Annotated in this window: 61 protein-coding genes, 1 tRNA gene, 1 other RNA gene and 1 pseudogene (1 of these 64 running past the window's edge); 51 read left to right on the top strand and 13 right to left on the bottom strand. The window is 41.1% G+C overall.

All coding sequences use genetic code 11. The features are described 5' to 3' along the window. From CFT42_RS09355 to CFT42_RS09320, 8 genes are all read left to right on the top strand, one after another. Window positions 1-867, top strand: the 3' portion of a protein-coding gene (locus CFT42_RS09355; RefSeq protein WP_088810125.1) for a tyrosine-protein phosphatase. The gene continues 33 nt to the left of window position 1, outside the view; the window shows 867 of its 900 coding nt (coding positions 34-900); its start codon lies beyond the left edge, outside the window; its stop codon occupies window positions 865-867. A gap of 145 nt (window positions 868-1012) precedes the next feature. Then, on the top strand, window positions 1013-1267 hold the full coding sequence (locus CFT42_RS09350; protein WP_159458159.1) for an arsenic metallochaperone ArsD family protein: 255 nt from the start codon (window positions 1013-1015) through the stop codon (window positions 1265-1267). A 135-nt stretch (window positions 1268-1402) separates the two neighbouring features. After that, complete coding sequence (locus CFT42_RS09345; protein WP_088815997.1) at window positions 1403-2836, top strand: 6-phospho-beta-glucosidase; 1434 nt, start codon at window positions 1403-1405, stop codon at window positions 2834-2836. A 236-nt stretch (window positions 2837-3072) separates the two neighbouring features. Next, complete coding sequence (locus tag CFT42_RS09340; protein WP_088815996.1) at window positions 3073-4980, top strand: beta-glucoside-specific PTS transporter subunit IIABC; 1908 nt, start codon at window positions 3073-3075, stop codon at window positions 4978-4980. 40 nt (window positions 4981-5020) lie between these two features. After that, a complete protein-coding gene (locus CFT42_RS09335; RefSeq protein WP_088810129.1) occupies window positions 5021-5821 on the top strand; it encodes a histidine phosphatase family protein in 801 nt (266 codons plus the stop codon). A gap of 85 nt (window positions 5822-5906) precedes the next feature. Continuing rightward, window positions 5907-6746, top strand: coding sequence for an LD-carboxypeptidase (locus CFT42_RS09330; RefSeq protein ID WP_088815995.1), 840 nt, complete (start codon window positions 5907-5909; stop codon window positions 6744-6746). Window positions 6747-6816: 70 nt separating this feature from the next. Then, a complete protein-coding gene (locus tag CFT42_RS09325) occupies window positions 6817-7152 on the top strand; it encodes a DUF4064 domain-containing protein (RefSeq protein WP_088810131.1) in 336 nt (111 codons plus the stop codon). 323 nt (window positions 7153-7475) lie between these two features. Next, entirely contained in the window at window positions 7476-8135 is a 660-nt protein-coding gene (locus CFT42_RS09320; RefSeq protein WP_088810183.1) for a DedA family protein, read from the top strand. 61 nt (window positions 8136-8196) lie between these two features. On the opposite strand, the gene CFT42_RS09315 is transcribed toward CFT42_RS09320, so the two are convergent. Continuing rightward, window positions 8197-8715, bottom strand: coding sequence for a hypothetical protein (locus CFT42_RS09315; RefSeq protein ID WP_088839037.1), 519 nt, complete (start codon window positions 8713-8715; stop codon window positions 8197-8199). A 225-nt stretch (window positions 8716-8940) separates the two neighbouring features. Between CFT42_RS09315 and arcA the strand changes: the two genes are divergently transcribed. The 13 genes from arcA (at window position 8941) to CFT42_RS09250 (ending at window position 20743) form a co-directional block, all read left to right on the top strand. Then, the gene (gene arcA / locus CFT42_RS09310) at window positions 8941-10158 is read left to right on the top strand and encodes an arginine deiminase (protein ID WP_244169957.1); all 1218 of its coding nucleotides are present in this window, start codon (window positions 8941-8943) and stop codon (window positions 10156-10158) included. A gap of 168 nt (window positions 10159-10326) precedes the next feature. After that, window positions 10327-10620 (top strand): 30S ribosomal protein S6, encoded by a 294-nt coding sequence (gene rpsF / locus CFT42_RS09305; RefSeq protein ID WP_088810134.1) that lies wholly within the window; start codon window positions 10327-10329, stop codon window positions 10618-10620. 53 nt (window positions 10621-10673) lie between these two features. Beyond that, window positions 10674-11192: a single-stranded DNA-binding protein gene (gene ssb, locus CFT42_RS09300; RefSeq protein WP_088815993.1), complete on the top strand. Its 519-nt coding sequence runs from the start codon at window positions 10674-10676 to the stop codon at window positions 11190-11192. A 54-nt stretch (window positions 11193-11246) separates the two neighbouring features. After that, window positions 11247-11486: a 30S ribosomal protein S18 gene (rpsR, locus tag CFT42_RS09295; RefSeq protein ID WP_036097540.1), complete on the top strand. Its 240-nt coding sequence runs from the start codon at window positions 11247-11249 to the stop codon at window positions 11484-11486. A 433-nt stretch (window positions 11487-11919) separates the two neighbouring features. Continuing rightward, a complete protein-coding gene (locus CFT42_RS09290; RefSeq protein ID WP_088815992.1) occupies window positions 11920-12534 on the top strand; it encodes an accessory gene regulator B family protein in 615 nt (204 codons plus the stop codon). Beyond that, on the top strand, window positions 12518-12670 hold the full coding sequence (locus CFT42_RS09285; protein ID WP_088810137.1) for a cyclic lactone autoinducer peptide: 153 nt from the start codon (window positions 12518-12520) through the stop codon (window positions 12668-12670). The genes CFT42_RS09290 and CFT42_RS09285 overlap by 17 nt, the downstream gene beginning before the upstream one ends. A gap of 95 nt (window positions 12671-12765) precedes the next feature. Beyond that, window positions 12766-14061 carry a sensor histidine kinase gene (locus tag CFT42_RS09280; protein WP_369821469.1) on the top strand — a complete coding sequence of 432 codons (1296 nt, stop codon included), beginning with the start codon at window positions 12766-12768 and terminating at the stop codon, window positions 14059-14061. 15 nt (window positions 14062-14076) lie between these two features. Further along, a complete protein-coding gene (locus CFT42_RS09275) occupies window positions 14077-14805 on the top strand; it encodes a LytR/AlgR family response regulator transcription factor (protein ID WP_088810139.1) in 729 nt (242 codons plus the stop codon). A 130-nt stretch (window positions 14806-14935) separates the two neighbouring features. Then, window positions 14936-16909 carry a DHH family phosphoesterase gene (locus CFT42_RS09270; protein ID WP_088815991.1) on the top strand — a complete coding sequence of 658 codons (1974 nt, stop codon included), beginning with the start codon at window positions 14936-14938 and terminating at the stop codon, window positions 16907-16909. A 1-nt stretch (window position 16910) separates the two neighbouring features. Continuing rightward, window positions 16911-17357 (top strand): 50S ribosomal protein L9, encoded by a 447-nt coding sequence (gene rplI / locus CFT42_RS09265; protein ID WP_088815990.1) that lies wholly within the window; start codon window positions 16911-16913, stop codon window positions 17355-17357. A 37-nt stretch (window positions 17358-17394) separates the two neighbouring features. Continuing rightward, complete coding sequence (gene dnaB / locus CFT42_RS09260; protein ID WP_088810141.1) at window positions 17395-18741, top strand: replicative DNA helicase; 1347 nt, start codon at window positions 17395-17397, stop codon at window positions 18739-18741. Between the two features lie 78 nt (window positions 18742-18819). Beyond that, window positions 18820-19275: a universal stress protein gene (locus CFT42_RS09255; RefSeq protein ID WP_088810142.1), complete on the top strand. Its 456-nt coding sequence runs from the start codon at window positions 18820-18822 to the stop codon at window positions 19273-19275. Between the two features lie 175 nt (window positions 19276-19450). Beyond that, window positions 19451-20743: an adenylosuccinate synthase gene (locus CFT42_RS09250; RefSeq protein WP_088810143.1), complete on the top strand. Its 1293-nt coding sequence runs from the start codon at window positions 19451-19453 to the stop codon at window positions 20741-20743. A 78-nt stretch (window positions 20744-20821) separates the two neighbouring features. Here CFT42_RS09250 and CFT42_RS09245 read toward each other — a convergent pair whose 3' ends face one another. Next, window positions 20822-21367: a hypothetical protein gene (locus CFT42_RS09245; RefSeq protein ID WP_088815989.1), complete on the bottom strand. Its 546-nt coding sequence runs from the start codon at window positions 21365-21367 to the stop codon at window positions 20822-20824. A 479-nt stretch (window positions 21368-21846) separates the two neighbouring features. Here CFT42_RS09245 and CFT42_RS09240 point away from each other — a divergent pair, with 479 nt between their 5' ends. Further along, window positions 21847-23229, top strand: coding sequence for an amino acid permease (locus CFT42_RS09240; RefSeq protein ID WP_088810145.1), 1383 nt, complete (start codon window positions 21847-21849; stop codon window positions 23227-23229). A 112-nt stretch (window positions 23230-23341) separates the two neighbouring features. Then, a tRNA-Lys gene (locus tag CFT42_RS09235) sits at window positions 23342-23414 on the top strand. 119 nt (window positions 23415-23533) lie between these two features. Here CFT42_RS09235 and CFT42_RS09230 read toward each other — a convergent pair. From CFT42_RS09230 to CFT42_RS09210, 5 genes are all read right to left on the bottom strand, one after another. Further along, window positions 23534-24214: a fructose-6-phosphate aldolase gene (locus tag CFT42_RS09230; RefSeq protein ID WP_088815988.1), complete on the bottom strand. Its 681-nt coding sequence runs from the start codon at window positions 24212-24214 to the stop codon at window positions 23534-23536. A 136-nt stretch (window positions 24215-24350) separates the two neighbouring features. Continuing rightward, window positions 24351-25304, bottom strand: coding sequence for a sugar-binding transcriptional regulator (locus CFT42_RS09225; RefSeq protein WP_088815987.1), 954 nt, complete (start codon window positions 25302-25304; stop codon window positions 24351-24353). Next, window positions 25297-25575 carry a DUF3116 family protein gene (locus tag CFT42_RS09220; RefSeq protein ID WP_088810148.1) on the bottom strand — a complete coding sequence of 93 codons (279 nt, stop codon included), beginning with the start codon at window positions 25573-25575 and terminating at the stop codon, window positions 25297-25299. The genes CFT42_RS09225 and CFT42_RS09220 overlap by 8 nt, the downstream gene beginning before the upstream one ends. A 56-nt stretch (window positions 25576-25631) precedes the next feature. Continuing rightward, entirely contained in the window at window positions 25632-26084 is a 453-nt protein-coding gene (locus tag CFT42_RS09215) for an ImmA/IrrE family metallo-endopeptidase (protein WP_088815986.1), read from the bottom strand. A 4-nt stretch (window positions 26085-26088) separates the two neighbouring features. Further along, a complete protein-coding gene (locus CFT42_RS09210) occupies window positions 26089-26424 on the bottom strand; it encodes a helix-turn-helix transcriptional regulator (protein ID WP_088810150.1) in 336 nt (111 codons plus the stop codon). Between the two features lie 190 nt (window positions 26425-26614). Between CFT42_RS09210 and CFT42_RS09205 the strand changes: the two genes are divergently transcribed. From CFT42_RS09205 to ffs, 13 genes are all read left to right on the top strand, one after another. Next, entirely contained in the window at window positions 26615-26911 is a 297-nt protein-coding gene (locus CFT42_RS09205) for a hypothetical protein (RefSeq protein ID WP_088810151.1), read from the top strand. Between the two features lie 154 nt (window positions 26912-27065). Beyond that, complete coding sequence (locus CFT42_RS09200; protein WP_088810152.1) at window positions 27066-27458, top strand: phage holin family protein; 393 nt, start codon at window positions 27066-27068, stop codon at window positions 27456-27458. 56 nt (window positions 27459-27514) lie between these two features. After that, the gene (locus CFT42_RS09195; RefSeq protein ID WP_088810153.1) at window positions 27515-28114 is read left to right on the top strand and encodes a short chain dehydrogenase; all 600 of its coding nucleotides are present in this window, start codon (window positions 27515-27517) and stop codon (window positions 28112-28114) included. Between the two features lie 112 nt (window positions 28115-28226). Next, on the top strand, window positions 28227-29699 hold the full coding sequence (locus tag CFT42_RS09190) for an AcpB/EbpR/MafR family transcriptional regulator (protein ID WP_088810154.1): 1473 nt from the start codon (window positions 28227-28229) through the stop codon (window positions 29697-29699). Between the two features lie 4 nt (window positions 29700-29703). Next, window positions 29704-30474 (top strand): molybdate ABC transporter substrate-binding protein, encoded by a 771-nt coding sequence (gene modA / locus CFT42_RS09185; protein WP_088815985.1) that lies wholly within the window; start codon window positions 29704-29706, stop codon window positions 30472-30474. 75 nt (window positions 30475-30549) lie between these two features. Continuing rightward, window positions 30550-32496, top strand: coding sequence for an LTA synthase family protein (locus tag CFT42_RS09180; protein ID WP_088815984.1), 1947 nt, complete (start codon window positions 30550-30552; stop codon window positions 32494-32496). 65 nt (window positions 32497-32561) lie between these two features. Further along, window positions 32562-33035 carry a tRNA adenosine(34) deaminase TadA gene (gene tadA, locus CFT42_RS09175; protein ID WP_088810157.1) on the top strand — a complete coding sequence of 158 codons (474 nt, stop codon included), beginning with the start codon at window positions 32562-32564 and terminating at the stop codon, window positions 33033-33035. Window positions 33036-33409: 374 nt separating this feature from the next. Further along, complete coding sequence (locus tag CFT42_RS09170; protein ID WP_088810158.1) at window positions 33410-34813, top strand: cytochrome ubiquinol oxidase subunit I; 1404 nt, start codon at window positions 33410-33412, stop codon at window positions 34811-34813. Further along, the gene (cydB, locus tag CFT42_RS09165; RefSeq protein ID WP_088810159.1) at window positions 34800-35813 is read left to right on the top strand and encodes a cytochrome d ubiquinol oxidase subunit II; all 1014 of its coding nucleotides are present in this window, start codon (window positions 34800-34802) and stop codon (window positions 35811-35813) included. Before CFT42_RS09170 ends, cydB begins: the two co-directional genes overlap by 14 nt. Beyond that, on the top strand, window positions 35813-37534 hold the full coding sequence (gene cydD, locus CFT42_RS09160) for a thiol reductant ABC exporter subunit CydD (RefSeq protein WP_088810160.1): 1722 nt from the start codon (window positions 35813-35815) through the stop codon (window positions 37532-37534). The genes cydB and cydD overlap by 1 nt, the downstream gene beginning before the upstream one ends. After that, window positions 37534-39273 (top strand): thiol reductant ABC exporter subunit CydC, encoded by a 1740-nt coding sequence (cydC, locus tag CFT42_RS09155; protein ID WP_088815983.1) that lies wholly within the window; start codon window positions 37534-37536, stop codon window positions 39271-39273. Before cydD ends, cydC begins: the two co-directional genes overlap by 1 nt. A 12-nt stretch (window positions 39274-39285) precedes the next feature. After that, window positions 39286-40797 carry a gluconokinase gene (locus CFT42_RS09150; protein ID WP_088815982.1) on the top strand — a complete coding sequence of 504 codons (1512 nt, stop codon included), beginning with the start codon at window positions 39286-39288 and terminating at the stop codon, window positions 40795-40797. A gap of 343 nt (window positions 40798-41140) precedes the next feature. Beyond that, window positions 41141-41406: signal recognition particle sRNA large type (gene ffs, locus CFT42_RS09145), an RNA gene on the top strand. A 53-nt stretch (window positions 41407-41459) separates the two neighbouring features. On the opposite strand, the gene CFT42_RS09140 is transcribed toward ffs, so the two are convergent. Continuing rightward, on the bottom strand, window positions 41460-41831 hold the full coding sequence (locus tag CFT42_RS09140) for a DUF4180 domain-containing protein (RefSeq protein ID WP_088810185.1): 372 nt from the start codon (window positions 41829-41831) through the stop codon (window positions 41460-41462). Window positions 41832-41978: 147 nt separating this feature from the next. On the opposite strand from CFT42_RS09140, the gene CFT42_RS09135 reads away from it, so the two are divergent. Then, window positions 41979-42638 carry a hypothetical protein gene (locus tag CFT42_RS09135; protein WP_088810163.1) on the top strand — a complete coding sequence of 220 codons (660 nt, stop codon included), beginning with the start codon at window positions 41979-41981 and terminating at the stop codon, window positions 42636-42638. Between the two features lie 49 nt (window positions 42639-42687). On the opposite strand, the gene CFT42_RS14845 is transcribed toward CFT42_RS09135, so the two are convergent. Beyond that, window positions 42688-42843, bottom strand: a complete 156-nt coding sequence (locus CFT42_RS14845) for a hypothetical protein (protein ID WP_162859624.1) — start codon at window positions 42841-42843, stop codon at window positions 42688-42690. 392 nt (window positions 42844-43235) lie between these two features. Between CFT42_RS14845 and CFT42_RS09130 the strand changes: the two genes are divergently transcribed. From CFT42_RS09130 to CFT42_RS09090, 9 genes are all read left to right on the top strand, one after another. Further along, window positions 43236-44600, top strand: a complete 1365-nt coding sequence (locus CFT42_RS09130) for a PTS sugar transporter subunit IIC (RefSeq protein WP_088810165.1) — start codon at window positions 43236-43238, stop codon at window positions 44598-44600. Between the two features lie 142 nt (window positions 44601-44742). Continuing rightward, entirely contained in the window at window positions 44743-44964 is a 222-nt protein-coding gene (locus CFT42_RS09125; protein ID WP_007472962.1) for a hypothetical protein, read from the top strand. Window positions 44965-44967: 3 nt separating this feature from the next. Further along, the gene (locus CFT42_RS09120; protein ID WP_088810166.1) at window positions 44968-45168 is read left to right on the top strand and encodes a DUF3188 domain-containing protein; all 201 of its coding nucleotides are present in this window, start codon (window positions 44968-44970) and stop codon (window positions 45166-45168) included. Beyond that, entirely contained in the window at window positions 45165-45626 is a 462-nt protein-coding gene (locus CFT42_RS09115) for a DUF3284 domain-containing protein (RefSeq protein WP_088810167.1), read from the top strand. Before CFT42_RS09120 ends, CFT42_RS09115 begins: the two co-directional genes overlap by 4 nt. A gap of 122 nt (window positions 45627-45748) precedes the next feature. Continuing rightward, entirely contained in the window at window positions 45749-47473 is a 1725-nt protein-coding gene (gene dnaX / locus CFT42_RS09110) for a DNA polymerase III subunit gamma/tau (protein WP_088810168.1), read from the top strand. Window positions 47474-47502: 29 nt separating this feature from the next. After that, window positions 47503-47820 carry a YbaB/EbfC family nucleoid-associated protein gene (locus tag CFT42_RS09105; RefSeq protein WP_088810169.1) on the top strand — a complete coding sequence of 106 codons (318 nt, stop codon included), beginning with the start codon at window positions 47503-47505 and terminating at the stop codon, window positions 47818-47820. Window positions 47821-47879: 59 nt separating this feature from the next. After that, a complete protein-coding gene (gene recR, locus CFT42_RS09100; protein ID WP_088810170.1) occupies window positions 47880-48476 on the top strand; it encodes a recombination mediator RecR in 597 nt (198 codons plus the stop codon). A gap of 20 nt (window positions 48477-48496) precedes the next feature. Next, window positions 48497-48745, top strand: a complete 249-nt coding sequence (locus CFT42_RS09095; protein ID WP_088810171.1) for a YaaL family protein — start codon at window positions 48497-48499, stop codon at window positions 48743-48745. A 202-nt stretch (window positions 48746-48947) separates the two neighbouring features. Then, the gene (locus CFT42_RS09090) at window positions 48948-49625 is read left to right on the top strand and encodes a Crp/Fnr family transcriptional regulator (protein ID WP_088815981.1); all 678 of its coding nucleotides are present in this window, start codon (window positions 48948-48950) and stop codon (window positions 49623-49625) included. Window positions 49626-49700: 75 nt separating this feature from the next. Here the strand turns inward: CFT42_RS09090 and CFT42_RS09085 are convergent, their stop codons facing one another. From CFT42_RS09085 to dhaK, 4 genes are read right to left on the bottom strand one after another with little or no spacing between them, the layout of a single operon-like run. Continuing rightward, on the bottom strand, window positions 49701-50555 hold the full coding sequence (locus CFT42_RS09085) for an aldo/keto reductase (RefSeq protein ID WP_088810173.1): 855 nt from the start codon (window positions 50553-50555) through the stop codon (window positions 49701-49703). A gap of 17 nt (window positions 50556-50572) precedes the next feature. Next, window positions 50573-50947: a dihydroxyacetone kinase phosphoryl donor subunit DhaM gene (gene dhaM, locus CFT42_RS09080; RefSeq protein ID WP_088810174.1), complete on the bottom strand. Its 375-nt coding sequence runs from the start codon at window positions 50945-50947 to the stop codon at window positions 50573-50575. Further along, window positions 50944-51546 (bottom strand): dihydroxyacetone kinase subunit DhaL, encoded by a 603-nt coding sequence (gene dhaL / locus CFT42_RS09075; RefSeq protein WP_088815980.1) that lies wholly within the window; start codon window positions 51544-51546, stop codon window positions 50944-50946. The genes dhaM and dhaL overlap by 4 nt, the downstream gene beginning before the upstream one ends. 12 nt (window positions 51547-51558) lie before the next feature. Beyond that, the gene (gene dhaK, locus CFT42_RS09070; RefSeq protein WP_088815979.1) at window positions 51559-52551 is read right to left on the bottom strand and encodes a dihydroxyacetone kinase subunit DhaK; all 993 of its coding nucleotides are present in this window, start codon (window positions 52549-52551) and stop codon (window positions 51559-51561) included. Between the two features lie 154 nt (window positions 52552-52705). Between dhaK and CFT42_RS09065 the strand changes: the two genes are divergently transcribed. From CFT42_RS09065 to CFT42_RS09045, 5 genes and pseudogenes are all read left to right on the top strand, one after another. Then, the gene (locus CFT42_RS09065; RefSeq protein WP_088810177.1) at window positions 52706-54085 is read left to right on the top strand and encodes an aminotransferase class I/II-fold pyridoxal phosphate-dependent enzyme; all 1380 of its coding nucleotides are present in this window, start codon (window positions 52706-52708) and stop codon (window positions 54083-54085) included. Window positions 54086-54123: 38 nt separating this feature from the next. After that, the gene (gene tmk, locus CFT42_RS09060; RefSeq protein WP_088815978.1) at window positions 54124-54747 is read left to right on the top strand and encodes a dTMP kinase; all 624 of its coding nucleotides are present in this window, start codon (window positions 54124-54126) and stop codon (window positions 54745-54747) included. Window positions 54748-54849: 102 nt separating this feature from the next. Further along, window positions 54850-55179, top strand: a complete 330-nt coding sequence (locus CFT42_RS09055; RefSeq protein ID WP_088810179.1) for a cyclic-di-AMP receptor — start codon at window positions 54850-54852, stop codon at window positions 55177-55179. A gap of 398 nt (window positions 55180-55577) precedes the next feature. Further along, on the top strand, window positions 55578-56462 hold the full coding sequence (locus CFT42_RS09050; RefSeq protein ID WP_088815977.1) for a DUF1672 family protein: 885 nt from the start codon (window positions 55578-55580) through the stop codon (window positions 56460-56462). Between the two features lie 17 nt (window positions 56463-56479). Beyond that, window positions 56480-56789 (top strand): annotated as a pseudogene (locus CFT42_RS09045) (SA1320 family protein); the annotation flags it as partial.

The raw sequence follows: 56789 nt of genomic DNA, 5'->3' as shown, positions 1-56789 counted from the left end.
GTTGTTTCAGCAAGTTTGATACTCGCAGGGTGTCAGGCGAATGAAAATGCAAAGGCAGACAGTAAAAACGCTATTTCGGAGAAAAAAATAGTACCCGGCAAGCAAATTGCACTCGAAGGCGCTATTAATGTGCGCGACCTCGGGGGATACAAGACGGAGGACGGAAAAACCATAAAACCACACCGTTTAATTCGCTCGGCAGAACTCTATACCGTGACTGGAAATGATATTGATAAGCTGAAAAAAACGTACGACTTAAAACAAATTGTTGATTTTAGAACAAATAGTGAAGTGGAGAAAAAGCCAGATCCACCCATTCAAAACGTGAAAAATACACACGATTCTGTCATGAAGGATAACGGTGCATCCACAAGCACGGAAGATTTAATTAAGAGCCTAAGCACAATGGACAATCCAGAAAGCTTTTTAATCGAGGCAAATAAAAGCTTCGTGACGGACGAAAATTCACGAAAAGCGTACAAAGAGTTCTTTGATATTTTGCTCGAAAATGAAAAAGGCGCCGTTTTATGGCACTGTACCGCTGGAAAAGACAGAGCAGGATTTGGAACCGCCCTCGTTTTATCCGCCCTAGGTGTGCCAAAAGATACGGTGATGGAGGACTATTTATTATCCAACAAATATCGCGCGGACGAAAATGAAAAAGCCGTTCAAGCTGTCCTTGCAGAAACAAAAAACCAGCAAGCCGCAGACGGAATGAAAGCCGTCATGGATGTGCGCGAAAGCTACTTAAACGCTGCGTTTGATGAAATCGACAAAACATACGGCTCAATGGACGCGTTTTTAAAAGATGGTCTCGGGCTAACTAAAGAAGACATCACAAAATTGAAAAGTATGTATCTTAATTAGTATAATAATGATTTACAAATTTAGTTATATATGGTAAAAATGATTCAATTAGTGCAGGAGGCGTGACATTAGGTAGATAATTGAAATAACATATTTTTGTCTTATGAATGAACAAAATGAAAATGTTGAAGTAATGAAGAGTTTCATGAATACAGATTTTCAAGAAGAGTATTTGAAATTTTATGGAAAGAAAGTAGATATGAAACTATTTGCTATGGAAGACTCTATAGAGCCTTTTGTAGAAAATAAGAAAGTGTATACAGAATTGAAATTGCATGGTATTAAAAGCTTACCCATACTAATTGTTAACAATAAGCTTGTTGCCAAAGAACATTTTGCTTTAGTAAAAATATTACCAGAATATCTAGGAATAGGATTATCCATACAATCCGAGGAATAATAAAATGTAGGCTACCACAGCATTACGTGGTAGTTTTTTATTTATTTGAAAAATTTTTTATAAAAAAAGCTTGCTCTGTAATGCATTACATATTTTATAGTGAAGATGCAAATGAATTTTGAGAGGAGCTTCAACATGACAAATTTTAAATTTCCAGATAACTTTTTATGGGGCGGGGCAGTTGCTGCAAACCAATGTGAAGGCGCTTACTTAGAAGATGGTAAAGGCTTATCGCTTGTGGATTTACTTCCTTCTGTTGAAGAAGGTCGTTGGGACGCACTTGTTGACCCGCAAAAAACACTCGCTACAAAGTACAATTATTATCCGAGCCATGAATCAATTGATTTTTATCACCGCTACAAAGAAGATATTAAATTATTCGCCGAAATGGGCTTTAAATGTTTCCGGCTGTCCATTAGCTGGCCGCGAATTTTCCCGAATGGGGACGAAACGGCGCCAAATGAAAAAGGACTCGAATTTTATGATAAAGTTTTTGCCGAGTGTCATAAATACGGAATTGAACCAGTTGTCACAATTAATCATTTCGATACGCCAGTAGGCCTAATGAAAGACTATAATGGCTGGGCAAACCGCAAAACGATTGATTTCTATTTAAATTTCTGTGAAACGATTTTCAAACGCTATAAAGACCAAGTGAAATATTGGATGACATTTAACGAAATCAATATGATTCTACACATTCCAATGTTTGGCGGCGGCATGGACATTACAAACGCTGAAAATCCTGAAGAAATGAAATATCAAGCGATTCATCACCAACTTGTTGCTTCTGCTATGGCGACAAAATTAGGTCACGAAATCAATCCAGAAAACATGATAGGCTGTATGCTTGCGGCAGGTACAACTTACCCGAACACGCCAAATCCAAACGATATTTGGAAAGCGATGGAAGCTGACCGTGAAGGCTACTTCTTTGTTGACGTGCAGGCACGTGGCTATTATCCGAGCTACAGCAAGCGATTATTTAAACAAAAAAATATTCAGTTGAAAATGGAAGATGGCGATTTGGAAGTAATGCGCGACCATACAGTTGACTACGTAGCGTTTAGCTATTATTCTTCCCGCCTAACAAGCGCTGACCCGGAAGTGAATAAAGAAACTGAAGGTAACGTGTTTGCGACACTTAAAAACCCATACTTGAAAGCAAGCGAATGGGGCTGGCAAATTGATCCGCTTGGGCTTCGCATTACAATGAACGCCATTTATGACCGCTACCAAAAACCTCTTTTCATCGTAGAAAATGGTCTTGGTGCTGTCGATAAAGTGGAAGCAGACGGTTCAATTAACGACGATTATCGTATCGATTACTTACGTGAACACGTTCGCGAAATGGGCGAAGCGATGGAAGACGGCGTAGAACTTCTAGGCTACACACCTTGGGGCTGTATCGACTTAGTCAGTGCAGGTTCCGGGGAAATGAAAAAACGCTACGGCTTCATCTACGTTGATCGCGACAATGAAGGAAAAGGCACTTTAAACCGCTCGAAGAAAAAGTCTTTTGACTGGTATAAAAAAGTGATTGAAACAAACGGTACTGATTTAGCTTAACGTTGTTTTGACGGGTCTAAACACGCTTTGTTTAGGCCTGTCAAAAAATTTTAAAAAAGGTATTGCAAACGCTTTCTATGTATGATATATTTAACTCATCACAAAGGATTGTTACCAATTCGTTGGGCAAAACCTAAGCTGATTTGAAGGATACGTGCAATTTGTGCGCAAAATCCTCAAATGAGTTTAGGTTTTTCTTTTTGCCCAAAACTATTTGAAGAAAGAAGGGGTCGGCTATGAAATATGAACAGTTAGCCAAAGATATTCTCGAAAATGTCGGGGGTACAGAAAACATTAATAGCGTGTTTCATTGTATTACACGTCTAAGATTTAAATTGAAAGATGAGAAAATTGCCAATACTGAAAAAATTAAATCGTTAGATGGCGTTGTTTCCGTTATTCAAAGTGGCGGACAATATCAAGTGGTTATCGGAAACCACGTGCCAGACGTTTATAAAGCAGTACTTGAAGTAGGCGGTATTAACCCAGAAGGTTCTAGTGAAGCAGATTCTGGTGGCGGAGGTAACATTTTTAACCGCTTTATCGATATGATTTCGGGTGTATTTACACCAGTACTAGGCGTATTAGCTGCAACAGGTATGATTAAAGGTTTCGCTGCTGCATTCTTAGCCTTCGGTTGGTTGACAGCAGATTCTGGAACATACCAGATTTTATATGCTATTGGAGATTGTCTATTCTACTTCTTCCCAATCTTCCTAGGTTACACAGCGAGTAAGAAATTTGGTGGAAATATATTTATCGGTATGGCCATCGGGGCTGCCCTTGTTTATCCAACATTAGCAGGTATCTTAACTGGAAAACCAGAATATGTGTTATTTGCGGGAACAATTTTTGAATCCCCAATTCATGTAACATTCTTAGGTATCCCAGTTATCTTGATGAGCTATGCTTCGTCTGTTATTCCAATTATTATTGCAACATGGTTCGCTTCTAAAGTTGAAAAAGTGGCGAAGAAAATTATTCCAGATGTTATTAAAACATTCATCGTACCATTTGTCACACTACTAATTGTTGTCCCACTTACATTCATGGTCATTGGACCAATTGCAACATGGGCAGGTAAATTGCTAGGTGCAGGTACCATTTGGATTTACGATTTAAGTCCAGTAATTGCAGGACTTATCCTAGGTGGATTCTGGCAAGTATTTGTTATCTTCGGACTTCACTGGGGACTTATTCCAATCGCAATCAACAACTTAACACAATTACACTATGACCCAGTTTTAGCAATGTCGTTTGGTGCATCTTTCGCTCAAATTGGTGCCGTACTTGCAGTTATGATTAAAACTAAAAATCAAAAACTTAAATCACTAAGTGTTCCAGCATTTATTTCAGGAATTTTTGGTGTAACAGAGCCAGCGATTTATGGGGTTACGTTACCACTTAAAAAACCTTTCATCATGAGCTGTATCGGTGGTGCAGTCGGTGGTGCAATCATTGGCTTCTCAGAAGTTAAATCATACATTATGGGTGGACTTGGAATTTTCGGATTCCCGAACTTTATTAAACCAGGATCTCCTGTTGATAGTACAATGCTTGCGGCAATTATCGCAGTCGTTGTAGCATTCATCTTAGGTTTTATCTTAACGTATGTATTTGGTTTTAAAGATCCTGCAAATGCAGAAGCAACAACTGAAAATGTTCCACGTGAAACAGAAACATTGATTGAACGTGAAGTTCTAGTTAGCCCAATTGAAGGCGATGTTATCACTCTTGCAGAAGTAAAAGATGAAGCATTTTCATCTGGCGCACTTGGAAAAGGTGCAGCAGTTGTTCCTACAGAAGGTAAATTATACGCACCAGCAAGTGGAACTATAACAACGATTTTCCCTACAGGACATGCAGTTGGAATTACAACAGATGATGGTGGCGAAGTATTAATGCATGTTGGTATGGACACCGTACAATTAAATGGTGAGCATTTTACAACACACGTGAAACAAGGCGATCGTGTTGAAAAAGGACAACTTTTAACAGAATTTGATATTGCTAAAATTGTAGCGGCAGGCTATGATATTACAACACCAATCATTGTGACAAACTCAGAAAAATATTTAGATATCCTTGTCGTTGATGATAAAACAGTCAAAGTTGGCGATCGTTTAATCACATTAGTCATCTAGAACTTGCTACTTAATCAAAAACAAAAAGGAGTAATGTGGAATGAAAAAGCACATTTGGAAACTGTTGTTTGTTAGCTTAAGCATACTGTTGCTCGCAGGTTGTGGCACAAAAGATGAAACTTCGAAAAAAGAAAGTGCTGAAAAAGCAGATGGCCCAGTTACACTTTATGTAACCCGTCACGGAAAAACAATGTTTAATACAGCTCACCGCGTTCAAGGTTGGTCGGATACTCCCCTCACAGAACCCGGCGTTGAAGTTGCCGAACAACTCGGTTCGGGCGTATCAGATATTGATTTTAAAGCAGCCTATTCAAGTGATTCTGGAAGAGCTAGAGAAACTGCAAGAATAGTTCTTGATACAAAAGGACAGAAAAAGCTAAATGTGCAGGAAAGTCCTAAATTACGAGAAGTTTGTTATGGTAGCTATGAGGGCGATTTAAATGAAAATATGTGGACAGATATTGCTAAAAATTTAGGTTATCCCTCACAGGAAACGATGATGCAAGATTTTGCAGCTGGCAAAGTAAATTTAGATCAAAGTTTAGCAGAAGTCGTTAAATTAGATAAAACTGGTAGCGCAGAAAGCTATGATGTTGTGAAAAAGCGCATGCAACAAGAACTTAAAACTATCGCGGAAGAAAATGCAAAAAATGGTGGTGGAAACGTGCTAGTTGTAAGCCACGGAATGGCTATCGGTGCGATGATTTCGGATATGACTGAAAACTACAAAGAGAAAGAACTTGAAAACGCCAGCGTCACAAAAATCACGTATGATAAAGGTAAATTTACAGTCGATTCCATAGGCGATATGAGTTACGTTGAGGCCGGTAAGAAAAAATAGCTAAAATTTAAAAGTGGAAACGTGCAAATAAAACGTGCGTTTCTGCTTTTTTTTGGATAAAATAGCTCGTATAGGGGGCGTTTCGATGATTTTAAAACGCGGAAGTAAAATTGGCGTGATTGCCTGTTCGAACGGACGGTTGTCTAGTAGCCGACTGGAATGGGAAGAGTTGTACAAAAAATTAGCAGGAAAATATGGTTTGGAAGTGGTGCAAGCAGATACAATTTACGCTCACGCGAATTCGATTTACAGTGGAAGTGCAGAGGAACGCGCAAATGAACTTCATAAACTTTATTTGAACAAAGAAATTGAAATGATTTTTGATATTTCAGGCGGTGACGTTGCGAATCAAATACTGCCTTTTTTAGATTTTAAATTGCTGTCTGAAAATCCAAAGCCATTTGTTGGCTACAGCGATTTAACGACCATTTTAAATGGTATTTATGCAGTGGCGGGGCAACCGGGAGTGCTATTCCATCTGAACCATGATTTAAGCCAGTTTGAGCGTTGTTTTATGGAGGGTGAGCCGTCTGGTTTGGTTGGGGATTTCATTGCGGGGGCGCCGAACCTTGCGGGGACTTTGATTGGCGGCAATATCCGCTGTTTTTTGAAGCTTGCTGGCACCAAATTTATGCCCGATTTTAAGCAAAAAATCATTTTGTTTGAAGCACTTAGCGGCAATGAGGCGAAAATGGCCACGTATATTGCCCAGTACGAGCAACTGGGCGCTTTTTCTCAGTGTAAAGGTCTTTTGCTAGGGCAGTTCACAGAAGCTGAAGAACAAGGCTTCCGTCCGCAAATTGACCGCCTATTCATTGAAGTGGGCGAAAAATATGGCATCCCCGTTTTCAAAACAAATCAAATTGGTCATTCGAGTGATGCCGTCCCAATTCCGATAGGCGCCGAAATTTTTATTGGAAAATGAAGGCGTTTTATTGCGAACCGCCTAGGAAGGTGGTAACATTAAGAAAAAGCATAAAAAGGAGAGTGACATAATGAAAGTAGAAGGATTGCTTGGCTTTTTGGGGGCAGCACTTGGTATCGCTTTTAGTTTAATGGTTTTGACCATTCCAGGGATTTCACAAGCGCTTGAAGAAGAATCTGTGGCTTTTTATATACTGACTAGCGGGGCATTAGTATTGTCTGCTATCGGTTTAGTTGGTTCATTCGTTGTGGCGCATAAACCGCGCATGGGCGGCGTTATGATGATTGCAGCAGCAATTGGTGGCACCATGTCCGTTTCGATGATGTTCCTAGTGCCTATCATGCTTTTAGCGCTGGGCGGTTTAATCGCACTTATTAATTATGAAGAAGCTTCAGCGGAAGCATGAAATAGACTGATGGCAAATGGTAAAGAATCACACCATCTGCCATCAGTCTATTTTTATGCGAAAAAATAACGTCTTGTGCCTGAAGACGTTATTTTAAATTATGAGAAATTTTTACAGTGACCAGTTTCCGCTGGTACATGTATAACATAACATAGTTCTTTTATGAAAGATGTAGCCATTTTTTGACAATTTGACGAATTTAATGACATTTTTGTGGGAATTTTTTTGTTAAAGTTTTGTTAAATCAATCGTAAGTTGGATAAATGAGTGTTAAATCTGTGATACAATGAATAAGATATTTTTATAAAGGAAGTGAATGCTTGGTGGATTTTATCTCGTGGTTATTTGATTTTATTCTACATATTGATGAACATTTAGTTGAAATTATTAATACGTTTGGAATTTGGACGTACGTAATCTTATTCCTCATCGTATTTATTGAAACTGGACTGGTTATTTTTCCGTTCTTACCGGGAGATTCTCTCTTATTTGCTGGCGGCGCGCTAGCGGTTTTAGACGGATCAATTTTAAAGATTGTTCCGCTTATTATAGTTTTATGGGTCGCAGCAGTACTTGGGGATACCGTCAATTACCATATTGGTAGAAAAATTGGAACGAGTATACCAGAAGATAGTTGGTTTGGAAAAATCATTAATCGGGAGAAAATGGAAAAAGCCGAAGCATTTTTTAATAAACACGGCGGAAAAACAATTTTCATTGCTCGTTTTATGCCATTTATCCGCACGTTCGCACCATTTGTAGCAGGTGCCAGCCGAATGAATTACCGTTATTTCTTAAATTATAACCTACTAGGCGCAACCGTTTGGGTACTTCTGTGTACACTTGCCGGTTATTTCTTTGGGAACATCCCAATCGTCAAAGAGAATTTCTCTATCGTTGTTTTAGGTATCATTTTCGTATCGGTCATTCCAATGTTCGTATCATTTTTTCAAGCGAAATTTGGCAAGAAAAAGAGTAATTAAAAAAAGCGAAAACAATTGAAGTCCTTTAGTCTAGAGGCTTTTCTTGTTTTCGCTTTTTTGTTTAAGTATTTAAGTGGATCGTTAGTGGAATATCAGTAAGTGAAGCGACTGTTTCATTATTTTTATTTTTAAAATGGAGTTCCAAAGAAGGGTGCGTATTTTCCAAAAAACGAGAAATATCAGTAGTACGCGCATTCGTCGGAACCGTAAATGAAATTTCGAATGAGTACAGATCCGTGTAAGCCACTTGATTGTTTGCAATCGGAATAACATTTGTCGGCAGGCTCATCACATCGCGAAATTGGTCCTCAAAAGCAACCGATAAACTAAAATTCTCAACATTTTTAAGCTGTTTGTTTAAAATCGGGCTGAGTGACATCGGTAAACAAATTTTCAACTCGGACTGTTTGAATTCCGCTTGAGCCGAATGAATATCAATATGATCTTTTGAAAGCAATTGTGCGATTTTCTCGATGGAATAGGTTTGTTTTTTAGTCGTAGAAGATGGAATTAAAATAACAACAGCGCATAAAACATAGATGCATAATAAAAGAGTAATTAAGTACTTATTTTTCAACATATGGCCTCCTAAAAAGGTCTATGTTAAATTTTATCATAAAATAACAAAGACGACGCTTTCTTTTTAAAAAATTAAATAAAGTAATGTATATCGAAAAACGCTTTGTACCAGTTGTTAAATTGATATTTCATGCATTTTTCTTATAAAAAAGTTAAATTTTATGCATAAAATCGACATAAAGTGTTCACATTTTAGGGAAGAGGGTATGAATAGAAGGAGGATGTGATAAAGATGAAACTAGGAATCAATTCGGAAATTGGGACTCTTAAACAAGTGGTGGTCAAACGGCCTGGGCGGGAACTGGAAAATTTAACGCCGCAATTTTTACATGAATTATTGTTTGATGATATTCCTTTTTTGCCTGCGATACAAAAAGAACATGACTTTTTTGTCAACGTGTTGCGGGAAAATGGCGCGGAAGTTTTTTACTTAGAAAATTTGCTAGAGGAAGCGATTTTGGCGAGCGATACGCGCGCAATTTTTATTCGCGACACTGTTAAAGAAGCCGGACAGTTTGGCGAAAATGCCCAACATCTTGAATCCTTTTTGAATGATTTTGAGACTGCAGAACTTATTCAAAAAGTGATGACGGGGCTTAGGAAAACGGAGGTTCCAAAACGGCGCCTAGCGCGGCTTGACGAAATGCTTGAACATCGGGATCCTTTTTATTTGGCACCGCTGCCGAACCTTTATTTTACGCGCGATCCGGCAGCTGTAATTGGCAATGGTCTTTCCATAAACCAAATGAGTCAGCCCGCAAGAAAGCGGGAATCCTATTTTATGAAGTTCATCGCCACACATCACCCCGCTTTTTTTAAAAAAAACGCCCCTATTTGGTTTGACCGTGATAACCGCTATGCACTTGAGGGCGGCGATGAAATTGTGCTGTCTGAAAAAGCGCTTGCGGTGGGAATTTCCGAGCGAACAGATCCGCGAGCTATTCAAATGCTCGCGACAAATTTATTTCAGAAACATCAAGGCATCCGGCAAGTCATCGCGTTTGAACTCCCCAAAGAGCGCGCCTTCATGCATCTAGACACCGTATTTACAATGGTCGCGAAAAACCAATTCATCGTCCATCCAAGCGTCATTTCAAGTGAACTCAAGTTGTTCATCATGGAATGGGACAAACGCCTAGCAGACATTAAAATTACAACATCTAGCAATATAAAAGCCGTTTTGAGCGAAGCCTTAAACGAACCTGAAATTGACTTGATTCCTTGCGGCGGAAGTGATCCCATCAACTCTGACCGCGAGCAGTGGAACGACGGGGCCAACACGCTTGCAATAAAACCGGGGGAAGTTGTTACATATAACCGCAACCAAGTTTCCAATGAACTTTTGAAGCGCCACGGAATTAAAGTTCATGAAATTATCAGTTCTGAGCTTTCGCGTGGTCGGGGTGGCCCAAGGTGTATGACAATGCCACTTTACCGGACATAGGAAAACGATTTTGCATAAATTTATTGATGCAAGTTTCGCACTATGGTATAATACTTTATTGTGAGTAATTATAAATTATTCCTTGCTCGTTTCTAAATGCATTTGCTATTTAGAGATAGGACAATTTGTCTTATTAGAGCCGCTAAGACCACAAGGAGGTGTAAAAAGATGGCTAGAAAATACGAAATTAACTACATCATTCGTCCGAACATTGAAGAAGATGAAAAGAAAGCGTTAGTAGAACGTTTTGACGGAATCTTAACAAGCAATGGTGCGGAGATCATCGAATCAAAAGAATGGGGTAAACGTCGCTTGGCTTATGAAATCCAAGACTTCCGTGATGGATTTTACCACATCGTCAAAATTTCTGCTGAAAACGCTGATTCTATCAATGAATTTGATCGTTTAGTAAAAATTTCTGATGATATCATTCGTCATATTATCGTTAAAGAAGAAGAATAAAAGCTAATTCAAGAAATTTCTTGATTTATTAAATGAGAGGAGGCTTTTTCTAGATGATGAACCGTGTCATTTTAGTAGGACGTTTAACTAAAGATCCTGAACTTCGCTACACTCCTTCTGGTGTTGCCGTTGCGACTTTTACACTTGCTGTAAATCGCACATTTACAAACCAACAAGGGGAACGTGAAGCAGATTTCATCAATTGTGTTGTTTGGAGAAAACCCGCTGAAAACGTAGCAAATTTCCTGAAAAAAGGAAGTCTTGCTGGTGTTGACGGTCGCGTTCAAACACGTAATTATGAAGGCCAAGATGGAAAACGTGTCTATGTAACCGAAGTCGTTGCTGAAAGTGTCCAATTCTTAGAGCCACGTAATGCAAATAGTGGCGGTGGAAATGGCTACCAAAGTAATAACGGTGGTGGTAATAACAATACTAACAGCTATAATCAGGAACCTGCTGGCGGTGGTTACAATCAGAATCAGCAATCTCAAGGTTATCAGCAAACAAACAATGATCCTTTTGCTAGCGACGGAAAACCAATCGACATTTCGGATGACGATTTGCCGTTCTAAACCGGATTTGCTTGCTTAACCAAAACACTTGGATAGAGAATAGGAGGAGAAATTATGGCTGGAGGACGCAGAGGCGGACGTCGTCGTAAAAAAGTATGTTATTTTACGGCTAACGGCATTACGCACATTGACTATAAAGATGTAGAATTACTAAAAAAATTCATCTCTGAACGTGGTAAAATCTTACCTCGTCGTGTAACTGGAACAAGCGCTAAATATCAACGTAAATTAACTGTTGCTATCAAACGCGCTCGTCAAATGGCATTACTACCATTTGTTGCAGAAGAAAAATAAATTATAACTAAAAGCCCCTTTTTAAAGGGGCTTTTAGCTTATAGAAAAACACAAAACAAAACGTAATCCCACTATATTCAGACGGATGACAAATGGTGAGATTCTAGGCAAAGCCGAGTACCGCACCAGAGCGTACTTGAGTACGTGAGGAGCGGAACGGAGGCTTTAACAACGAAGATTGCTGTTTGTCATCAGTCTGAGCCCCTTTTTAAAGGGGCTTTTTTATAGGTGATTAAACTTATATTTTTCAGATTAATTAAGCCTAAAAACCCTATAATAATGTCATAATACCCATTTTAAAATTCTGTCAATTACACAAAAAATGGAGAAAAAAACTTGATTTTGGTTATTTAGGACTAAAAACGGACATTTCAGGGCATTTTTCGTTTTGACTATTAATTTAGAGGTAAAATAATAGACGGAGGTGAAAATATTGAGTAGTGCAACAGAACAAATTACACTGACAGAAAAATTAGCAGATAAACTAATTTCAAAAGAGCGTTTTCAAAATGATGAAGAAACGTATTTGAAAGTGAAGTACGGCGTAGAAGTTATTTTAATCAACATATTTAAAATTTCTTTTGTCTACATACTTGCTTTACTGATTGGGGTGTTTTGGGAAACCTTAATTACACATCTAGCTTTTATAGTTTTAAGAAGATATTCTTTTGGACTTCATGCGATTAAAAGCTGGAACTGTACAATTACAAGCCTTTTGATGTTTGTTTTAGGACCATTTGTATTTCAATCCGTTCAGTCTAATAATATAGCTGTCATAGTTGTGTTTGCTTTTGTTCTTATCAATATGTTTCATTATGCTCCGTCTGACACAGAAAGTCTGCCTCTTATTGGTTCAGGAGAAAGAAAAATCTTAAAAAGAAAAGCAATGGTATGTACATTAGTATTGTTTTTAATAACATTACTTGTACCTTTTGCAGAGATGAAAACACTAATCATGTTGGGGTCAGTCTATCAAGTCATTTCGATTCATCCATTAATGTATAAACTATTAAACAGGAGGTACAAGAATTATGAAAGCTATGAGTAAAAAAATGGGTAATTTTATTGGACGTAAACTAGAGGATCAAGGATTGAAGATTGCAAATACTTCAATGAGAAAATCTTGTTTTGGTGTTACTTATGAGCCGAAAAATCCGATGCTAAAAACGTTAGAAAAAAAATAAAAATTTAGTTACCTTGCTATAGTATTCTGATAAAAAAATATGATAGAATTAATATGAAAGTAAAACAACTTTGGGGGCTAGTCATGAATCCACAAATCATATTGTTTGTTGCCATATTAATTCAAAATATAGGATTTTTTATTGTAATACAAATACTAACGGGACGACTATTAAAATGGAAAGAGGGATTAATCACCTTAGCCTGTGCTATAGCGGTTATCCCTCTTTTTCCAATGATTACTTATTGGTTAAACTTAGTTACCATTGGTATTTTTACTATAGCATTATTATATAAAAAACAGTCTGTATTCTTTGCTGTAACAATTCCCTCGATTACATTTATTATATCAATAATGTGTGATTATATATTAAATCCGTTATTATGGTCAGCTTTTAATATTCAAGTTGGAGATATTTCAAGTGATTTGAGATACACTATACTTTATGCTATCGCCATGATGCTGTTTGCTTGTTTAATCGCATTTGTTTTGAAAAAAGTGATTGATAAATGGAGCGTATATACATATTTAAATCAACGAAAATATGGTTTTATGATTCTTGCAGTTGTGCTTCTTACTTTGCTTATTTATCATTTGAATATATTTTTCAGTGCGGCGGATGGTTTTATTCAAGAAATTGTACGCCTAAATACAGTTATTTTTCTTGTTTACTTTCTTACATTAATTGGTATTTTGTATATGGTACTTCAATCAGCTATACAAGAAATCAAGATGAAGACGCAGCAAGAGCAATTTGAACAGTTGCAAGAATACACAACAACTCTAGAAAGTTTGCATAAGGAAATGCGTATTTTTCGTCATGATTATATTAATATACTTTCAAGTATGGCGGGATACATGGAAAAAGATGATATAGAAGGATTAAAGAAGTTCTTTTCAGAAAATATCGTCCCAATCAACCAAACGATGATTTCAAATAACCATAAAATATCATTACTTCAAAACATTCATGTAATGGAGCTAAAAGGGCTTATTGCCATTAAACTAATAAGAGCGCAAGAACTTAAAATTGATGCGATTGTTGAAGTAGTAGAAGAAATTGATAAGATTAATATGCCGAGTATCGATTTATGTAAAATTGTTGGGATTTTGCTAGATAATGCCGTAGAGGCTGCTGCAGAAAGTAAAGATCCTTTCATTCGTTTGGCTGTTGTGAAACGGGAAGACTCTGTATTAATTGTTTTTGCCAATAGCATACCGGAAAACATGCCGCCTGTGTATAAAATATTTGAAGAAGGCTTTTCAACTAAAGGTGATGCTCGAGGATTAGGTTTAGCCAGTTTAAGAGAAACAATTCAAAAATATTCAAACGTCACATTAGCTACAAAACTGATGGATAGAGAGTTTATTCAAGAGTTAGAAATCATATAGGAAAAGGGGATATATATGTTACCGATCTTTATATGTGAAGATAATAGAATTCAGCGGGAACGACTAACGAAGTATATAGAAGATTTTATTATGCTAGAACATTTTGATATGGAAATTGTTTTTTCTTCTGGTAATCCTTATGAAGTTTTGGAAGAGATTGAAAAATCTGCAGGGATGGGACTTTATTTTTTAGATATTGATTTGCAACAACCCGATTTAAATGGTTTTGAATTAGCAAAGAAAATTAGAGAAAAAGATGCACGTGGGTTTATTATTTTTATCACAACGCATGCAGAACTAACCTATCTAACTTTTACTTATAAAGTGGAAGCGTTAGATTATATCATTAAAGATAATGTGAAAGAAGTTCAGGAACGTGTTCATGAATGTTTGCGGAGTGTGCAACAGCGGATGTTAGATGAGCGCGAGCCAGACAAATATTTTACTTTTAGATTAACGGATAAAAAAGTAATTCACGAGAAGCAAGATGATATTTTGTTTTTTGAAACGTCTACGAAAAGCCATAAAATTGTTTTGCATGGCAAAAATCGGCAAATCGAGTTTTATGCCAAGATGAAAGATGTCGAGAAAATATTAGATGAACCGTTTTATCGTTGCCACCGCTCATTTTTAGTTAATAAAAATAATATTAATGAAGTGGATAAAGCTACAGGCGAGCTGACAATGACTAATGGCGAAATTTGTATGGCATCAAGTAAGTTAATAAGAGGAATGAAACTATAGAGGTCAAATCCGTATGAAAAGTCGGATTGACCTTTTTTGATTTGAAAGTCTGTTCGATAAAAGGTAAAATATAGAGTGGACGACTACATTTTACAGGGATTATCATTTTTTGTTTAGGAGCTGAATGGAAATGCAAGGCTTTTTTGAGAAAAGAATGCTTAAATATCCATTATATGGCTTAGTTGCGGCAACGATAATTTTGTGTGTCATTACTTTCTTCTATGAGTGGTGGCTCGCTGTTATTATATTTGTTGCAGGCGTTGCACTGATTACAGCGATGTTTTATTTTGAGCATCGTTTAAATCAAGAGGTGCAAGAATATGTTTCTAATTTAACGTATCGTATAAAACGCAGCGAAGAAGATGCACTTGTTGAGATGCCTATGGGAATTATGCTGTATGATGACGATTATAAGATTCAGTGGTTAAATCCATTCATGGCGAAGTATTTTGATAATCACAAGCTAATTGGAGAGCCGCTAATTGATGTCGGGCCAGAATTTCTGGCTGTTATTAAAGGTGAGGAACAAGAGGGTATACAGTCTATTAAATGGCGTGAATACTGTTTTGATACAATTGTTAAACGTGAAGAGCGGATTTTATATCTGTATGATCGCACGGAATATTATGAGCTAAATGAGAAATATAAGGCGGAGAAGTCTGTTTTTGCGATTATTTTTCTTGATAATTACGATGAATGGGCGCAGGGCATGGATGATAGACGCCGGAGCGCGTTAAACAATTTGGTGACGTCTATGCTCACGAACTGGGCGCGTGAGCACCGAATTTATTTGAAGCGAATTAGTTCGGACCGGTTTATGGGATTTCTAAATGAGGCCATGTTAGAACGTTTGGAAGAGGAAAAGTTTTCGTTGTTAGATCGCATTCGCGAGCGTACGTCTAAACAAAATATTCCTTTAACCCTAAGTATTGGGATTGGCTATAATGAAGATGATCTGATTAGTTTAGCGGATCTTGCGCAGTCGGGGCTGGACCTTGCGCTTGGGCGCGGCGGGGATCAGGTTGTGATTAAGCAGCCGGAAGGTCAAGTGCGCTTTTACGGGGGAAAAACCAATCCGATGGAAAAGCGGACGCGTGTGCGTGCCAGGGTAATCTCTCAGGCGCTTCAAGAGTTGATCACTCAAAGCGACCAAGTTTTTGTTATGGGACATCGCTATCCAGATATGGACGTTATCGGCTCAAGCCTTGGCGTGATGCGTATTGCAGAGATGAATGATCGTGATGCGTATGTTGTGGTTGAACCGGGTAAAATGAGTCCGGACGTAGAACGCCTGATGACCGAAATTGAAGAGTATCCGAATGTGATTAAAAATATTGTGACGCCGCAAGTGGCTAATGAAAATATTACCAATAAGAGTTTGCTTGTGGTGGTGGATACGCATAAGCCTTCGATGGTGATGAATCGCGAGTTGCTGGAATCGGCTTCGCATGTGGTTGTCATTGACCATCATCGTCGTTCGGAAGAGTTTGTGGAAAATCCGGTACTTGTTTATATTGAACCGTATGCATCTTCAACGGCGGAACTTGTGACGGAGCTTTTTGAATACCAGCCAGATTTGGAACAGGTGGGCAAAATTGAAGCGACAGCGTTACTTTCTGGGATTGTGGTGGATACGAAGAACTTTACGTTACGTACGGGGTCACGCACGTTTGACGCAGCAAGCTATTTGCGGTCGCTTGGGGCGGACACCATCTTGGTACAAAATTTTCTTAAAGAAGATTTAGCGACTTTTACGCAGCGTAGTAAACTTGTGGAATCGCTTGAGATTTATCACGACGGGTTGGCGGTTGCAAAAGGTCATGAAAATGAAGTTTTCGGGACGGTTATTGCGGCTCAGGCGGCGGATACGATGCTTTCGATGGAAAATGTGCAGGCTTCATTTGTCGTTACGCTTCGTCCTGATAAGATGATTGGGATTAGTGCTCGCTCTCTGGGCGAAATTAATGTGCAGGTTATTATGGAGAAACTAGGCGGAGGCGGCCATTTGTCTAATGCGGCGACGCAGCTTAAAGGTGTGACGATTGCTGAGGCGGAAAAAGCTTTATTAGACGCGATTGACGCGTATTGGAAGGGAGAAACATAATATGAAAGTCATTTTTCTAAAAGATGTAAAAGGTTCGGGTAAAAAAGGTGAAGTGAAAGACGTGGCGGACGGTTACGCGAAAAACTTTTTGATAAAAAATGGGAACGCTGTGGAAGCGAATGCGAAAAATATGAGCGCGCTGCGCGGGCAAGAAAAACGTGCGGAAAAAGATGCGCAAGAAGAGCTTGCTGAGGCGAAAGCGCTGAAGGAAAAATTGGAGAACTTGACGGTTGAACTGAAGGCGAAATCAGGCGAAGGTGGGCGTTTGTTTGGTTCGATTACGACAAAACAAATTGCGCAAGCCTTGCAAAAGGATTTTGGGATTAAAATTGATAAGCGGAAAATGGATCTTCCAGATGCGATTCGTTCGCTTGGGTACACGAATGTACCGATTAAGCTACATCACGAGGTTAACGCTACAATGAAAGTACACGTAACAGAAGAATAAAGGAAAAACTAACTTTTAAAAAAAGGAGCTAAGGGCAGTGGATACTTTTCAAGATAGAACGCCACCGCAAAATATTGAAGCTGAGCAGGCCGTCTTAGGGGCTGTATTTCTTGAACCGAATGCGCTGATTACGGCTTCTGAAATACTTATGCCGGACGATTTTTACCGGCAGGCGCATCAGCTGATTTTTGAGACGATGCTTGATTTGAATGACCACGGGAAAGCGGTAGATGTGCTGACAGTTTATGAGGCGCTTGCTGCTGGTGGTCGGATTGAGGATGCGGGTGGTTTACCATACTTAACGGAGCTTTCGGGTGCGGTTCCGACAGCGGCCAACTTAGAATATTATGCGCACATTATTGAAGATAAGGCGCTTCTTAGGCGCTTAATTCGGACGGCGACTCAAATTGCGACGGATAGTTATTCGCGTGAGGACGAGCTGGACGCGCTCATGGACGAAGCTGAAAAAAGCATTTTAGAAGTTTCCGGGCGCAAAAACGTGGGTGCTTTTAAAAACATTAAGGACGTTTTGGTTAAAACATATGATGACATTGAGATTTTACACAACCGAAAAGGCGATATAACTGGTATTCCTACGGGCTTTAAAGAGCTCGATAAGATGACGGCTGGTTTTCAGCGCAATGATTTAATTATCGTTGCGGCTCGTCCATCAGTTGGTAAAACAGCATTTGCGCTTAATATTGCACAAAATGTGGCGACAAAAACGGATGAAAATGTGGCGATATTTAGCCTTGAAATGGGCGCCGAGCAACTTGTTATGCGGATGCTTTGTGCGGAAGGCAATATCAATGCGCAAAATTTGCGTACGGGTTCGCTGACGTCAGATGATTGGCAGAAGCTTACGATTGCGATGGGGACGCTATCCAATTCGGGGATTTTCATTGATGATACGCCAGGCGTTCGCGTTAATGAGATTCGTTCGAAATGTCGACGTTTAAAACAAGAGTCGGGGCTTGGTATGATTGTCATTGACTATTTGCAACTGATTCAAGGGAGTGGCCGAGGCGGCGAAAACCGCCAACAAGAAGTATCGGAAATTTCCCGTTCACTTAAAGCACTTGCGCGTGAACTTGAGGTGCCGGTCATTGCGCTGTCGCAGTTGTCGCGTAGCGTGGAACAACGCCAAGATAAGCGTCCGATGATGTCGGATATTCGGGAATCGGGTTCAATTGAGCAAGATGCGGATATTGTGGCATTCTTATATCGTGAAGACTACTATGACCGTGAAGGCGAAAATGATGGAACGATTGAGATTCTCATTGCGAAGCAGCGTAATGGTCCTGTTGGGGACGTCAAGCTCGCTTTTGTGAAGGAGTACAATAAATTTGTTAACCTTGAAGTAAGATATGATGAGATGGCTTAAAATTAGGCAGGGCGAATAAATCGCTCTGTTTTTTTTGCTAAAAAAAGGGGTAAGGTTTTGTGAAAAGGAGTGGTTGACATGGAAAATTACAAACGGATTTTAGTTGCGATTGACGGATCGCCCTCTGCGGAAGCGGCCTTTTTAAAAGCGGCAGGAGCGGCAAAGCGCAACGGCTCGCATCTTGGAATTACGACAATTATCGATACACTCTACTTTGCGAATTTGACGGCGCTTGATGGTGGGCAAACGGTCAATCAATTTACGGAAAATGCAGAAAAGTTGTTGGCGGATTATGAAAAGCGCGCGAAAGAATTAGGCGTAGAAAGCGTGGAAACGATTTTAGATTATGGTCCGCCAAAAGCGGCCATCGTGGAAATTGCCGATGAAAAGTTCCACGCAGATTTAATCGTTGTTGGGGCGGTCGGCACGTCGAGGCTAAGCCGCATTTTACTCGGGAGCGTAGCTGGATACGTCACACTTCACGCACCGTGCGATGTTTTAGTGGAGCGAACAAGCCTGACAGATAGACTATGAGTGCACCTGCTCATGGTCTATTATTTTTTAAAAAGTAAAAACGAACGATTTTTTTAATACTAAAAAAATCGTTCGTGATATCCGTTGACGAATGATAGGAGAAACGGTAAAATGAATAATGGAAATAATAGCTAACGCGAATGGTTAGCTAAAGACCAAAAAATGAGGTGTTTACATGTCTTCAGTTGTTGTTGTTGGAACACAGTGGGGCGATGAGGGTAAAGGAAAAATTACAGATTTTCTTTCGGAGAATGCAGAAGCAATTGCACGTTATCAAGGTGGTAACAATGCGGGGCACACAATTAAGTTTGACGGCGTCACGTATAAATTGCATCTAATTCCATCTGGTATTTTTTACAAAGAGAAAATCAGTGTTATTGGAAATGGAATGGTAGTAGATCCAAAAGCGCTAGTGGAAGAATTAACGTACTTACATGAAAAAGGTGTAAATACGGCGAATTTACGTATTTCAAACCGGGCGCATGTGATTTTACCGTATCATATTCGCATTGACGAAGCGGACGAGGAGCGCAAGGGCGCAAATAAAATTGGGACGACCAAAAAAGGCATTGGACCTGCTTACATGGATAAAGCTGCGCGTGTCGGCATCCGAATTGTAGACCTCTTAGACAAAGAAACATTTAAAGAAAAACTAGAACAAAATTTAAAAGAAAAGAATCGTCTTTTGGAGCGCTTTTATGAATTAGAAGGGTTTACTTTAGATGAAATTTTAGATGAATATTATGAGTACGGCCAACAATTCAAGGAATACGTGTGCGATACGTCGGTCGTCTTAAATGATGCACTGGACGAAGGAAAACGCGTCCTATTTGAAGGCGCGCAAGGCGTCATGCTAGATATCGATCAGGGGACATACCCGTTCGTCACATCAAGCAACCCAATTGCTGGCGGAGTAACTATCGGAAGTGGTGTTGGCCCGTCGAAAATCAATCACGTTGTCGGTGTTGCGAAAGCCTATACGACGCGCGTTGGCGATGGCCCATTCCCGACAGAGCTGTTTGATGAAATTGGCGATAACATTCGCGAAGTTGGCCGAGAATACGGAACAACGACTGGACGCCCACGCCGAGTAGGCTGGTTTGATAGTGTTGTCGTGCGTCATGCAAGACGTGTCAGCGGGCTAACAGATCTTTCGTTAACGCTTCTTGATGTACTTACCGGCATTGAAACGCTGAAAATCTGTGTCGCTTATAAACTTGACGGCAAAACAATTACAGAGTTCCCGGCTAGCCTTAAAGATTTGGCGCGCTGCGAACCAGTTTATGAAGAGCTACCAGGTTGGACAGAAGATATCACCGGCGTTAAGTCGCTTGATGATTTACCAGCTAATGCAAGACACTACATGGAGCGTATCGCCCAACTTACAGGTGTTCAAGTTTCCATGTTCTCAGTTGGACCAGACCGCAATCAGACGCATGTTGTCAAAAGTGTTTGGCGTTTAGCTTAACAGACTAATTTTAATAAAAAATAAGCATAAATCCCATAAAATCCATTTTTAGAAGTGGTATAGGGGATTTATGCTTTTTTAGTCTTCAAAAATATCGATAATATCATCAACAACACCAGTTTCGTCTTTATAAATTTTAAGCATGAAGTACATTAAAACGAGGAGGACGAATAGATGGGAATGGGTGTCGACATTGTCATCAAATGAAAAGGATATCGTGAAAAAAGAATCGCCAGTTAAAATAGTGGCAAGCAGTTTATCATTCGCATGTAAGTCAACATCTTCGTTTAAGTTTTCCTCAATTAAAATTTTTTGATCTAGAAATCCTGCTATGACAGAAAAATAGAGCATGCTGTTGCCAACTTTATCTTTTAATTCGAAGCGTTTCCCCTCGTAATAAAATTCATATTCAGCAAGTATAAATCGTTTGATGCCAGTGTTTTTACGGTGGATTTGGCCAATCATTGTGCCGTCTGGCGCAGTATAAATATAGGAGTTGTCTTTTTCACGGTCAGAATGTACTTCTTTTTTAATAAGCGCCACAATTTTCCCGTTTTCATCTTTAAGCTCCATATTTGAAGCGTTCTCAAAAATAACTTTATCTAAAAGCGTAAACGTCGCCAACTAAAGCACCTCCTTTTGGAAAAGTATACCATAAAAAAATTTATATGGATTAAAATGGGGTAGCCGGACTTCGTTTTAATTGGCGTGTCGGCATTTTTGTTGTACAAACCGAAAATTGGGAGCGTTTTCACAAACTTTTAAAAAATAAGTCAATAGGCCTAAATTTCGAACCAATTTGGGAGTTAAGGTAAAAAATAACAAGAAATCCTTATTTATCAACAAATTTAGGTAAATATATAGATGGTTTTAAGTGTCCTTATTGTCAATTTGTAAAAGAATATGGTAAAATCTAAATAGTGATAGCGCTTACATTGTGAAAAAGGAAAAATTTACTGTTTTTATGATATTTTGCGAGTAATCTGATTTTATTGTATGATTAAAGGATAACTTAATAATCAATTTAAGTTCATACACAGACGGCTCTGCAAAATTGGTAAAGAACTTAGCGAGTCCCAAGACTGAAGAGGGGGAAGTACATAATGGAAGAGAAACAAGAATTATCAAGAGGTCTAAAAAACCGTCATGTCCAACTAATTGCCATTGGGGGAGCAATTGGAACTGGGCTATTCCTTGGTTCAGGGAAATCCATTCACTTAGCTGGCCCATCGATTTTGTTCGCGTATATGATTACAGGGGCAATCTGTTTTCTTATTATGCGGGCACTTGGCGAATTACTACTTTCAAATTTAAAGTATCATTCATTTGTTGATTTCGTACAGGATTATTTTGGAAATGCGGCGGCGTTTGTAACGGGTTGGACGTACTGGTTTTGCTGGATTTCAATTGCGATGGCTGACTTAACGGCAGTCGGTCTGTACACACAATTTTGGTTTCCAAATGTTGCCCAGTGGGTGCCGGGCTTAATCGCGCTCGTCATTTTGCTTATTATGAACTTGGCGACGGTTAAACTTTTCGGGGAAATGGAATTTTGGTTTGCCCTTATTAAAATCATTGCGATCTTGGCGCTAATCATTATTGGCACATTCATGATTATTAAAGGTTTTTCAACGGACGCTGGAGCTTCAAGCTTCTCAAATTTATGGAGTCACGGTGGCTTTTTCCCTAACGGCGCAAATGGCTTCATACTTTCCTTCCAAATGGTGGTCTTTGCCTTTGTGGGTATTGAGCTTGTCGGCCTGACTGCTGGGGAAACTGAGGATCCTGAGCGTGTTATCCCGAAAGCGATTAACAACATTCCGATTCGGATTATTATCTTTTACATTGGTGCTCTCCTTGTGATTATGAGCATTTATCCGTGGAATTCGATTAATCCTGCTGAAAGCCCGTTCGTTCAGGTTTTCGCTGCTGTAGGAATAACGGCTGCTGCAGGAATTGTTAACTTTGTTGTCTTAACTTCGGCGGCTTCGGCTTGTAATAGTGCGGTTTTCAGCACAAGCCGAATGATTTATTCGTTAGCAAAAGAAAAAAATGCGCCTAAATCCATGACGAAACTGACTTCACACAAAGTGCCGTCCAACGCGCTGTTTTTCTCGACAATTATCATTTTAATCGCCGTTATTTTAAATTACATTATGCCAGAAGGTGTATTCACACTCATCACAAGTGTATCAACGGTTTGCTTCATTTTCATTTGGGGCATCACTGTTCTCGCACACTTAAAATACCGGAAAACACGCCCAGAACTAGCGGCAAAAAACAAATTCAAAATGCCGCTTTACCCATTTGCGAATTACGTGATTTTAGTGTTCTTAGCGTTCGTGCTCGTTGTCTTGGCGCTTGCTGAAGACACTCGCGTGGCGCTGTTCATCACACCACTTTGGTTTGTCGGCGTCATCATCGTCTACTACATTCGCAAATCAAGAATTCAAAACAAAGATATGCAAGAAGAGATTAAAGAATAATTTTTGAAAAAAAGCTAGGTCAAATGAGGCGAAACCTTCAAGACCTAGCTTTCTAATTTAAATTTCTTGCAAAAACTGAAAAAAGTGATAGAATTAGAACGTTGAGTCAATCGGGTTATTAGCTCAGTTGGTAGAGCAGCTGACTCTTAATCAGCGGGTCGGGGGTTCGAACCCCTCATAACCCATTGGGTGCCAAACCCACAAGACCGGAGTACTGTCGGCGTTTTCGAACGTTTGGAAGACAGGACTCGCGGTCTTATTTTTTTGCAAAAATCTCAGAAGGCGGTTATTCTTCTCTACTACCTTAAAATTTCGCGACAACATGTCCAGCGCCAAAAACAGCTTCCCAGTCGCTCGTGAAATCGTGCACGGCTTTTTCAATCGAAGGCATTTCAAACGCTTGTTTAAAAATATCCGCGCCTAGTGTTACTGCATGGGCACCACATTCTAGGGCTGAATTCACTTGGCCGACATTTTTAAAACTAGCGCCTAAAATCTTAGTGTTACTTCCCGACCGCTCAATTGCTGTGCTCATTTCCAAAATGGCGTCGCGCGGATTGATGTTCAGGTTTTCCATGCGGTTGAAATACGGCGCAATATAATTGGCTTCTGCCGAAATCGCTAAATAGGCTTGGATTTTCGAATAAATGGCCGTGGCCGTTACATTTATTTTTTGGGCGCGCAATTCTTTGATGACGCGTAAACCAATTTCGGTGACGGGGACTTTAATGAAAACTTGGTCGTCGATATGGCGCAAAATGGCTTCTGCGTCGCGCATCATTCCGGCGTAGTCGGTGGCGACAACTTGGACGTGTAGGGAGGCAGTTGGGTCAAGGGAGCTTCGGATTTCCTTCATGTGCGTGAAAAACTCAAGCTTGCCCTCTTTTTTTATAATAGAAGGGTTGGAAGTGACGCCAGCGAGGGGTAAATTGTCTGCATAGCGCTTAATAATTTCTAAATTAGCAGTATCGAGCATAAATTCCATTAAAATCACTCCTTTTGCCCTCATTTTAGCAAAAATAAGCTAGAAAAAAATAAGTTCTTTGCTGTTTTGGGGTAAAAAGCGGACGAAACCAAGCGAGTTGTAACGCCAAAAAAGCTAGTTTGCACATTTGTGCAGACTAGCTTTTTGCATGTTTCAAAATTAGCTTAGCCGTTTCATCATCGGTTACAAGAGCATTGATGTAGCCTTTTTTTAGCATCGCGTAAATAGCCCGACTTTTGCGTTTTGACCGAGCAACTCCGAGAACAGTTGGGACGGCGCTTAAATTTTCGAGGCCGATGCTGATGGTGCGTTCATATAGTGGACCGTGTAAAACTTTGCCGTCCTTATCGAAAAAATTGCAACATGAGTCCCCGCACGCTTCGCGAAGGCGTAACTCTGCGTAATCTTCTGGTGATAAAAGGTCACGCCATTTGCTCGTTTTCTCAGATAAAAGTCCGCCGATTCCGACGAGGGCGACATCTAGTTTTGCCCATTTGGATTTTAATTCCTGAAAATATTGTGAGTGAACAATGCCGTTTTTTAGTTCCGCTGTTTCTTGCACAACTGTTGCATTGACGAATAAACTTGTGCCACCCAATTTTCTTGCGAGTTCGTAGACGAGCGTGTTGACGTGGAAGCGGGAATGGATATGACTTGGGCCGCCGACAATTGGGACAAAAGTGGCCATTGTTTTGCGGCGGTTATCAATTTGCGCGATAGCATTGCCAAGCGTTTCACCCCAGGCGACGCCGACTGTTTCGTGTGGCTTGATCATGTTTTTTATAGAGAGGGATGCAATTTGTGCGAGGTTTTCATCTTTTTCTTTACTTGAAAAATGGGGTTCGGTTCGGGCGATGCGAATGTGTTTCAAGTTGAAAGTTTCTTGGAGCGCCGTTTCAAGTTCGTAAATCTGCTCATCAAAATCATGAATTTTAATTTCCACAATTCCGGAGGCTTTTGCTTGTTTAAGCATACGACTGACGCTCGTCCGGTAAATATCGAGTTCACGTCCAATCGTTTCTTGACTTTTTTCTTCAATATAGTACTTGTAAGCAATCTGTCGAAGTAAGTCTAGTTTTTCTTTACTCATCTTTTAAGCCCTCCATTTGGCCGAAACTTTGTAAGAGTGAGGTTCCTTTTTCAGTGAGTTTGTACCGTTTTTCGTTTAAACGGCTTTTTGTTTGGCGCAAAATGTAGTCGTTTGCTTCAAGCCAGAAGACGGTATAGAAAAAGGTGGTTAATGTTAATTTGTATTGCGGATTTCGCATGAAAAACTCATCTTGAAGTATGAAAATATTAAAGCTTGGATCAGCTATAAAAATTAAGGTGAACTTTATTTCATCGTGGCTGGGCCTTTTCATAAAAATATCCTTTCGATGGTGCTGCATGTTACTACAAGAAGTTGATTAAGCGGGCGTTAGTATTTGCGGTAAACATCAATCGTATTACCGAAATTAATAAAGTAATTTTTGTAGTTATACATTGGACCGTATTTTTCTCGGTAAAAAGCAACCGTCTGAATTAAGAATTCTTCCGTCACGCCTAGGTGTTCGGCTACTTCGAAATATTCTCTAAAACCATTGTAAAAGCAACGAATAATATCTTCAAGTGGAACGAGTTCCTCATATCCGCGTCTTCTAGCGAAAATTTCTTGTTTGCGATTTGTCATTTCTTTTTGATTGATAATATTGCCATATGTGTATTTCCAGTGCATAAGTTCTTCAATTAGAAGACAGCGCTTTTCGGTATCTGTTTTTTGACTGTCGATTAAAATGGTCCCGTTAATATATAAGCCTGGCAATTTGCTAGGCATTTTTTCTTCTTTTATGGTTACTTTGTTTTGATAATCATTCACCAATTCTTCAAACATATTTTCACTTCCCGCGATGAAGTTGTTTTTTCATTTCAATGTAAGCAAGAATATCTCGCAATTCCTCGTCAGTGACGTCATCATCTAAATGAGCTGCAATCGTCATTAAGCGCTCATCTTTTGCCTCTTGACTTCTTGGAGGGAAGAAAGCATCTATTGTTTGATTGAAAATCTTGGCAAGTTCGAATAAGACGTCTTGATTGGCCTTTCTTTCACCGTTTTCATAACGGCTAATGGTTTGTCTTGTTGTATTTAAGCGTTTGGCAAGCCCTTCTTGGCTTAGCCCTTTTTCTTCGCGAAATTGTTTGATTTTATTTCCAACATATTTATTTAATTCCATGGCTCCTTTGCTCCTTGCTTTATGATTGTTTACAGTGTACCACTTTTGTAACCTTTTTGGAAACTTTATATGTTAAAATGCATCAATTTGTTTACGTGTAACCAAAATGGTGCTATAATGAATTTATCAGGCAAGAACACACTTTTTTTAAACTAAAAAGCACCGAAATGGTGACGAAGAGGTGATTTGAATGGAACGCGCGGAATTAAAAAAGCGACAACGAGCGATTATTTATCGTTTGGAGGAACATTTAAATGAGCGTGATAGACAGAAGCTCTTGTGCGAGTTGGAATATTTGGAAGCGCTTGGTGATAGCAAGAAAGGTTTTTTGACAGCAGATCAAAAAATGTTGCTTTTTTCATCTGAAGAGTACTTGGTGCGAAAGCACGTTCAAACGGATAAGCAGATTTATGAGGAAATAGGGGTTTCCAGACGAACGTTTTATTTATGGAAGAAATCGGCAGGGCTCATTGCAAGAAGCGTTTAAGCAAAGTCCAATTTCGCTGATGACTTAAAAAGCTGCGTTAAGTATTCTACTATAGTAGATTTAAATAGATTAAAAATGTCATTTGACCTTCAGAAAAAGTATTGCTTGAGCTGAAAAACAAATGGCATTTTTGCGTACAGAAAGAAGGATGTTTATGGATTATTTAGTTCAAAATATTCCTCAAGTTGTGGCGTTCTTCTTCGGAGGTGGGAGTGTTTTGATTCAAGTTTTACTTATCTTCACCGTGGCCGATTATGTGGCAGGCCTACTTACAGCTGGTTTTCGAGGGAACTTGCGAAGTAGAGTGGGCTTTCAAGGTATCGCGCGCAAATTAGCGATTTTCATTTTAGTGGCGATTGCACATCAGGCGGACCTTGTTACTGGGAATAAAAACTTAGTTCGTGATGCGGTTATTTTTTTCTACCTCGCTAATGAATTAATCTCGATTTTGGAAAATTTCGTTCAAATGGGCGTGAAAGTTCCGCGTGTGCTTAAAAGTTTGGTAGATATTTTCCAATCGAATGCGGGTGAGAAAAACAAAAAATAAACCTTTAAGCATGAGAGGTGTTATACTGGTCGTATCATTTGAAATGAGGTGTTTTTATGAAAGTGCTACTAATTGGTGCCTATGGAACGCTCGGAAAAGCGGTTTTTAATCGGCTTTCAAAGAAAAATGACGTCATTACGGCTGGGCGACATAGCGGGGAAATTCATGTTGATATTACGGATCCGGACAGCATTCGCGAGATGTACAATCAAATTGGGAAAGTCGATGCGGTTGTAAGTGCAACGGGAAGCGCTGTTTTTTCGCCGCTAACGGAACTAACGCCTGAAAAAAATGAACAAACATTGCGGAGTAAGCTTGGGGGACAAATCAACCTCGTTTTACTAGGGCTTGATTATATTAATGATGGTGGAAGTTTCACACTGACAACGGGAATTATGATGGAGGATCCAATTAGGCAAGGTGCTTCGGCTGCGATGGCGAACGGGGCGGTTACCGCCTTTGCAAAGTCAGCTGCGATTGAAATGCCGCGGGGAATTCGGATTAATACAGTGAGCCCAAATGTGCTTCTCGAGTCGTTTGAAAATTTGGAGCCGTTTTTTGAAGGCTTCGTTCCAGTTCCTGCTGACCGGGTGGCGCGTGCTTTTGAAAAGAGTGTTCACGGTGCTCAAACAGGCCAATCTTATAAAGTTTATTGAAAAGACAAGTTGTTCGCATCTTGTCTTTTTGTTTTAGTGGAAAATAATGTTTTGGGTTAGTCTAAGATGATATAATAATGGTGAACGAAAATACGATAATGGGGGCAGTGTCATGCGAACTTTACTCGAAAAAAGTACCAGAAGGAGAATGGAGCTTCTAGAAATTCTTATTGCTGACAATCGGTGGTACAAATTAGAGGATTTAGCTGAACAATTGGATTGTTCGAAACGCACGTTAAACAATGACATTGCCGCGATTCAAAACGACTTAATGGACGAATGGACGCTTTTCACATCTCGGAAATTAGGTATTCAAATTCAAACACCTGAAAATGCGCATGTCGATAAATTATATCAATATTTTATGCAACGGAGTCTTTCTATAAAACTTTTGCTTGGCTGTTTTTATACTCAAAATTGGACGGTTGAAGAATGGGCAGACGAATTGTTTACGAGTCCTTCTTCGCTGTACCGGTTGATTCATCGGATTCGAAAGAAAATGGAAATTTACGGCGTGGAACTTAATATTAATCCGGTGTATATCACGGGGAATGAGGCGCAAGTTCGCTACTTTTTTTCGCAGCTCTATTACACAACTTTCGGTTTGGAGCGTTGGCCATTTAAAGCGGATGACAGGGAGGCGCTTGATCGCTACATCAGCACACATGAAGCTTGTGTGGGTTACCGTTTTGTTTATCCGCAGCGGCAGGAACGATTTTTTTGGCTGCAAGTGTGCATCGAACGGATAAGGCAAGGGTATTTCATTGATATGGCAGAAATTGCGATTCCGTTTTATGAGCATGAGGCTGACCTGAAAAATAGCTTTAAACAGCTTGAGAAGGATACGGGAATCGTGCTAACAGAGGGCGAGCGCTACGGCATTAAGTTGCTTCAGTTGCAGGGGCTTGGCTATGAGCGGAAGGCGAATATTGAGGCGTCGCTTAGTTTCTTTGCGCAACATGCGCCGGAGAAATTAGTCCAGAGCGAGGCGATTTTGGAAAATATTGTGGTTTATTACGGGCATCCTTACCCGAGCAATAAAAATGAGATTTTGCTACAGCTTTTGAGTTATTTGCTTTATTTGGAGCAATTTGTAGAGTTTGATAGCTTTATTGTATCAAAACGGGGGTATGTGACGGGCGTTTTAGAAGAGGAGTTTCCAAGTTTTTGCGAGGCTGTTCGAAAGGCGGTCAAAGATGTTGCTGATTCTCGTGTGAAAGCCGAAACGGTTATTTTCTTCCTAGGAACGCTTTGGGAAGGCTTGGTTTTTGCGCAGCGTAAAGAAATCGAGCCGGTGCGCATTTTGGTTTCTTCGCAGTTAAGTGTGAGCAACACGCGCTTTTTGAAAAGCATTATCGCTTCGAGGTTTCAAGATCAGGTGGAGCTTTTTGAAATGACGGAACCGGATATCGTGGCCGAACATTTGCGAGCGAACCAGATTGATTTTGTTCTTGCCGATTTTGCAGCGGCGCAGTATGACGGAATTCCGACGGTAGAAGTTAACTATTTCCCTAGCGAGCGCGACTGGCGCAACATTCGAAAAAAGATTAGACATATTCAAAAAGAGCGAAATAAAAAGGAGTAGTTTGATGAAAAAAGTAAGCATTTTGTTTTTCGCGGTCTTATTCGTGCTTGCAGGCTGCAGCAACCAAGCTGGAACGGCTAGCGAAAAGCCAATTGAACTGCACATTTCCGTTGCGGCCAGCTTAAAAGATGTGATGGAAGATGTGAAAACGGATTATGAGAAGGCGCATAAAAATGTAAAGCTAACGTTTGATTTTGCTGGATCTGGCCAAATCAAAGAGCGCGTAAAAAACGGGGCACCAATTGATGGCGTGTTACTTGCGAGCGAAAAAGATATGGATGATTTAAAGGCGCAAACAACCGATAAACAACAGTTTGCCAAAAATACACTCGTTTTAATTGTGCCGAGCAAAAATGCGGCGGAAACGAATACGAAAGATATCGCGAAATTGTTGCCAACTTTTGATAAAATCGCAATTGGTAATCCGGAATCTGTTCCTGCTGGGAAATATGCAGAGGAAACGATGGAAAATCTAGGCGTTTACGATGCACTGAAAGAGGAACTTGTCCTCGCATCTGACGTTCGCCAAACGCTTGCTTACGTCGCATCTGGCAACGCGCAAGCGGGTTTCGTTTATAAAACGGATGCTTTAATCAGTAAAGATGTAAAAGTTTTGCAGGCTGTGCCGGACGATTTGCATTCACAAATTGGCTATTATTCGGGCGTGTTGAAAGATGCTGACGAGCCAGATCAGGTGGCGAAGTTTTTAGATTATATGGCGTCTGATGCAGGGCAAAAAGTATTAGCGAAGTACGGGTTTTTAAATATTGATTGACCAGTTTCTATTTTACATGCCTCATAAAACATGATAGCATGAACATAACTCGAATTTTTTTATGAGGAGATGACGATGAAGAATTTACTTTCAAATCGATTACTGTTACTAACTGTTTTTCTGTTTTGGCTAAAGACGGAAATTGTTTATTTTATGGAATTTAATTTAGGCGTTGAAGGCGCATTTCAAATTTTCTTATTACTGATTAATCCAATTGCGATGGCACTCATTATATTTAGTTTAGTCTTTTTGATTCCAAATCGAAAGCTTCGGACAACGATTGCCATTATTGTTTATTTTGCACTTTCCATGCTACTTTATGCGAACGTGCTTTATTACCGCGAGTTTAGCGACTTCTTGTCGGTTAATTTGATGACGAATGTTGGAAATGTTTCGGAAGGCCTTAACGGGAGCGCATTCGCCCTACTAAAATGGCATGATATTCTTTATTGGCTCGATTTTGTATTCATTACGTTTGCGCTAATAAAATACGGGAAGCCATATGCGGAAAAGCGTCGTGCTTTTAAGTTTCAACTTATTCCTGTTGTTTTAGGCCTAGGAATGCTTCTTTTAAATATTACGCTGGCGGAGATCGACCGCCCGCAACTGCTTACGCGGACATTTGATCAGCGTTATCTAGTCAAATATTTGGGCGTCAACACGTTTACGGCTTATGACGGCGTGAAGCACATGAAAACGCAGCAGAAGCGCGTTCAAGCGGAAAGCTCGGACACGGCTGAGGCGGAGAACTTTGTGAATACGAACCGCACGAGTACAGACAATGAGTACTTTGGGGTTGCGAAAAAACGGAATGTGGTCTACTTGCATTTAGAAAGCATTCAACAATTTTTGATTAATTACAAATTGGACGGCGAAGAGGTAACACCGTTCTTAAATCAACTTTATAATAGTGAAAACTCGTTTAGTTTTAGCAACTTCTACCATCAAACCGGGCAAGGAAAATCTAGTGATGCGGAAAACCTTATTGAGAATTCGCTATTTGGACTTCCGCAAGGGTCAGCATTTTCGACTTACGGCGGCACGAATGAATTTCAGGCGGGGCCGGCAATTTTGAAGAATGAACAAGGTTACACGTCGGCAGCGTTTCACGGGAACATTGGCTCGTTTTGGAACCGCAATAATGCCTACAAGCGTTTTGGCTATGATTATTTCTTTGATTCTAGCTACTATGATTTGACCAAGGCGAACTCAACGGACTACGGTCTAAAAGACAAGCCGTTTTATGAGCAGTCCATGGAAATGCTGAAGCAATTGCCACAGCCATTCCAAACAAAATTCATTACGGTTTCCAACCATTTCCCGTATCCTGTTTTTGAAGAAGACGTGGAATTCGCGAATCCTGGAACCAAAGATGAAACAATTAATAATTATTTTTCAACAGCGCATTATGCAGACGAGGCGATTAAGGAATTTTTCGACGCTTTGAAGAAAGAAGGCTTGTATGAAAATACGATTTTCGTTCTTTACGGCGACCACTACGGTATTTCGAAATCACGCCTAGATACGCTTGCACCGCTTCTTGGAAAAGAAGAACTAACCGAGTTTGATAAAGCGCAGTTGCAACGCGTGCCGTTTATCATCCACGCGCCTGGCATCAAGGGGAAAGAAATTACAACGCAAGCGGGGCAAATTGATGTGCAACCAACTGTTCAGCATTTACTTGGCATCGACGGCTCGAAATACTTGCAACTTGGAAATAGCCTGCTTTCCGATAAGCCAACTGATACAGTTGTATTCCGGAATGGCGATGTGATTACTTCCGAGTTCGCTCAAATCGGTTCCACCGTTTACCTGACGCAGACAGGCGAACCAGTTGAAGAGCTAACAAATGAAGAAAATAGTCGTGTGACGGAAAGAAAACATTACGCCGAAACAGCGCTGCGGATTTCCGACGACATCATGCAACGTGACTTGTTGCGCTTCTATGAACCAAGCGAAGATTTCAAAATCCCGAATCCTGCGAAAGTAGATTATAAGGTTTCGACGTCAGATATAAAATAGAACGCGAAAATGACTCTGGCCATCGCCGGGGTCATTTTCACTAAAACTAGAAAGAAGGTGCGGTTTTGGATAAAAACGGGTTTATGCACGAAGCGATCAATGAAGCGAAAAAGGCAGGTGCAATTGGCGAAGTCCCAATTGGAGCAGTAGTCGTGCTAGACGGAAAAATCATCGGTCGTGGGCATAATTTGCGAGAATCCAGTCAAAACGCTGTGACGCACGCCGAAATGATGGCCATTCAAGACGCTTGCCATAATCAAAAATCTTGGCGACTCGCCGGTGCCGAATTATTTGTAACGCTTGAACCGTGCCCAATGTGTAGTGGTGCCATTTTGCTTTCCCGAATTGCGAAAGTATATTACGGCGCCAAAGATCCGAAAGCGGGAACGGCTGGAACTTTAATGAATCTCTTGCAAGATGAGCGCTTTAATCATGTCTGTGAAGTAGAAAGCGGCCTTTTGGAAGAAGAAACAGGCGCCCTTTTAACGGACTTTTTTCGGGAATTAAGAAAGCGCAAGAAAACCGAGAAACCGAGTTAGTCTAGTAGTTCTTTTCTACCAATTTAGACTAAAATGTCTGTTTGAAACTTTTTGTGAATAAAATAACAAAAACAAAGGTACAGTGAGTTCAATACTTTACAAGCTGATTTCTTATTAAAATGAAAAATAAAAAAAAGACTACTAAAGAACTAAATGAATTTAAGCCGAAATAGGATAAAATATACTGTATATAGAACTTATTCTAATTTAGAAAACTCTGCTTTAGCCGAAAAAGAGAAATGACGAATTTTTTTATTTTACATATCTTTGTGAATGAAATAACAACTAATGGAGCTTGTTTAGATTGTTTTTCACAAACTCGGTTAAGGGAGAACGTAAAAAGAATTAAAACGCAGAAAAAGGAGGGAAAAAGGGTGGATACATTGTTTTTAGCCCGTTTTCAGTTCGCATCAACAACAATCTTTCACTTTTTATTTGTGCCGCTATCCATTGGCTTAGTCTTTATGGTTGCGCTCATGCAAACGCTATACGTAGTGAAAGGGAAAGAAGTTTATAAAAGAATGACAAAGTTTTGGGGACATTTATTCCTCATTAACTTTGCAGTCGGTGTCGTAACTGGTATTATTCAGGAATTCCAATTCGGAATGAACTGGTCCGACTACTCCCGTTTTGTAGGGGACGTTTTCGGAGCACCACTAGCTATTGAAGCCTTACTTGCATTCTTCATGGAGTCAACATTTATCGGTTTATGGATTTTTGGTTGGGATCGCCTCAGCAAAAAATTACATTTAGCGTGTATTTGGCTCGTATCAATTGGAACGATTCTTTCAAGTTTTTGGATTCTAGCAGCCAACTCATTTATGCAACACCCAGTCGGCTTTGAATTTAAAAATGGTCGTGCCGAAATGAACGATTTCTGGGCGCTTATTACAAACGGCCAGCTACTAGTTGAGTTTCCGCACGTTATTTTCGGTGCTTTCGCAACAGGTGCGTTTTTCGTTGCAGGTGTCAGTGCATACAAAATGCTTAAAAAGCAAGATGTGGCTTTCTTCAAGCGCTCTTTCCAAATTGCACTCGTAATCGCAGTTATTGGCGGTTTTGGAACAGCTTTCAGCGGACACTCACAAGCCCAATATTTGGTTAAAACGCAGCCGATGAAAATGGCGGCAACTGAAGGTATATGGGAGGATACTGCCGACCCAGCACCTTGGACGATGATTGCCGGCATCGATGTCGATAACAAAAAAAATACGTGGTCAATTGAAATCCCGTATGCGCTAAGCTTCTTGTCTTATTCGACCTTTAGTGGTTCCGTAGAAGGCATGAACTCGCTTCAAAAACAATACGAGGAACAATATGGCCCGGGAGATTATATTCCGCCAGTACGAACTTCATTCTGGAGTTTCCGTATCATGGTATTAGCCGGCATGGTAATGATTTTAACAGCACTAATTGGTGCGGTGCTTGCTTGGCGTAAAAATCTTGAGAACACAAAATGGTATTTACGTTTAATGGTACCAATGATTTTATTCCCATTCATCGCCAACTCAATGGGTTGGATTATGACAGAAATTGGACGGCAACCGTGGGTAGTATTTGGTTACCAACAAACGGCAGATGCCGTGTCGCCGAACGTATCGGCAGGCTCGCTACTGTTCTCGATAATCGCGTTTTCAACGATTTACGCGTTACTGTTAATCGTGCTCGTCTATTTATTTATTCGCGAAATCAAAAAAGGACCTTATGGTGAAAATAAAGTAGAGACTACTTCTGTTGATCCATTTGATAAAGGGGGCGACAAAATTGTCACTGAATGAGTTATGGTTTTTACTTGTCGCAGTATTATTTGTCGGTTTCTTCTTCCTAGAAGGATTTGACTTTGGTGTAGGGATGTCTACACGTTTCATGGCGCGCAATGATTTGGAGCGCCGCGTGTTAGTGAACACAATTGGTCCGTTTTGGGATGCCAATGAAGTGTGGCTACTTACAGCTGGCGGTGCCATTTTTGCCGCATTTCCAAACTGGTATGCAACGATGTTCAGCGGTTACTACATTCCGCTCGTTGTGTTCTTGCTTGCTTTAATCGGTCGCGGTGTTTCATTTGAATTCCGTGGTCAAAAAGATTCTGCCGCTTGGCGTCAGTTTTGGGATTGGGTTATCTTTTTCGGTAGTATTTTACCGCCGTTCTTGCTAGGTGTCCTATTTTCAAGTCTTGTACAAGGTATGCCAATTAATAGCGAAATGGATATGTATGCAGGATTCTTTGATTACATTACGGTCTTCTCCGTTTGGGGAGGCTTAACCGTTACAATGCTTTGCCTACTTCATGGCTTAATGTTTATCACGCTTCGTACGGAAGATGATATTCAAGACCGCGCACGTCGCATGGCTAAACGCGTTTGGTTCATCACCGTGCCTGTTTTAGTAGTGTTTGTAGTTCTAGCATTCTTTTACACAGATATTTTCCAAGCCCGTCCAATTCTCGTGCCAACTTTAATTGGTATCGTAGTAGTGATGTACTTACTATGCGCATTCTTCCTATGGAAAAATCGCGATGGATTTGCATTTACATTTGGCGGCTTAGGTTTAGCATTAACAGTTGCAACCATTTTCGTAGGGCTATTCCCTCGTGTTATGATTAGCTCAATTGACTCTGCATTTGACTTAACCATTCATAACGCAGCTTCGGGACATTACTCCTTAACAGTTATGACCATTGTATCGGTAACACTATTACCGTTTGTACTCGGCTATCAAATTTGGAGTTACTACGTTTTCCGTAAACGCGTTTCGAGTAAGGAGAAAATGACGTATTAATGGGAAGAGACATTTTTAAATATAAAGGTATAAAAAAAATACTTGCGATTCTTGCCGCGTTGACTATAGTTCAAGGCGCGGCAATTATCGTCATGGCAAGCATGCTGTCAGGCGCGATTACAAAGCTCTTTAATGGTGCATCCTTGTCTACTGTGGCGTTACAAATGGCTTTCTTCGCGGGAGCACTTTTTGTACGCCATTTTTTAAATGTATGGAAAAAAGCGATTGTTTATAAGTTCGCCTCTGATACAGGGAAAAAGATGCGCGAAGAATTGCTTGAAAATTTATTCGTCCTCGGTCCGCGTTTTACGCGCGAAGAAGGAACAGGAAAAGTCGTTACGATGGTCATGGAAGGCGTACAGGACTTCAGGCGTTTTATTGAGCTGTTCTTGCCGAAGTTTATCAACATGGCGATTATTCCTGTGATGATTTGGATTTATGTGCTGACACAAGACGGCAAGTCCGCTTTAATTTTGGCCATTACATTCCCTGTTTTAATTTTATTCCTAATAATCTTAGGTCTTGCAGCAAAGAAACAAGCCGACTCGCAATTTGAGTCGTACCGGATTTTATCCAACCACTTTGTTGACTCGCTAAAAGGGCTTGAAACCTTGAAGTATCTAGGTTTAAGCCATAGTCACGAAAGAAGCATTGCGGACACAAGCTCAAGCTACCGAAAAGCAACGATGAGGACACTACGCGTAGCCTTCTTATCTTCGTTTGCACTCGATTTCTTCACAATGCTCTCTATCGCTGTCGTGGCGTTATTCTTAGGGCTCGGCTTAATTGACGGCTTAATCTTACTAGGCCCAGCACTCACAATTTTAGTTTTAGCACCCGAATACTTCCTACCCGTCCGTGAGCTAGGGTCCGATTATCATGCAACGCTCGACGGACAAGAGGCGGGGCGCGTTATTCAAGCCATTATTGATGAAGGAAAAGCACAGCAAGAAAAAAATGCAGGAACGGCTGCGCCTGCGTACACAAATGATTCTGTGCTGAATTTAGCAGGCATCACGGTTAATTATGCGGACGGGCATCAGGAATCGCTAGCCCAAGCTGATTTTGGCGTTTCTGGTTTGCAAAAAATTGGCATTATCGGAGCAACTGGCGCTGGGAAATCTACAATGATCGACGTTTTAAGCGGCTTTCTAGCACCAACAACTGGCGAAATCCAAATTGATGGCACCGCGGTTAAGCTACACAATTATGCGTGGCAGAAACAAGTGACGTATATTCCGCAGCACCCGTATTTGTTCCACGACACAATTGCTGGCAACATCAAATTTTATCATCCAGAATCAGCAGATGATGCGGTGAAATCAGCGGCAAAAGCGGCTGGACTAAACGCGTTCATTGAAGATTTAGATGAGGGATATGAAACGGTTGTTGGGGAAGCTGGGCGAACGCTAAGTGGCGGTCAGGAACAGCGAATTGCGCTAGCGCGCGCGTTTTTATCTGACCGGCAAATCGTGCTCATGGATGAGCCCACTGCGCATCTGGATATCGAAACGGAGTATGAGTTGAAACAGCCGATGCTTGATTTGTTCGAAAATCGGCTCGTCTTTTTTGCAACGCATCGCCTGCACTGGATGCTCGAAATGGATCAAATTATCGTTTTAGACAAAGGGGCGATTGTTGAAACGGGGACGCACGCTGAACTTGTTTCAAAAAAAGGGTTCTACTATGACCTAATTAAAGCCCAATTGGAGGAGATTTAATGCTAAAAAACAGTTGGATTGGCCCTTATATTAAGCAGAATTTTGGCCTCTTTTTAGTCGTTATTTTCCTCGGCGTGCTAACATTTTCGGCGGGGGCAGCGCTCATGTTCACGTCTGGGCACCTCATCTCGAAATCGTCGCTCATGCCGGAATCGATTATGGCCGTGTACGTTGCAAGCGTTGGCGTGCGGGCTTTCGGAATTTTACGCTCAGTTTCCAAATATGTCGAACGGCTAAACAGCCATTCGTTAGTGCTTCGGATTTTGGAAAAAATGCGCGTCAGATTGTATCGACTTTTAGAACCTCAGGCGCTACTTCTTAAATCCCGCTACCGGACGGGTGATATATTAGGCATGCTCGCAGATGATATTGAACACATTCAAAATTTCTATTTGACGACGATGCTGCCGGCTGTCATTAGTTTGTTTTTATATGCTGGCGTTGTCATTGCGCTCGGCTACTTTTCGATTCCGTTTGCGATTTTAATTTTAGTTTTAATTGGTTTGCTTGTGTTCGTACTACCTGGCGTTTCTATTTTGTATGCGCGCGGGAAAAATGCCTATTTAAAGCAAGGGCGAAATCGGCTATACAGCCAGTTTACAGATGCGGTTTTTGGTCTTAGCGACTGGATGTTTAGCGGACGCGAGAAGCGTTTAATTGAGGGGTATGAAAAGGACGAAGCGGCACTTTTGAAAGTGGAGACGAAGCAATTTCATTTCGTCAATTGGCGCGACTTTTTTAGCCAGCTAATTGTTGGTGTGATGGTCATTTTAATGGTCTACTGGAGCACAAATGAAGTGAGCGATGGAGCCATTTCAGGCACGCTAATTGCCGCGTTTACGCTCGCTATCATGTCGCTTGGTGAGGCTTTTGTGCCCGTATCGAGCGCCGTAAGCGACAAGTCGCTGTATCAAGATTCGCTTCTGCGGCTGGATAAAATCGAAGACACGACGCTACCTGACTTCGACGCGGAAATCGAGCAAAAAGCGCAAATCGAAACGGTGGACGTAACGCTACGGGCAGAAAATCTTTCGTTTCAATACAATGAAAAAAGCCCTTTTGTGCTGAAAAACTTTAATTTTGAACTGCGACAAGGCGAAAAAGTGGCGATTATCGGCCGAAGTGGCACAGGAAAATCAACTTTCCTAAAACTAATTCAAGGCGCGCTCGTGCCAAATGCTGGTGCAGTCACAATGAATGGCGCAAGCCCAGCCGACCTCGGACCACAAATCCCAGAAGTTGTGGCGATGCTCAATCAAAAAGCGCACCTTTTTAGCACAACGGTTTTCAACAACATTCGTCTTGGCAATCAAAATGCAACAGATGAAGAGGTTTATGAGGCGGCTAAAAAAGTGCAAATGCACGATTTTATTATGAGTATGCCAAACGGCTACAAGACGCAGATGTCCGAAATGGGCGCCCGCTTTTCAGGCGGTGAACGCCAGCGAATTGCGCTTGCTCGAATTTTGCTTCAAAATACGCCCATCGTCATTCTTGACGAGCCAACAGTTGGCCTCGACCCAATAACGGAACGCGATTTGTTGCAAACGATTTTTGAAACGCTAGAAGGCAAATCCGTACTTTGGGTAACGCACCATTTGGTTGGCGCCGAGAAAATGAATTCGGTGCTTTTCCTAGAAGACGGCGATATTTTAATGCAAGGCACACATGCCGAACTGATGGCTTCTGCGCCGCGCTACAAACGTTTGTACGAGCTGGACCGACCAATTCAGTTGTAAAAGAGGGATAAAATGAGCGAGTTTTTTATGGGCGTTGATATTGGCACGACAAGTACAAAGGCGGTTCTTTTTGATGAAAACGGGAGCCAAGTGACGCGCTATGCAGTGCATTACAATTTGGCGACCGACGTTTCGGGCAAGGCCGAGCAAAACCCCGATGAAATCTTTGAGGCCGTCAAAAAGGCCATTTGGATGGTCATGTCGGCGAGTCGGATTGGGCAAGATGAACTTGCCGCCATCTCATTCAGTGCGGCGATGCACAGTTTGATTTTGATCGACAAAACCGGTTCGCCGCTCACAAATTGCATCACTTGGGCGGACAGCCGTAGCAGTGCGGCGCTTGAAACGGCCAAACGCCATTACTATCTCGAAGGCATTTACGAAAAAACTGGCACGCCGATTCACCCAATGAGTCCGTTCGCAAAATTGATATGGCTTTCCGAAACGGCACCCGAAAAAATGGCGGCCATGCACATGGCGTGCGGAATTAAGAGCTATGTTTTATACAAAATGTTCGGCAAATGGCTAATTGATGCGTCGCTCGCGTCCGCTTCTGGGCTCTACAACACGAAAGCCGGCTGCTATGAAAAATCGGCGCTTGAAATCGCGCAGCTCTCGCAAAACAAACTCCCGACCGTTGTCTCCGAACTGCACCAACTGAGCGGCCTCAGCACCGAACTCGCAAGCGAAATGGGCATTGCCCCGGGCACCATTTTTGTCGTCGGCGCAAGCGACGGAGCCCTTGCAAATTTAGGCCTCCAAGCGACAGCTCCGAATGATGTTACCGTAACAGTAGGTACAAGCGGCGCCGTCCGCAAAACGACCACGACCTTCCAAACAGACGGCAGAAGCCGCACGTTTTGTTACCGCCTAACAGACGGCCTTTTCATTCAAGGTGGCGCTGTGAACAACGGCGGCAAGGCCATCGAATGGGCGATGGAGCAGTTTGCACCCCAAGATGTGCGTGAAAATCGTGATTACGTGAAGCTCATGCAAAACGCAGCCGAAGTGCCACTAGGGTCTAATGGACTTTTGTTTCTGCCGTATTTGCTCGAGGAACGCGCACCTTACTGGACAAGTGATATTCGCGCGGCCTTTTTGGGCATCACCATCAACCACACGCCGCCTGAATTCCTCCGCGCAGCCATCGAAGGCGTTGCGCTAAATTTGGCGAGCGTTTATTCCTCTATGGGGGAAAAAGGGGATGTGGTGTATGTTTCAGGCGGTATCGCCGCGCACACGTTTTGGTGCAGCTTGCTCGCGGACATTTTAAATCGCGAAGTACGCGTAACCCACACAATCGAGGGTTCAAGCCTCGGCGCCGCGCTACTCGCAATGAAATCCCTTGGCAGGCGGGCTAGTTTTACGTTACCCAAAAAGCCAGCTATAAAAGCCGTTTACAGGCCGAATGTGGAGCGCGCAAAAGCATATGCAGAGCTCCATAAAATCTTCGAACTAGCGACCGTACAACTAACCGGAATCAACAAACAACTAATTGATTGGCAAAAAAATGTTACAAAATAAAATTTCAGGGGAATAGTTCAGTAATAAAGAAAAAAGGGGTTTTTATGATGAACAAAAAAATTGTATGGATCGCCCTCGTTCTAGTTGGCATTTGTCTACTCGGAACGCTTATCGCGACACTCGTAAGCATCTATTTAGTATGATTTTTAAGATAATCTGGCTTGCTTTTGCAAGCCAGATTATCTTTTGGTTTTCCTTGGCGATTTTAGCGTGCCTAAATTTATCAGTCGCAAGGTTGATTTTTACTAGAACGCGCGATTTTACTTGCACTTTTTAACTAAAAAAGATAAACTAATGTTTGAGCCTTTTAAATCAGGGTTCATTCATTTTGGTAGCAAATTTGCCGTGCTAGACGGGGAGATAGCGGCGCCCTGTAACCCGCAATCCGCTCTAGCGGGGTTGAATTCCCAAATTGAGGCCTATACCTGTCTGGTCTGCCGCCAGCAAGTGGTGTTGACGATTGGGTCTTGCGCAATGGAAGCCTGTGAACCATGTCAGGTCCGGAAGGAAGCAGCATTAAGCAGTGCCTTTTATGTGCCGCAAGGTTGCCTGATCTGAGCTAACGACTGACGTAACGCAGGTGGTTGTATGTCGAACTTGGGTGCACGGCGTTAAATTTTAAATACGAACTCTCTTTTGTATAAAAGAGGGTTTTTTCATGTTCAAATTGCATCTCCGCACAGCTTCTCCAAAGCTTCCGCCTCATTTTGAGCAAAGAAAATTGCATCCCCCGCATTGCTTTCGCGCATAAAATCTTGCAGTGCCTTGCTACGATAAACCGAGAAATCGCCCACAATTGCAAGCTTCGTCTGATAAGTGACAAATTTTTGAAGTACCTCACCAGCAAGTCCGCTTCGCAAATCAAAGAAACGCTCATCAAATGCCTCTTTATTTAAAGCAATTCGTGTGCAGTCATTTTCGTATTGCACAGTCATAATTACATCGAGAGCGGTCTCGACGCTCGATATGATAACCTTGTCATGATGTATAATTGCACAGCGTAGCCCATTTTCTATTACAATTTTCGTATTCATTGGAATTCCTCGCTTATTTTTTATATTCATTGTAACACGACGTCATTAAAGTTTCGCAACTCCTTTTTTTAAATAAAAAAGTGAAAAAGCAATGTAAAACTGTTACAATATTAGTATGACGTAACTAGATAAAGAAGGATGAAAAGTATGCAACACATCAAAAAACGAAAGAACATTATCATTTTAAGTATTTTAGCTGTTATTGTGGCCGTTTTAGCCATTCTAAGTATTATTTTTGGTGTCTTTCAAAGGCAAGAAGTGCTTGATAAATATGATGTAGCCTATGAAATAAACGGAAAGTTATATGAGGTTTTCCCGATTTCTTCAACGGACATTGGCGTGGATAAAAAGAAAGAGGATAAGCATTTATATTTTCGCGTAAATAGCTACTACAATCTTGAATACTTATTCCGCATCGCGTATAAACAGTACGAGCTAAACGAACCTTCACTTGATAAAAACTACGCGGGAAAGCTCGATTACAGTATTGCGGATAACGCGTATGTCACGCAAGAAGATGTATACCGGACGAAAGACGATATGTACGCCGTTTATTCTTTTCATGATAAAAACGGGAAAGAAATCTACAAGTATGACCCGGAAGAAACATCGTCCGATAAATTTGTTACCCGAATCAAACCAACCATTTTGCAAGGCTATGAAAAAAGCGACATTTCGAGCTATGACGACTTTTTAGATATCACCGCGCTATTTAAAGAGAAACTGAACAAAAACGTAAAAGTCCGTGTTGATGATGCGAAAAACATGGTAATATTTTCAATTGAAGATGAAAAAAATGTAGACTAATTAAAAAACCTCAAAAGTTAGATTTTATTCTAACTTTTGAGGTTTTTTTTTAATTAGACTTGTCTTTTTCAGTCTCTTTTTTATCTTCGTCACGCTTCAACTTCGGTAATTCCTTTAAATCATCTGGAAAAATAATCGAATAATCACCGCGCTTGATGACTTTACTGTTACGGCTTTCTTCGGGCATATCAGATTTAAGAGCCACGTTCATCACCTCGTTTTTATAGATTTAGTATAGCACGAAATAAGGAATTCATAAATAAAAAGGAGGTCTTTTTGTGAAAAATCACGCAATTGTGTGTAAGCGGTTTCTTGGTTTACACGATTCTTAAAAATGTGTGTAAATAAAAGAAAGTGTCTATTTTGAGGTTTTTTAGTTCGTTTTGCATACAAAAAAGTTGGCACATAAATTGCTATATAAATTAGTGTATCCATGAAAGCCTTATCATGAAACAGAGAGGAGGACTCCCGAATTTCGCAAGGCTTGAGTTGGAGGTCGTCTAATAATCAAAATAGATTCAGAGGGAGTTAGGTTAAAAGGTTAGCACATTATTTTGTTAATAGGCGAATCATTTTTGTACTAAAGGGAGGATTAAGATGAACGGATTAACAGCATTTTTAGAGAAATATTTTGTTCCAGTTGCAGCCAAAATTGGTTCGCAAAAGCACTTAGTTGCGTTACGTGATGCGTTTATTTCGACAATGCCAATTACGATGGCGGGGTCGATTGCAGTACTTTTAAATGCATTTTTTAGGGATTTTCCAACAGATTGGGGCTGGACAGGCTTTGTTGAAGCCATGCAACCACTAATTGGGATTAATGGATATGTTTATAATGGGACTCTAGCAATTGTATCGATTATTTTTGCATTCTCGTTAGGTTATAATTTATCAAAAGTTTACGAAGTAGATCGTCTTGCAGGGGGCTTAGTTTCCTTAGCTGCCTTTGTTATGAACTTAACAGTAACAATTAGCTTAGACGCTGTTAAAGCTGCAATTACTGCAGCTAATGCTGATTTTGATATTAGTAGCTTACCAAAAGAGTTTACAGGTATTTATGGATTCTTTAATATGGGACAAGTAAATGGAACGGGTCTATTTACTGCCATGATTTTTGGTTTTATTTCAACGATTATCTACGCTAAATTAATGCGTCGTAAAATTACAATTAAAATGCCGGATTCAGTTCCGCCAGCTGTAAGTAAAGCGTTTGCTGCGATTATTCCAGCACTTGTTGCACTTTATGTTGTGGCAATTATTGATTGGGCATTCTTCAAAATTACAAATATGGATGTTATTTCTTGGATTTCTAAAACAATTCAAGAACCTCTACTTGATCTTTCACAAGGTTACGGGGCTGTCTTACTAATTACTTTCTTAGTGCAACTACTTTGGTTCTTTGGTATTCACGGGCCAAACGTACTTGCGCCAGTATTAGAATCCTTATGGGGAACAGCTCAACTTCAAAATATTGCGGCTGCGCAGGAAAAAGTGGCGCTACCGTTTGATTGGGTTCGTGGTTCCTTTGATGCTTACGTATGGATGGGTGGTTCTGGTGGTACAATCGTACTTATCATCGCTCTTCTTATGTTCTCGAAACGTGCGGATTCTCGTACAGTAGCAAAACTATCACTCGGCCCTGGTATTTTTAATATTAATGAACCAATTATGTTTGGTTTGCCGATTGTTTTAAATACAATTTACTTAATCCCATTCATTATTGCGCCAATGATTATGGTTACTGTCGCTTACTTTGCAACAACACTAGGACTGGTCGGTCCAGTTAAAATAGCAGTTGTTTGGGTAATGCCGCCACTTCTAAACTCGTTCCTGGCAACAGGGGGAGATTGGATGGCTCCGGTCATATCATTAGTCAATATGATAATAGCCTTCCTCATTTGGGTACCGTTTGTTATCACAGCAAACCGTGTAGGTGTCCCGGAAGAAGAAATGAAAGAGTAAAATTGTTTCTGGCTGGGAGGTCTGAATTGCCCAGCCAGATTATTATGCGTTGTAAAACGCGCCGAAAAACAAATTTAGTTAAGGTTTCTTATTGCAACGTGAAACGCTTAACGTTAAAATATTACTTGAGGAGGTTTTCAAAATGATTATTGTAAATTGTCCAATGAAACGCGATTACGTGACGGAGTTGCTTGAAAATTATAATGAAGATGGTGTGACTTTTAAAAAGGTGAGCGAAGTGGGTATGAAACTTAGCTTTGAAACAAATTTAGAAGATGAAGAAAAAGCAGCACGTATTGCAAAAGATACTATAAAGGCAACGGAAATTGGCGCTGTGCTTTATTTCCAAGTGACTGTGGGTTAAGATATGAAAATTGCTAATGGTTTATTTATCATGAGTATTGGGCTTTTGATCATTATGTTAAGCCCTTCTTATGGGAAAAACGGGGCAGCGAATGTGCCGTTTATGGTTACTGGCTTGGTCATTGTTTTAATTGGGGTCGTTCTTGTCTTCATAAAAGTGAAAAAAGGGAAAAAGAATGATGGACAAGGAGGAGATAAGAAATGAATATCTCGCAAAAATTATATATTTCGCAAAAAGAATGTTTTGATGCCATTATAAAATCTGTTATTTATGATATAAAACAATCAACTGGAAAAAGTAAGCAAATGCGCCAGTTGGAAGGGTTCTCTTACCAACGAGATATGTCAAATGGTGCTCGTGCCACGATTGCAATTACGGAAGTGAAGCCGTATGAGCAATACGTATTTGAAACAAAGAGCCGTGTGAATACGCATATTACAACGTATGCCATTAAAGCGACAAGCGAAGGCACATGTGAAGCTTCATATCATGAGAAAATTGAGGCGGAAGGTACTGTGCAAAAGCTAAATAATATGATCGTTGGTTTCTTGTTTGGGATTTTTAGAAGGAAACGTGCGAAAAACTTATTAAAAGCAATTGAACTTTCGGTTATTAACGAAAGTAAAGCAAAGAAACAAAATGCCGCACCGAATGCTGAATAAAAAACTTGGAAGGTGTCCAGCCGTTTGGACGCCTTTTTAGGTGAAAGGGAGAAGTTTACTCTTAACAAAATAGTCCGAAGTAAGCTATAATAAAACTACTAAGGTTTAGAGGAGAGTGAAGGATGGCATATCAGGCATTATATCGTGTTTTTCGGCCGCAGTCGTTTGATGATGTTGTCGGGCAAAGTCATGTCACTAAAACACTTCAAAACGCAATCACTCAAAACAAAACATCACATGCTTACTTATTTAGTGGACCTCGGGGAACTGGGAAAACAAGTGCAGCGAAGATTTTTGCGAAAGCAATCAATTGCGAAAATAGCACAGATGGTGAGCCATGTAATGAATGTGATATTTGCAAAGGGATTACAGATGGATCAAATCCAGACGTTCTGGAAATTGATGCTGCCAGCAATAACGGCGTGGAGGAAATTCGCGATATTCGTGAGAAAGTGAAATACGCGCCAACTGTTTCCAAATATAAAGTATATATTATTGATGAAGTGCACATGTTATCAACCGGCGCTTTTAACGCGCTCCTCAAAACGCTTGAAGAGCCGCCGAAGCATGTCATTTTTATACTTGCAACGACAGAGCCGCATAAGTTGCCGCTGACGATTATTTCTCGGGTACAGCGCTTCGACTTTAAGCGAATTACTACGCAAGACATCGTTCAGCGCATGGCTTTCATTTTAAACGAGGAAAAGATTGCTTTTGATGAAAAGGCGCTAATGATTATCGCACGAGCTGCCGAGGGAGGCATGCGCGACGCACTTAGTTTGCTCGACCAAGTCATTTCTTATGGTTCAGACGAGGTCAGCGTTTCGGATGCGCTTGAAATTACCGGTTCGGTGGCGCAAAATTTATTGACCGATTTAGTTGCGGCGATTTTAAACCAAGATGCGAGTCTGGCGATGGAACGCCTTTCGGGCTTGCTTTCAGAGGGCAAAGACCCCGTTCGATTGGTGGAAGACTTACTTGTTTTCTTCCGTGACATTTTACTTTATCAGAAGGCGCCAAATTTGGAGGAGACGCTTGAACGCGCCGTTCCAGATGAGGCTTTTCAGGAGTTAGCGAAAGCGGCGAATGCAAGCCAAATTTATAAGGGCGTGGAGCTTTTAAATAAGACGACCACGCAAATGCGGTTTTCGAACCACCCGGGAATTTATGTGGAAGTTGCCGTAGTGGAGCTGACCCAATTACGGGGCGGGAATCCGATTGTGCAAGGGGAGTCTGGCGCCGATGTTTCTGCCTTACAAAATGAAGTGCGGGAATTGAAGCGGGAGCTAGCCGATGTGAAAAAGCTGCTAGAAAATGGGGTTCGTGCGGATACCACAAACGCGGAGAAAGTTGCCCGACCTAAAAAAGCAGCGATTAACAATTCGAAAAGTTTTAAGGCACCAGTTGGGAAAATTAATCATGTGCTCGATGTCGCGAAAAAGAAAGATTTACAATTGATTCGCGGTTGCTGGGGTGAGCTTTTGTCGATGCTTATGGCGTCCCAAGCGGCACTTTTAAATGATGCTGAGCCAGTTGCTGCGTCAGAAGACACTTTTGTGTTAAAATTTAAGCATGAAATTCATTGTCAAATGGCGATGGACAATCAATCTTTTGTTGAAACGATTGAAACGAGCATTTCAAAATTAACGCAAGTCAATTATAGTTTCATTGGGATACCTGAAATTCAATGGTTTGAAGTGCGTGAAAACTTCTTGAAAACTCATACTCCTTCCGAGGAACATGAGTCAGGCGAGGAACTTCCAAAACCTGCGGTGGCGGACACTAATTCATTCGTCGAAGAAGCGGAAAAACTCGTAGGAGCAGATTTACTCGAAATAAAAGAATAAAAATTAAATGATGAAGAGGAGAATTTTTTATGCGTGGAATGGGAAATATGCAAGGTATGATGAAACAAATGCAAAAAATGCAAAAGGATATGGCGAAAGCTCAAGCGGAATTAGAAGAAATGGAATTCACTGGCACGGCTGGTGGGGAAATGGTCGCTGTCAAAATGAGCGGCAAACGCCAAGTGCTAGATATTGTCATTAAAGAAGAAGTGGTGGATCCAGAAGACGTGGAAATGCTACAAGACCTTGTATTAGCGGCGACAAATGATGCGCTGAAACAAGTGGAAGATACGACTGCTCAAAAAATGGGCAAATTCACACAAGGAATGAATATTCCTGGATTATAAGAGATTAGGCGGCAGAATGTTTGACGTTCTGCCTGCTTTTTTGAAAGTGAGCGATGAAGATGCATTATCCTGAGCCGATAACGAAGCTAATTGATAGTTTCATGAAATTACCAGGCATTGGGCCAAAATCGGCTGCACGCCTTGCTTTTTACGTGCTAGATATGAAAGAAGATGACGTGCTCGGCTTTGCCAAAGCACTCGTTGACGCCAAACGAAACCTGAGTTTTTGCTCGGTTTGTGGGCATATTACGGACACCGATCCGTGCTATATTTGTAAAGATCACTCTCGGGATAAAAGCGTGATTTGCGTCGTGGAAGAGCCACGTGATGTCATTGCAATGGAAAAAATGCGCGACTACCATGGCCAGTATCACGTCTTACATGGAACAATTTCGCCTATGGACGGAGTTGGCCCTGAAGATATCAACATTCCTGACCTCCTGAAGCGCCTACAAAACGAAGAAGTGACGGAGCTTATTTTAGCGACAAATCCAAATGTCGAAGGGGAAGCAACCGCGATGTACATATCACGGCTTGTTAAACCAAGTGGCATTAAAGTGACGCGGATTGCGCACGGTCTTCCTGTTGGTGGCGATTTAGAATATGCTGATGAAGTCACGTTATCAAAAGCATTAGAGGGACGCCGAGAAGTTTAACGAAATTTGAGGTGACGAATATGGAATCAAGAAGCGTTCAGCACGGTAGAAAAAAAAGAAAGAAAATGGGGAAACTGCACAAAGAATATGATGCGTATTTGATGGATTTAATTGAAGCGACGCAAGAAGAATGGCATAAACAAAAAGTTATCTTGCGCAAAAGTTTCAACTATAATGAGCGTTTAGAATATGAAGCAAAAAAGGCGGGCGCCAAATATTTTTACCTCTTTAAAGAGGCAAGACATCGTGGCGTCAGCGGGAAAAAATAAAGTATGCTTAAAGGTTGTAGATGAATAAAATCTGCAGCCTTTTTCATTTAAAAAATATGTAAAATAATACAAGTTTAAACCCAATTGTCACAAAAAGTTCAATAATGTGCCTGTATTTGTGAAATTTAGGTGTATGATTCGTCTATAAAATCATTTAAACTAGGAGAGTTTAAGGGGGGAAGCAAAAAAAGGAGTGAAATAAATGCATGAGTTGATGATGGGGTTATACACAAAAAAAGAAGTGTATGATTACTTTAATGAACTGCAATTAAAAGAATTGTTAACGTCAAACTTACAAGGATCTATGAAAAAAATCCGTATTGATCGAAGCCGAGTTTTGCTTTCAAAAACAGAGAATACAAAAGTTTACTTTATTTTAAGTGGCATTGTGGCGGCACGAAAAGACGGGAATTTGTTATACTTTCGCGGAGAAAATCGTTTTATAGGCCTTGAATCTATTTTATTTAGTGAAGACTCGGAACTTGTGACTTTAAACATTGGAAAAGTGGAATTAATCGAATTTCCAAAAGTAGAGGTTCTTGAATTATTAATGGGACTCCAAGAAGGGTGGCTGTATTGCTATCTAATTAACAAGGACTTAAACCAAGTGCTGATGAGAAATTATAGTAACTTTCAGGCAAAGCCGTACGAACGCAGCAAACAGATGTTAACCGATTTAGCCAAAGAGTTTGGCGGCTCAAGTGAGCTTAGTGTGGTTTTGCCAAAACAGTTTACTTTAACCATATTAACGAACTACTTAGGGATTAGTTACGTCACCATGAGAAAAATTTTAGAAATCCTTCGAGACGAAAACTTTATTGTAGATTCCGGAAAACGCAAAGAAATTAGAATACAAGCGGATTGCCAAAACAAGTTTTAGTGTAAAAAATCGAGAAACATTTCCAGTGTTAGGAAGGGTTTCTCGATTTTTTTCATATAATCTTCAGGGGTACTATCATAGCCCAAACGGCTTTTCCGTGCGGACATAAACAACATCGGGCGCGCTACTCACACGTTCGCCGCGGTTTAATTTGTTAATAATAATCATTTCTTCACGGGTTAAGGCAAAGTCATAAATGTCCGCGTTCTCGCGAATTCGATTAGGGTGTTCGGACTTTGGAATGATGGCGTTGTCATTTTGAAGGTGCCAACGTAAGACGACTTGGGCGGGCGTCTTATTGTACCGCTTGCCAATTTTTTTAAGCTCGCCGTCTTTTAAAACTTGGCCTCTTCCGAGCGGGCTGAAGGCCTGATGCGCTATATGTAACTCATCTAAGTAATGATGCAGCAACTTATTCGGGAAGTAAGGGTGGGTTTCGAGTTGGTCGACAGCCGGCAGAACATTGGCTTTGGTGAGGAGGCGGTCAAGATGGTGCGCCTCAAAATTAGAAACGCCAATTGCGCGAACAAAACCTTCATCATAGAGCTTTTCAAGCGCCTTCCAAGTTTCGAAAAAGGTTTCTTGTTTGGGCCAGTGCACTAAATATAAATCGATTTGGTCGAGCTGCAACTTTTTCCGGGACGCTTCAAAAGCTTTCAGCGTCTCATCGTAGCCCTGATCGGTGTTCCACACTTTCGTCGTAACAAAGAAGTCCTCCCTTTTTAACCCCGAAGAATGAAAGAAATCACCCATAAACTGCTCATTTTGGTAGAAAGCCGCAGTGTCAAAAAGGCGGTAATCGGCCTTCGCCGCGGCTTCGAGGGAGTTACGCAATTCAAATTCGTCGGTAATCTTGTAAACACCAAACCCGTGCTTGGGCATTAAAACGCCATTATTTAGCTGGATTTGGTCAGAAAACGACTTGGTCATGTTATCTCCTCCTCGCCTTATTTCATTTCAATCGATTTTAAGTTTTTAGAAATGACGTCTGGCTTTTCGTCAATTTGGATTTGTGCGGCCGTAGCATAGACGCCTTCCAAAAGGGGAGCATCAAATAAAATGATTTCTTTGTCTGAAAGTTCGCTGACCGTTTCAATATTCATTTTTGCGCTGCCGAGGTCGTAAAACGCGTACACTTTATCGGCTTCATTTTGTTCGAAAGCGTCATTTACTTTATCAAAACTCGTGCCGATACCGCCGTCATCCGTTCCGCCAGCATAGGTGATGCAAACGTCATGCGCCACTTGGCTTGCGATATCAAATACACCTTTTGCAACATCGGCCGAGTGCGAAATAATCACAATTCCGTAAGGCTTCTTCATTTAGTTACCTCCTCGCTTTTTAAAAGGGATGCAAATAGTATGGCGGACGAATACGCACCGGGATCGAGATGCCCAATGGAGCGCTCCCCTAGGTACGAGGCGCGACCTTTTGTGGCTTTCATGTCTTTTGTTTTTTCTAGGGCCGTCTGAATCGCGTCATTTGAAAATTCACCTTGTCGCATGACGCGGATAACGGGCTCCCAAACATCAATCATTGTTTTCTCCCCAGCTTGTGATTTTCCGCGGTTTTTAATGCCGTTTAAGCCCGCTTCGAGCGCATCTATGAGCTGTTCTTCGGTGAGGGTGTCAGCGTCAACGGCTTTGCTAATATTTAGAAAGGCGGAGCCGTACAGTGGGCCAGATGCGCCGCCTACTTTGCTGAGTAGTGTCATCGCGGTTGTTTTGAAGACGTCTTTTAAAGTTTCTGGAGGCTTTTTTGCAAAAGCGTTTTTCAGTTCTGTCAGTCCGCGCGCCATATTGATGCCGTGGTCGCCGTCACCGATTGACTGGTCCAAGTCGCTTAAAAGTTGCTTATTTCCAATGATTTGGTCCGAAAAATCAGTTAGCCAATTCATTGCCCAGTTTTTATCATAAGTCATCGTGAGCCCTCCTCATTTCCATGCGATTGTTTGGACAGGCAGATTCAGCATATCCACCCATTTTTCATCTTCTAGTTTTAAAATCGTAAGCGATAACCCCGCCATCTCAAGCGAAGTCATGTAGTCGCCAACAAAAGTTTTTTCAACAGTGACATGCGCGTCGCTTAAAAGTTCATGGACATCGTTTGTGAAAATGTATTGTTCCATTAGTGGCGTTCCGCCCATCCCGTTCACAAGCACGACGACCTTATCTCCCGATATGAAATGATGCTCCTTATTAATGCGGTCAAAAAGCTGTTTCGCGAGCTCTTTTGACGACATAATTTTTTCGCGGCTAAAACCAGGCTCACCATGAATGCCAATGCCTAGTTCGATTTCATCGTCGGAAAGCTCAAAACCAGGATGCCCAACCTCTGGAACTGTACAAGGTGTCAAGGCTACGCCAATCGTCTTAGTCGCTTTCACCACTTTTTCACCAAGCGCTTTTAGTTCCTGCAAACTCGCCCCAGCTTCCGCCGCCGCCCCGACAATTTTATGCACGAACACGGTTCCAGCTACGCCGCGCCGTCCAGTCGTGAAGGTGCTATCTTCTACAGAAATATCATCGTCAATAATAATTTGATCCACTTCGATATCGTCCATTTCGGCAAGTTCTTTCGCCATGTCAAAATTCATTACATCGCCCGTATAGTTTTTAACAATTAAGAGCACGCCTTTTCCTTGGTCGGCCGCTTTAATGCCTTCATGAATTTGGTCAGGTGTTGGGGAAGTGAAAACATCGCCGCAAACGGCCGCAGAAAGCATACCTTGCCCAACATAACCCGCATGCGCAGGTTCATGGCCCGAACCGCCGCCACTCACAAGGCCGACTTTGTTAGGTCGCTTGTCCTTTCTCGCGATAACCCGCGTATCTGGAACACGTTCGATTAAATCTGGATGCGCTTTCACAAGGCCTTCTACCATTTGCTCGACAACTTGATCTGTGCTATTGATAATTTTTTTCATGAAAAAAACCTCCTCCAAATTTTCCTACAGTTAAAAATTTCCCTTTGCCCGTCTTGTTAAACTCTATTATAATATGTTTTTTATGTAAACGCTTAACAAGAAGCATTCTGTTTATAAAAATGCTACAATAATGATTGGAAAAGGAGGCGTCGAAATGGCTAGTCAGGAAGAGGTTCCGTTATTTTCAAAAATGGAAGAACATGTACGTCAAAATCCACTTTCGTTTCACGTGCCGGGTCATAAAAATGGCATTTTGTCTGAACTTAAATGGCAAGACATGCTGAAATATGATTTGACGGAAATAAGCGGATTAGACGATTTGCACCACCCGGAAGGAGCAATTCGGGAAGCGGAAGCGTTATTAAGTTCGGCGTACGGCGCAAGCAAGAGTTTTTTTCTAGTTGGCGGCTCCACCAGTGGGAACTTAGCGATGATACTTGCTGCAGTTCGCCGCGGTGAGCGCGTTTTAGTGACTCGTGATGCGCATAAGTCGGTCGTGCATGCTTTGGAACTTGCGGGAGCTCGGCCTGTTTTTTTAAACACAAAAAAAGATGTTTTGACGGGCGTTTCAAATGGCGTAGACGTGGCGACACTTGAACAGGCGTTTCGCGAGTATCCGGACATTGTGGCAGCCGTTTTGACGTATCCGAGCTACTACGGTACGACGTTTGATTTGGCGCGTGTGGCACAAGTGATTCATCATTTTGGGGCGCTCGTTTTGGTTGACGAGGCGCACGGGGCGCATTTTGCTGCAAGTGATGCTTTTCCGCGTGATGCGCTTAGATGCGGGGCGGACGCGGTCGTGCAGTCGGCGCATAAGACACTCCCGGCGATGACAATGGGCGCTTTCCTACATATTAATTCGGATTCCGCGCGGCTCGCACGCATTCGCCACTACCTCCAAATCGTGCAAACAAGCAGCCCTTCCTACCTTGTGATGGCTTCGCTTGATTTGGCGCGCCGCTTCATGGCTATGTATTCGGACGATGATTTTCAAGCTTTTTGGAAAATGCGCGCCAAATGGGTCGACTACTTGGAAGATGCAGGCTTCATCGTTTTGCTCCCAGACGATCCGTTAAAGCTGGTTGTTCGGAAAAACGGGTATTCAGGACACGAAATTGCACGGCATTTTGAGGCACACGACTACTATCCTGAACTGGCGGACGACCGCCAAATGCTGCTGATTTTGCCGCTCACACGGAGCGGAACGCAGTTTGCACCAACTAGAGAATTGCGGGCAATCAAGGCGCCAAAAGGGGAAACGAGGCCAATTGAATTTGCCACGCCAAAACTTTCAGAGCTGGCACTATCCTATACGGAAATGGCCGAACTGGATAGCGTTCTTGTGGCATTAGACGAAGCGGTGCATGCCGTCGCCGCAGAAAACATTTCGGTGTATCCGCCTGGGATTCCTTTCGTCCTTCGCGGAGAAAAACTGACGGAAGCGCACATTGCTTTTTTGAAAGCCACATCTGGCGTACATTTCCACGGAGGAGAGCACTTAAAAGACGGCAAAATTGCAGTGTATTTATGATATAATCGAAAAGAGACTTGCTTGAAGGAGAGGAAACGATGGGGTTATTTATTACGCTTGAAGGGCCGGACGGTTCGGGAAAGACGACAACGATGCGTTTATTAGAAGAAAAAATGCGACTTGCGGGCATTGACTTTATTAAAACGCGTGAGCCGGGCGGCAGTCCGATTTCCGAAAAGGTTCGGGAAATTGTGCTTGGAATTGGGAATGAGGAAATGGATTCGCGGACGGAGGCGCTTCTTATCGCAGGTGCTAGACGCCAGCATGTTGTTGAAAAAATTCGACCAGCACTTCAGGCGGGAAAAACGGTGCTTTGTGACCGGTTTATTGATAGCTCGCTTGCTTACCAAGGCGCCGGACGTGGTATAGGTATACAAGAAGTACTTAGTATCAATTTGTTCGCAGTTGGCGAAACGTTACCTGACATGACTTTTTATTTGGACGTAGATGCGGCGACAGGGTTAGAACGGATTGCGGCAAGTCGCGGGCGCGAAATTAATCGGCTTGACAAGGAAGATATTAGCTTCCACGATAAGGTTCAAAAAGGCTATGAAGAAATTATCGCGATGTTTCCAGAACGCATCATTCGAATTGACGCAAATCGCACGCCAGAAGAGATTACAGATGAAATTATCGCGCATATTTTAAAACGGCTAAACTGACACTACGTGTGAGGTATTCACTAGGCGAGGAAAGCAAAAAAATGAGTCTAGGCGGATATTTTTGCTATAATTAAAAAAAGCTCTTTGAAGGAGATGAAAAAAATGAAATTAATTTTCGCTATTGTTCAAGACCAGGATAGCAATCGTCTGTCTGATGCTTTGATGAAAGATAATTTTGGTGCAACAAAGCTTGCGACAACAGGTGGCTTTTTGAAAGCGGGGAATACGACGTTCATCATCGGTGTGGAAGACGACCGTGTGGACGATGCACTCGATATTATCCGCGAAAATTGCAAGGCGCGCGAACAAATGATGACACCATCTGCCTCACTCGGCGTAACGGTTGACACCTATGTCCCTTACCCAATTGAAGTCCAAGTTGGCGGGGCGACAGTGTTTGTGATGCCAGTTGAAAGTTTCCATCATTTTTAGAGTGAAAAAGAGTAGTTGCGTGAGCGAATCCCCAAAAGTTAGACTAAAAATCTAACTCTTGGGAATCGCAACAAAGCTCCTCTTTTTTTATGTCTTTTTTTCTAAAAAATTCATAAAATCTACACAAACAATAAAAAAGTAACATGCTCTATTAAAATTGTAAGAAAAATATATAAACTGGAGATGAGTTTCAATTAGAATGCCCTGCCTGAATTGCGCGACCTTATGGCAAAAGCGTACGTAAGAGGGAGGTTGTTATAACGCTACAAACACAAGAACGGCTAGTGTGGGAGGAAGAGTAAGACCAACAAAATTGGGGGTTTTAATTTTAAAACAGGGTTTCTTGTTGTATACTATAAGAGGTGTTTTTTATATAAATAGAGAAAAGGGGTGTAACCATGAACGGGAAAAAAATAGCGATTTCCATTATTGGTTTATCAATTTTACTAGGAGGTTGTTCATTTATGGGGCAGTCAGATGAAAAAGAAAAGAAAATAGACGACGGGACAACACCTGTTGCGGAGTATAAAGGGCAAGGATTTATTTTCGTTGATGGCGACAAGTCTAAAGAAATTGTCGAAAAGAACGAAGCAGAAATTAAAAAGCGAGCCATCGCATATATGAAAGATACATATAAAACTGATGTTAAAGTGAATAATGTTGTACCTGCAAGAGATGCGGCGGTTGTCATGGTCGAAGCAGAAGACCCGATAGAGTTCCATACTTCTGTGATTGTCGGGCTTGATATGCAGAAAAAGAAACTTGATCCACCGGATTTTGTTCGCTCGGAAGATGGTGTAGTTGAGTCCGCAATTGTAAGTGGCTTGTATGCAAAAGCTTATGAGGCAGAATTTAAAAGATTGGATTTATTTGCCGAAAAAGAAGCGGAAAAGTATAATTTACAAGGTTTGAACCAAGAAACTATAGATAAGACACAAGCATCAGGGTATCAACACTCGTATTATTTTATTCCGACAAGTATTGCTTTTGATGATGCCTACAATGCTTATATAAGTAATCCTGAAATCAATCCGACCGAGATACGCGAGCTATTTCTTAAGGAAGATGAAAATTTTAAAAACGTACATGTTGCTCTTCAATTTTATAGCAAAAGTGACGGACTACCCAAACAAGAAAAGGCGGATAAAATTGCCGAAGACTTAAAAAAAGAAGTTGGACTGCCGAAAGCTGTTTATACGATAGATATTTATAAAAACTTTATTGTTGACCGGGTGGGACTTCCTGATGGTGAAAATATCAGTGTTGAAGATATTCAAAAATAGAGAAAGGGGAGGTTGAATTGCTGACAGCAGAAAAGTTGAAAACATCTGATCTGGATATTATAGAACTAAGTGGGAGAGTGGTCTACGAAGAGCCACATGAAAGACAATATATAGATATAAACGGAGAAAAAAGAGCGTACTTGGTTAAAGAAGGTGTGTATAACACGAAATCCGGACTAGATTACATGATTGTCGAAAATACGAAAACGGGTGAAGTCGGCATGATTTTCCAAGGAACACAAGGTCAAAAAGACGGTGGTCGGGATATTATTACCGATGCCACGCTTCCTGGAAATATTCCGGATGATCAACTAAAAGCAGCGGATA

The organism is Listeria goaensis (assembly GCF_900186125.1).
GTDB lineage: Bacteria > Bacillota > Bacilli > Lactobacillales > Listeriaceae > Listeria > Listeria goaensis.
Note: the sequence above shows the minus strand (reverse complement) of the source record. Positions and strands in the feature narration are given on the sequence as shown.

What these genes read in the sequence shown, in the direction of transcription:
- CFT42_RS09350 (WP_159458159.1), top strand. Translation starts at nt 1,013, where the DNA reads ATGAATACAGATTTTCAAGAAGAGTATTTGAAATTTTATGGAAAGAAA.
- CFT42_RS09345 (WP_088815997.1), top strand. Translation starts at nt 1,403, where the DNA reads ATGACAAATTTTAAATTTCCAGATAACTTTTTATGGGGCGGGGCAGTT.
- CFT42_RS09340 (WP_088815996.1), top strand. Translation starts at nt 3,073, where the DNA reads ATGAAATATGAACAGTTAGCCAAAGATATTCTCGAAAATGTCGGGGGT.
- CFT42_RS09335 (WP_088810129.1), top strand. Translation starts at nt 5,021, where the DNA reads ATGAAAAAGCACATTTGGAAACTGTTGTTTGTTAGCTTAAGCATACTG.
- CFT42_RS09330 (WP_088815995.1), top strand. Translation starts at nt 5,907, where the DNA reads ATGATTTTAAAACGCGGAAGTAAAATTGGCGTGATTGCCTGTTCGAAC.
- CFT42_RS09325 (WP_088810131.1), top strand. Translation starts at nt 6,817, where the DNA reads ATGAAAGTAGAAGGATTGCTTGGCTTTTTGGGGGCAGCACTTGGTATC.
- CFT42_RS09315 (WP_088839037.1), bottom strand. Translation starts at nt 8,715, where the DNA reads ATGTTGAAAAATAAGTACTTAATTACTCTTTTATTATGCATCTATGTT.
- rpsF (WP_088810134.1), top strand. Translation starts at nt 10,327, where the DNA reads ATGGCTAGAAAATACGAAATTAACTACATCATTCGTCCGAACATTGAA.
- ssb (WP_088815993.1), top strand. Translation starts at nt 10,674, where the DNA reads ATGATGAACCGTGTCATTTTAGTAGGACGTTTAACTAAAGATCCTGAA.
- rpsR (WP_036097540.1), top strand. Translation starts at nt 11,247, where the DNA reads ATGGCTGGAGGACGCAGAGGCGGACGTCGTCGTAAAAAAGTATGTTAT.
- CFT42_RS09285 (WP_088810137.1), top strand. Translation starts at nt 12,518, where the DNA reads ATGAAAGCTATGAGTAAAAAAATGGGTAATTTTATTGGACGTAAACTA.
- CFT42_RS09275 (WP_088810139.1), top strand. Translation starts at nt 14,077, where the DNA reads ATGTTACCGATCTTTATATGTGAAGATAATAGAATTCAGCGGGAACGA.
- CFT42_RS09270 (WP_088815991.1), top strand. Translation starts at nt 14,936, where the DNA reads ATGCAAGGCTTTTTTGAGAAAAGAATGCTTAAATATCCATTATATGGC.
- rplI (WP_088815990.1), top strand. Translation starts at nt 16,911, where the DNA reads ATGAAAGTCATTTTTCTAAAAGATGTAAAAGGTTCGGGTAAAAAAGGT.
- CFT42_RS09255 (WP_088810142.1), top strand. Translation starts at nt 18,820, where the DNA reads ATGGAAAATTACAAACGGATTTTAGTTGCGATTGACGGATCGCCCTCT.
- CFT42_RS09250 (WP_088810143.1), top strand. Translation starts at nt 19,451, where the DNA reads ATGTCTTCAGTTGTTGTTGTTGGAACACAGTGGGGCGATGAGGGTAAA.
- CFT42_RS09240 (WP_088810145.1), top strand. Translation starts at nt 21,847, where the DNA reads ATGGAAGAGAAACAAGAATTATCAAGAGGTCTAAAAAACCGTCATGTC.
- CFT42_RS09230 (WP_088815988.1), bottom strand. Translation starts at nt 24,214, where the DNA reads ATGGAATTTATGCTCGATACTGCTAATTTAGAAATTATTAAGCGCTAT.
- CFT42_RS09225 (WP_088815987.1), bottom strand. Translation starts at nt 25,304, where the DNA reads ATGAGTAAAGAAAAACTAGACTTACTTCGACAGATTGCTTACAAGTAC.
- CFT42_RS09220 (WP_088810148.1), bottom strand. Translation starts at nt 25,575, where the DNA reads ATGAAAAGGCCCAGCCACGATGAAATAAAGTTCACCTTAATTTTTATA.
- CFT42_RS09215 (WP_088815986.1), bottom strand. Translation starts at nt 26,084, where the DNA reads ATGTTTGAAGAATTGGTGAATGATTATCAAAACAAAGTAACCATAAAA.
- CFT42_RS09210 (WP_088810150.1), bottom strand. Translation starts at nt 26,424, where the DNA reads ATGGAATTAAATAAATATGTTGGAAATAAAATCAAACAATTTCGCGAA.
- CFT42_RS09205 (WP_088810151.1), top strand. Translation starts at nt 26,615, where the DNA reads ATGGAACGCGCGGAATTAAAAAAGCGACAACGAGCGATTATTTATCGT.
- CFT42_RS09200 (WP_088810152.1), top strand. Translation starts at nt 27,066, where the DNA reads ATGGATTATTTAGTTCAAAATATTCCTCAAGTTGTGGCGTTCTTCTTC.
- CFT42_RS09195 (WP_088810153.1), top strand. Translation starts at nt 27,515, where the DNA reads ATGAAAGTGCTACTAATTGGTGCCTATGGAACGCTCGGAAAAGCGGTT.
- CFT42_RS09190 (WP_088810154.1), top strand. Translation starts at nt 28,227, where the DNA reads ATGCGAACTTTACTCGAAAAAAGTACCAGAAGGAGAATGGAGCTTCTA.
- modA (WP_088815985.1), top strand. Translation starts at nt 29,704, where the DNA reads ATGAAAAAAGTAAGCATTTTGTTTTTCGCGGTCTTATTCGTGCTTGCA.
- CFT42_RS09180 (WP_088815984.1), top strand. Translation starts at nt 30,550, where the DNA reads ATGAAGAATTTACTTTCAAATCGATTACTGTTACTAACTGTTTTTCTG.
- cydD (WP_088810160.1), top strand. Translation starts at nt 35,813, where the DNA reads ATGGGAAGAGACATTTTTAAATATAAAGGTATAAAAAAAATACTTGCG.
- cydC (WP_088815983.1), top strand. Translation starts at nt 37,534, where the DNA reads ATGCTAAAAAACAGTTGGATTGGCCCTTATATTAAGCAGAATTTTGGC.
- CFT42_RS09150 (WP_088815982.1), top strand. Translation starts at nt 39,286, where the DNA reads ATGAGCGAGTTTTTTATGGGCGTTGATATTGGCACGACAAGTACAAAG.
- CFT42_RS09140 (WP_088810185.1), bottom strand. Translation starts at nt 41,831, where the DNA reads ATGAATACGAAAATTGTAATAGAAAATGGGCTACGCTGTGCAATTATA.
- CFT42_RS09135 (WP_088810163.1), top strand. Translation starts at nt 41,979, where the DNA reads ATGCAACACATCAAAAAACGAAAGAACATTATCATTTTAAGTATTTTA.
- CFT42_RS09130 (WP_088810165.1), top strand. Translation starts at nt 43,236, where the DNA reads ATGAACGGATTAACAGCATTTTTAGAGAAATATTTTGTTCCAGTTGCA.
- CFT42_RS09125 (WP_007472962.1), top strand. Translation starts at nt 44,743, where the DNA reads ATGATTATTGTAAATTGTCCAATGAAACGCGATTACGTGACGGAGTTG.
- CFT42_RS09120 (WP_088810166.1), top strand. Translation starts at nt 44,968, where the DNA reads ATGAAAATTGCTAATGGTTTATTTATCATGAGTATTGGGCTTTTGATC.
- CFT42_RS09115 (WP_088810167.1), top strand. Translation starts at nt 45,165, where the DNA reads ATGAATATCTCGCAAAAATTATATATTTCGCAAAAAGAATGTTTTGAT.
- dnaX (WP_088810168.1), top strand. Translation starts at nt 45,749, where the DNA reads ATGGCATATCAGGCATTATATCGTGTTTTTCGGCCGCAGTCGTTTGAT.
- CFT42_RS09105 (WP_088810169.1), top strand. Translation starts at nt 47,503, where the DNA reads ATGCGTGGAATGGGAAATATGCAAGGTATGATGAAACAAATGCAAAAA.
- recR (WP_088810170.1), top strand. Translation starts at nt 47,880, where the DNA reads ATGCATTATCCTGAGCCGATAACGAAGCTAATTGATAGTTTCATGAAA.
- CFT42_RS09095 (WP_088810171.1), top strand. Translation starts at nt 48,497, where the DNA reads ATGGAATCAAGAAGCGTTCAGCACGGTAGAAAAAAAAGAAAGAAAATG.
- CFT42_RS09090 (WP_088815981.1), top strand. Translation starts at nt 48,948, where the DNA reads ATGCATGAGTTGATGATGGGGTTATACACAAAAAAAGAAGTGTATGAT.
- CFT42_RS09085 (WP_088810173.1), bottom strand. Translation starts at nt 50,555, where the DNA reads ATGACCAAGTCGTTTTCTGACCAAATCCAGCTAAATAATGGCGTTTTA.
- dhaM (WP_088810174.1), bottom strand. Translation starts at nt 50,947, where the DNA reads ATGAAGAAGCCTTACGGAATTGTGATTATTTCGCACTCGGCCGATGTT.
- dhaL (WP_088815980.1), bottom strand. Translation starts at nt 51,546, where the DNA reads ATGACTTATGATAAAAACTGGGCAATGAATTGGCTAACTGATTTTTCG.
- dhaK (WP_088815979.1), bottom strand. Translation starts at nt 52,551, where the DNA reads ATGAAAAAAATTATCAATAGCACAGATCAAGTTGTCGAGCAAATGGTA.
- CFT42_RS09065 (WP_088810177.1), top strand. Translation starts at nt 52,706, where the DNA reads ATGGCTAGTCAGGAAGAGGTTCCGTTATTTTCAAAAATGGAAGAACAT.
- tmk (WP_088815978.1), top strand. Translation starts at nt 54,124, where the DNA reads ATGGGGTTATTTATTACGCTTGAAGGGCCGGACGGTTCGGGAAAGACG.
- CFT42_RS09055 (WP_088810179.1), top strand. Translation starts at nt 54,850, where the DNA reads ATGAAATTAATTTTCGCTATTGTTCAAGACCAGGATAGCAATCGTCTG.
- CFT42_RS09050 (WP_088815977.1), top strand. Translation starts at nt 55,578, where the DNA reads ATGAACGGGAAAAAAATAGCGATTTCCATTATTGGTTTATCAATTTTA.